Source organism: Telluria sp. ZB4P37 (genome assembly GCF_059685855.1).
In genome coordinates this window covers 114,289-171,959 of sequence record NZ_JCASID010000011.1, presented here as the reverse complement: position 1 = coordinate 171,959, position 57,671 = coordinate 114,289, and the positions used below count along the sequence as shown (strand labels likewise).

The window sequence follows — 57,671 nt, the reverse complement described above, 5'->3', positions numbered from 1 at the left end:
CTGCCCGGCGCCGGCAGGCTGCGGCTGTTCGAGAACATGGTCTCGGTAACCCCGGTCAGGCGCCAGGTATTGTTGCCGCTGTAGTTGCCGCCGCTGGCGGTGATCAGGGCGCGCATGCGCATGTTGGCGTCGAACTCGTACAGCCGCACGTCGACCAGCTGGCCGTCGGGACGGATCTGGCGCACGTTGAAGAAGCGCGTGCCGATGACCGGGCCGCGCACGCCCTCGGCATGGATGCTGTCCTTGGTCCACATCCCGGAGCGGAAATCAGCCGACAGGGTCGAGCCCTTGGCGGCCAGGCGCACGCGCTCGGCCAGCGGCGCGGTGCGCGGCGTAATCAGCTCGCCGAACACGAAGGTGATCACCACGAACACGATGCCGATCCTGAACAGCATCCAGGCCGCCATCCGGGTCGACATCGAGGAAGCGCGCATGATGGTGAACTCGGAGCTGGCCGCGAACTGCGCCATCGTGTAGATGGTGCCGATCAGGGCCGCCACCGGCATCACCTGGTAGACGTTGCCGGGCACCAGCAGCAGCACGTAGAGCAGTGCATGCTGGATCTCGTAACCGCCCTTGCCTACCGACGGCAATTCGCCGGTCAGGTCCATGAAGGAGATCAGGGCCAGGAAGGCCACCAGCACGAAGGCGACCGCCTGCGCGATGCTGACCGCGAAATAGCGTTGCAGGGTCTTCATTCGGCCTCCGCCTTTGCCAGCGGCGCACTTGCCCGGGCCCTGGTTCTCATCATCCTGCGGCGCTTCCAGGCGTTCAGCAGCACCAGCGGATGCCAGCGGTGGTTGACGTTCAGGCGCCAGGCGAACAGCGCCAGCACGGTAAGCGCGGCGGCCAGGTGCAGCGGCCACCAGGCCACGGCGAATTCGAGCTTGCCGCGCTTGACGCTATTCTCCAGCAGCTTGTTCAGGTTGTTATAGGTGAAGAAGATCAGCAGCGCCAGGATCATGTTGGCCGAGCTGCCCGCGCGCGGGTTCACGAAGCCGAGCGGGATCGCCAGCAGCATCAGCACCAGGCAGACGATCGGCGCGGACATCCGCGCCAGCAGTTCGGCGCGCGTGTACTGGTTCTCGACCTTGAGCAGCGCGGAGGTGGGCAGCGCATTGATCGGGGTGTCGGCGCCGAGCACCGGCACCTTGGTCGCCACCCGCATCTTGTAGCGCTCGAATTCCATCGACTGGAAATCGGCCTGGCCTGGCGTGCCCTGGTAGCGACGGCCGTTGGTGAGCACCAGGTACTGGCCGCCCTTGGCGTCGGACTCGATCACGCCTTCCTTGGCCACCACGATCGAGTTCGCCTTGCCGTCATTCGAGTTGACGAAGACGTTCTGCACCACGGTGGCGCCGGCGGTGGAGCGCTCCACAAAAAACACGCGGTCGGCGGACGACGATTCACGGAACTGGCCCGGCGCCACGCGCTTGAGGTCTTCGCGCTTCTGGAAGCGCTCGACGAATTCGGTGCGCTTGAACGCGGCCCAGGGCGCGACATACATCGACAGCACCGCCACCAGCAGCATGATCGGCAGGCCGAAGCCGAGCACCGGGCGGATCCAGCGCCGCAGCGACATGCCCGAGGCGAACCACACGACCATCTCGGAATCGCGGTAGCTGCGCGTGACCGCGGCCAGCACCGAAATAAAGGTGGTGAGCGTGAGGATGGTTGGCAGATAATTCAGGATGGCGAAACCGATGAGGGCCAGCACGTCGCTCGAGGCGACCTTGCCGCCGGCGGCCTTGCCGAGGACGGAAATCAGGGTCCAGGTCACGAGAACGGTGAACAGCACCGTAAAGGTGGCGCCGGCCGAACTGGCCAATTCACGTTGCAGGGCGCGTCGAAAGATCATTCAATAGATATAATTGCAGGTTAGGCACGGCGGTGGCAGCACGACCGGCTCAATGACAGTTCGCAGGGCCGCAAAATCACGAAACGGAGAACCAAAAATGGACTTTAGCATAAAAGCATTCGACACCAAGAACACCCTGGCCGCTGCAAAAGCCGGCGTATTGGCAGTGGCTGTGTTCGAAAACAAGAAACTGTCGCAGGCTGCAAAAGCCCTGGATGCCAGCGGCGAGATCACCGCGGCGGTCAAGTCCGGCGACATCAGCGGCAAGGCCGGTTCCACCCTGCTGCTGCGCGGCGTCGCCGGCGTGGCCGCGACGCGCGTGCTGCTGGTGGGCATGGGCACCGACGAAGCCGTGAGCGAGAAAAGCTTCAGCTCCGCCATCGGCGCCGCCATGAAGGTCTTCGGCACCCTGGGCAGCCAGGATGCCATTATCGCATTCCCGGTCGCGGATGTGAAAGGCCGCGACATCAACTGGGCAGTGCGCGCACTCGTGATCGCGGCCAACGAAACCGAGCACCGCACCGACACGCAAAAGAGCAAGAAGGATCCGGCCATCGCCGGCGTACGCAAGATCACCATCGCGGCGGACGCCGCCAACGCCGTCACCCAGCTGAAACCCGTGCTGGCGCAGGCCGTGGCGATCTCGAACGGCATGGCGCTGACCAAGGAGCTGGGCAACCTGTCGCCCAACGTCTGCACCCCGACCTACCTGGCGAACACCGCGCGCGAGCTGGCCGGCGAATTCGGCTTCGACATCGAAGTCCTCGAGCGCAAGCAGTTGGAGGCGCTGAAGATGGGCAGCTTCCTGTCGGTGGCCAAGGGCAGCGACGAAGCGCCGAAGTTCATCGTCCTCAAGCACATGGGCGGCAACAAGAAGGATGCGCCGGTGGTCCTGGTCGGCAAGGGCATCACGTTTGATACCGGCGGCATCTCGATCAAGGCCGGTCCCGGCATGGACGAGATGAAGTACGACATGTGCGGCGCCGGTTCGGTGCTGGGCACCTTCCGCGCCATCGGCGAGATGGGCCTGAAGCTCAATGTCATCGGCATCGTGGCCGCCTGCGAGAACATGCCCTCGGGCCGCGCCTCCAAGCCGGGCGACATCGTCACCTCGATGAACGGCCTGACCATCGAAATCCTGAACACCGACGCCGAAGGCCGCCTGATCCTGTGCGACGCCCTGACCTATGCCGAGCGCTTCAAGCCTGCAGCAGTCGTGGACATCGCGACCCTGACCGGCGCCTGCATCGTCGCGCTGGGCCATCACACCAGCGGCCTGTTCGCCCGCCATGACGACGCGAGCGACGCGCTGGCCGAGGAGCTGATGGACGCCGGCCGCCAGGCCGGCGACGTGGCATGGCGCTTCCCGCTGGGCGAGAACTACAACGAGCAGCTCAAGTCGAACTTCGCGGACCTGGCCAATATCGGCAGCCCGGGCGCGGCCTCGATCACGGCGGCCTGCTTCCTCGAGAACTTCACCCGCAACTACACCTGGGCCCACCTGGATATCGCGGGCACGGCCTGGAAGTCGGGCGCGGCCAAGGGCGCGACCGGCCGCCCGGTGCCGCTGCTGACGACTTTCCTGATGAATCGCGTGTGATCGAAGTGCAGCTTGCGGGGTGAAATATTCTTTCATCCCGCAGCCATAGGTGAAATTTTATTTCACCAATATAAACAGCCCCGCTTGCGGGGCTGTTTTGTTTAGGTGCGTGGCTGCGACGCGTAAATTGGGTACCGGCCTTTGCCGGCACCTAATTTCGCCAGGCAGCCAACGCAGGTATCAAAACACCGGACTTTCCACCCGCTGCGCCGCCGCCAGCTCGCCGCGCGGCTTCACCGGCACCATCAGCACGGTCATATTGGCCGGATACGAAAACCCCGCCCCCGAATGCCGGTCCACCAGCTGCCCCAGCCCGGCGGTGAAGACGACATTGCCCATCAGGCTGCCCGCATCCGCGCGCGAGCCGACCGATTCCTGGGCCAGCCCCAGGCCCTCCTTCTTGCAGCTGACGGCCAGCGGCTTCGTGCTGCGGCTGACGGTCACCCGTCCCGGCAGGACGACGAACCAGCGGCCCAGGTCGTTGCTCAGCACGCAGCCTACCCCGCCGACTTCCTGATAGTCGAGCACGGCATGCAGTTCGAGTTGCTGTTGGGGAGAATCGGACAGCGTCGCGCAGCCGCCCAGGACGAGCGGCGCAGCGAGCAAAAGGGAAAGATAAGGCTTCATGCCCCTATTAACGGCAGGCGATGGCAAATGCTGAAGGGTGGCTCAGGATTCACATGGCGCAAAGCGCGGTACGGCCACGCCGTCGACCATGACGGTCTCGAAGAATGCGACTTTCGGACGCACCCAGACGGCTCCATCGACGCCGCGGTAGACCATCACGGGCGCATGGTCCGCTTCCAGCACGGCTTCACAGATCAGCTCGTAGAGACCGCCCTTGTAGTGGCGGTACCTCGTCAAGCCTTGGCTTCTTCCAGCGCCTTCTGTTTCTTCTTGAGGCCCTGGATCACCTTGAGCACGCCTTCGATGCCGGCGGCCTCATCCAGTTCGCTGAAGGCGTCGAGGACTTCGTTGAGCACGCGGTTGCGAACCATCGCTTCATCCTGCGTGAGCGCAGGCTTGTGCTCGGGCTCCTTGGCGACGAACTTCGACGGTGCTTCGGCCGCAGCCTTGGCGCCATGGGTCAGGGCCGCTTGCCAGATCACCCAGCGGCGCTGGGTTTCGTACACGAGGTATTCCTCGGGCTTGTCTTCGCGGCGGCGAACGATATGGCCTTCGCGTTGGGCCCACGCTTCGAATGCAGTGCGCATTTCAGTCCTTTGTAAATCGTCGTTCGGTTTCATTTGCTATCGAAAAAACAATGTTTTCAAATAGTACCATGTTGCATTGTGCCAAAGGGTCCGCACGATTGCACAAAAGCATGATGGCGTCCGAACATGTTTCAATCTGCAAATAATACAAGGTTAGTTGCACCAACGCAATAACTTTATTCCCTCGCAGAAACAGTGTTAAATTCTGCAAAGCTAGTTTAATGCTTTTGCGAATGGTTTTACAGTCCCATTCGAAAGATTCAGCAAGAAGATTTATTATTCTATTAATTTATTCTAGCACAGCAGCTTGCTGGCGGTACAAGCTTATAGGCGCATTAGCAACAATAATAGGTAGATTTGTATTAATACAAGCGTCACATCATGCAGATTATTGCTGCGGCCTAGACTTAAGGAATAACGGCCGATCAAAACCGGGCCTGGTGCCGGCAGCGACATGAGCCTGCACACCGGCCAGGCCGGGAATATGGCCTGTCCGCCCTGCCCGGCTACCGGTTATCATGCCGCTTTTACATCACGACATGCCGCTGACCCATGAAGATCGCTACCTGGAACGTCAATTCGCTGAAAGTGCGCCTGCCGCACCTGCTCACCTGGCTCGAAGCCAACCCGGTCGACGTGCTCTGCATTCAGGAGACCAAGCTCACCGACGATAAGTTCCCGGTCGCGGAAATCAATGCGGCGGGCTATCAGGTCGCTTTCAGCGGACAAAAGACCTATAACGGCGTGGCGATCCTGTCCAGGCACCCGATCGAAGACGTGCAGAAGAACAATCCGCATTTCGAGGACGCGCAGCAGCGCCTCATTGCCGCCACCATCAACGGCATGCGCATCATCTGCGCCTATGTCGTGAACGGCCAGGAAATCGGCAGCGACAAATTCGCCTACAAGATGGCGTGGTTTGCGGGACTGCACGCCTGGGTCGCTGAAGAGATGCGCGCGCACCCGCAGCTGGCCGTGCTGGGCGACTACAACATCGCGCCGGAAGCACGCGACGTGCACGACCCGGCGGAGTGGGAAAACCATATCCACTTCACGCCGCCCGAGCGCGAGATCCTGCAGAATTTCATGGCACTCGGCCTGGCGGACGCCTTCCGCCTGTTCGAGCAGCCCGAGAAGCAATACAGCTGGTGGGATTACCGCCAGATGGCCTTCCGCCGCAACCGCGGGCTGCGCATCGACCACATCCTCTTGAGCGAGGCGCTGGCCAAGCGCTGCACGGCCTGCCACATCGACCGCGAGACCCGCAAGTGGGAGCAGCCGTCGGACCACGCGCCGGTGGTGGCGACCTTAGGATAAGCAGGTCAGCGCTCGAGGGCGCCCAGCAGCCGCGCCGCGTCCGGCGCCGGCAGCGGCCGCGCGAACAGATAGCCCTGCGCGAACTGGCAGCCGTAGCCGCTGAGCAGCGCGTACTGCCCTTCCGTCTCCACGCCTTCGGCGACGACCGACAGCTGCAGGCTGTTGGCCAGTGCCATTACGGCCGCGACGATGGCGCGGTCTTCCGCGCTGGCCTCGATCTCGCGCACAAAGGCGCGGTCGATCTTGATCTTGCGGACCGGGAAGCGCTTCAGATAGGCCAGGCTCGAATAGCCGGTGCCGAAGTCGTCGATCGACAGGCGCATGCCCATGCCGTTAATCTGGCGCAGGATCTCGAGCGTGCGCCCGCCATGCTGCATCAGCGCCGTTTCCGTGATCTCGAACTCCACCAGCGACGGGTCGATGCCGGTCTCGTCCAGGATGCGGCGCATCGAGTCGACCAGCCCGTCGTGCATGAACTGGCGCGCCGACAGGTTGATCGCGAGCGGCACCGCGGCCAGCCCCTGGGACTGCCAGGCCATGCTCTGCTCGCAGGCGCTGCGGATCACCCACTCGCCGACCGGTACGATCATCCCGTTCTCTTCCAGGATCGGGATGAATTCGTCCGGCCCCACCAGCAGGTGGCTGCCGCCCTTCCTCCAGCGCAGCAGCACCTCGAGTGCATGCAGGCGGCGCGTGGCGGTGTCGATGATCGGCTGGTAATGCAGCTCGAACTCGCTGAGCGCAAGCGCGTTGCGCAGGTTCGATTCGAGCTCGAAGCGGTGCGCGGCGGCCTGGTTCAGGCGCTGGTCGAAGAACTGGTAGTTGTTACGGCCGGCCGCCTTGGCGTGGTACATCGCCGCGTCGGCATGGCGCATCAGGGTGTCCACATCCTCGCCGTTGTCCGGGCACAGGCAGATGCCGATCGAGGGCGTGATGTGCAGGCTGTGGCCGTCCAGCGCAAAAGGCGTGGCCAGCGCTTGGATAATCTTGTCGGCGACCTGCGCGCATTCCTGGGCCCCGCCGGCCTCGGGCAGCAGCACCACGAATTCATCCCCGCCCAGGCGTGCCACGGTGTCGCTGTCGCGCACTGCCGCGCACAGGCGCCGCGCGACTTCGCGCAGCAGATGGTCGCCGGTGGCGTGCCCGAGCGAATCGTTGATGTTTTTGAAGCGGTCGAGGTCGAGGAACATCACGGCCAGCTTGCGGCCGTTGCGCTGGCTTGCCTTCAGCGCGCAGTCGATGCGGTCGGACAGCAGCGCGCGGTTGGGCAGCCCGGTCAGGCTGTCGTGGTAGGCCATGTGGTGCACGCGCGCCTCGGCCTGGCGCCGCTCGTTGATTTCTTCCTGCAGCAGCGCATTGGCCCCGGCCAGTTCGGCGGTGCGTTCGGCCACCCGGACTTCCAGCTCGTCGCGCGCGCGGCGGATCGCATCGGCGGCTTCGCGCCGCGCGGTGACGTCATCTAACAGCCAGACGCTGCGCCCGCGCTTGTCGGCGGCGTCGAACAGGCGGCCCGACAGGCGCGCCCAGAACCGCGTGCCGTCACGCCGCGTCAACTGGTATTCGGCGGTATGCACCTGGCCCGCGCCGAAGTTGCGCGCGGTCTCCACGCGCGCCAGGCGCCAGGTGGCTTCGTCCGGATACAGGGCGCGCACCGGCGTGCCGTCCATGCCGCCAGCCGGGCTGCCGAACAGCTCTTCCATCTTGGCGTTGCAGTGCAGGGTCGCGCCCTCTTCCACCACCGCGATGCCGAGCACCGCGTTGTCGAGGATGGCGCGGTTCTCCAGCAGGGCGTTGCGCAGCTGAATCTCGTCGAAGCGCTCGCGCCTTCGGTCTTCGAACATCCAGATCGTGCCCAGTTCCGGATCGTCCTGGTTGAACAGGCAGCCGTTGAGCTGTCCCCAGATGCGCGAGCCGTCCTTGCATACCAGCTCGGTCTCGCTGCGGTAGGGAATGCCACGCGCCAGCTGCGGGTAGGCGGTGGCGCTGAAATCCTGAAAGGCCTGCTCGCTTGGGTAGACGATGCGGGTGGAGCGGCCCAGCGCCTCGCCGTCGCGGTAGCCGAACATGCGGGCAAAGGCCGGGTTGTAGCGCTGGATGATGCGGTTACGGACGAACATGATGCCGACCGTCGCATTGGTCATGATCGCCTGCACCTCGATCTGGGTCTGGCGCACGTCGGTGACGTCTTCCGCGATCCAGATGGTGCCGGCTTCGCGCGCGCCGGGATCGACGGCGCGGCCGCGCAGACGCGCCCACATCATCGAGCCGTCGCGGCGGCGGAACGGATGCTCGCCTTTTTCGAACAGGCCGCCGGCGGCCAGCACCGGATAGGCTTCGGCCACCAGCACCTGGTAATCGCGCGGCGAGCCGAAGACCTCGACCGGGTGCAGGCGCGACATCTCGGCATAAGTGTAGCCCAGCATCTCGCAGATGCGCGGATTGCAGGACTTGAACTGGCCCGGCAGCGTGAAGACGATGCCGACCGGGGCGTTCTCCAGGATGGCACGCTGCTCGCGCAGCGCGATCTGCAGCATCTCCTGCTCGAGGGCAGCCGCCTCGAGGGCGGAAGGCCGGGGCATGGCGGTGGCGGTGGCGGTGCTCCCTGCCGTGTGCGGGTGCTTGGTCGAGAGTCGGTCCATGGTGATTCTTGTCTGCCAGGGCTACGTTGCCTTTTGGCAATCATAATCCACAAATGGCCGATGTTCCAAAACTAACAAGCACGAGGGAGGGACCATGTTGTTACGGCCCCTCACTCGCAAGGTCAATTCACTGCTCAGAAACAGTCACCGGGCACCCGCACCCAGCCTTCCATCAGCACCCGCGCACTGCGGCTCATGATGGCCTTGGACACGCTCCACTGGCCGTCCACTTCCACCGCCTCGGCGCCGACGCGCAAGGTGCCGGACGGGTGGCCGAAACGCACCGCCGTACGGGCGCCGCCTCCGGCCGCCAGGTTGACCAGGGTGCCGGGAATGGCGGCGGCGGTGCCGATCGCCACTGCGGCCGTGCCCATCATCGCGTGGTGCAGCTTGCCCATCGACAGGGCCCGCACCAGCAGGTCGATGTCGCCCTGCGCCACCTGCTTGCCGCTCGAGGCGACATAGCCGGCCGGCTTGGCGACAAACGCCACCTTGGGCGTGTGCTGGCGCTTGCCCGCTTCCTCGATGCTGCTGATGAGGCCCATGCGCAGCGCGCCATGGGCGCGAATGGTCTCGAACATGGCCAGCGCACGCGCGTCGCCGTTGATCGCGTCCTGCAGCTCGGTGCCGTCGTAGCCGAGCGCGTCGGCATTGACGAAGATGGTCGGGATGCCGGCGTTGATCATGGTCGCTTTGAGCGTGCCGACGCCGGGGACGTCGAGCTCGTCAACCAGGTTTCCGGTCGGGAACATCGAATTTGCCACACCCGCGCCCGCGCCTTCTTCCTCGGCTGCCGGGTCAAGGAATTCGAGCTGCACTTCGGCCGCCGGGAAGGTCACGCCGTCGAGTTCGAAGTCGCCGGTTTCCTGCACTTCCCCGCTCACTACCGGAACGTGGGCGATGATGGTCTTGCCGATGTTGGCCTGCCAGATGCGCACCTTGGCCATGCCGTCCTGCGGTACGCGCTGTGAATCGACCAGGCCGCTGGCGATGGCAAACGACCCGACCGCCGAGGACAGGTTACCGCAGTTGCCGCTCCAGTCGACGAAGGGCTTGTCGATCGAGACCTGGCCGAACAGGTAGTCGACGTCATGGCCTTCGCGGGTGCTTCTGGCGACGATCACGGCCTTGCTGGTGCTCGAGGTGGCGCCGCCCATGCCGTCGATCTGCTTGGCATAGGGGTCGGGGCTGCCGATCACGCGTTGCAAGAGGGCGTCACGCGCCGGTCCGGGCACGCGCGCCGCTTCCGGCAGGTCGTCGAGACGGAAGAAGACGCCTTTGCTGGTGCCGCCTCGCATGTAGGTGGCGGGGATTTTGATTTGGGGGATGTGTGGCATCGGTAACTCAGGTGATATTCATCGTTACAATATGAGGGTCGCCCCCGCGCAGGCTTGCGTTGTAGCGACGCGTGCAAGATTGGCGGGAACGACGTGCAAAGGGCAGCTCAAATAAAGTGCGTCGTCACCTGCCTACGCGGCGGCTTTCGGCGCCGACGACTCCAGGAAATCCTGCGCGAAGCGCTGCAGCACGCCGCCCGCCTCGTAGATCGCCACTTCCTCGGCCGTATCGAGACGGCAGGTGACCGGCACCTCGAGACGCTCGCCGCTGCGGCGATGGATCACGAGCAGCAGGTCGGTACGCGGCGTGCACTCGCCCACCACATCGAAGGTCTCGGTGCCGTCGATGCCAAGCGTGAGGCGGTTCACGCCCGGCTTGAACTCGAGCGGCAGCACGCCCATGCCCACCAGGTTGGTGCGGTGGATGCGTTCGAAGCCTTCGGCCACGATCGCTTCCACGCCCGCCAGGCGCACGCCCTTGGCTGCCCAGTCGCGCGAGGAGCCCTGGCCGTAGTCGGCGCCGGCGATCACGATCAGCGGCTGCTTGCGCTCCATATAGGTCTCGATGGCTTCCCACATGCGGGTAACCTGCCCTTCCGGCTCCACGCGCGCCAGGGAACCGGCCTTCACGCTGCCGTCCTCGCCCCGCACCATCTCGTTCTTCAGCGTCGGGTTGGCAAAGGTGGCGCGCTGCGCGGTCAGGTGGTCGCCCCGGTGGGTGGCGTAGGAGTTGAAGTCTTCTTCCGGCAGGCCCATCTTCGCCAGGTATTCGCCGGCGGCGGAGTCGAGCATGATGGCGTTCGACGGCGACAGGTGGTCGGTGGTGATGTTGTCGCCCAGGACCGCCAGCGGCCGCATGCCGGCCAGGCTACGTTCGCCGGCCAGCGCGCCTTCCCAGTAGGGCGGACGGCGGATATAGGTGCTCGGCGCGCGCCAGTCGTACAGCGGGCTGACCTTGACGCCATCGTCCGCGACGCGCGCAAACATCGGCGTATAGACCTTGCGGAACTGGTCCGGCTTGACGCTGCTTTCCACGACGGCGTCGATTTCCTCGTCCGAGGGCCACAGGTCGGCCAGGCGGATCTCTTTTCCACTAGCGTCGATGCCCAGCACGTCCTTCTCGATGTCGAAGCGGATGGTGCCGGCAATCGCATAGGCCACCACCAGCGGCGGCGAAGCCAGGAAGGCCTGCTTGGCATACGGGTGGATGCGGCCGTCGAAATTGCGGTTACCCGACAGGACCGCAGTCGCGTACAGGTCGCGCTCGATGATCTCCTGCTGGATGACGGGGTCGAGCGCGCCGCTCATGCCGTTGCAGGTGGTGCAGGCAAAGGCCACCACGCCGAAGCCCAGCTTGTCGAGCTCGGGGGTGAGGCCGGCTTCGTCCAGGTAGAGCGCCACGGCTTTCGATCCCGGCGCCAGCGAGCTCTTGACCCAGGGCTTGCGCTGCAGGCCTGCGCGGTTGGCGTTACGCGCAATCAGGCCGGCCGCGATCATGTTGCGCGGGTTATTCGTGTTGGTGCAGCTGGTGATCGCCGCGATGATCACGGCGCCGTCCGGCATCAGGCCCTTTCCGTTCACAACCCGGTTCTCGACCACGCCCGAAATGCCGCGCGCGGCCAGCTCGGAAGTCGGCACCCGCTTGTGCGGGTTCGACGGGCCGGCGATGTTGCGCACAACGCTCGACAAATCAAACCTCAGCGTGCGCTCGTACTGCGCGGTCTTGAGGCTGTCCGCCCACAGGCCCGCTTCTTTCGCATAGGTCTCGACCAGGTGCACGGTCTCTTCTTCGCGGCCGGTCAGGCGCAGGTATTTGATGGTCTGCTCGTCGATGTAGAACATCGCGGCGGTCGCGCCGAATTCCGGGGCCATGTTCGAGATCGTCGCGCGGTCGCCCAGGGTCAGGCTGGACGCGCCGGCACCGTAGAACTCGAGGTAGCTCGATACGACTTTCGAATTGCGCAGGAATTCGGTCAGCGCCAGCACGATGTCGGTGGCGGTGATGCCTGGCTGCGCTTTACCAGTGAGTTCGACGCCGATGATGTCCGGCAGGCGCATCCAGGAGGCGCGGCCCAGCATGACGCTTTCCGCTTCCAATCCGCCCACGCCGATGGCGATCACGCCGAGGGCGTCGACCATCGGGGTGTGCGAATCGGTGCCGACCAGGGTGTCCGGGTAGGCCACGCCGTTTTCGGACTGGATCACCGGCGACATGCGTTCCAGGTTGATCTGGTGCAGGATGCCGTTCCCCGGCGGGATCACGTCGACGTTCTGGAAGGCTTTCTTGGTCCACTCGATGAAGTGAAAGCGGTCTTCGTTGCGGCGGTCTTCGATGGCGCGGTTCTTGGCAAACGCGTCCGGATCGAAGCCGCCGCATTCCACGGCCAGCGAGTGGTCGACCACCAGCTGGGTCGGCACCACCGGGTTGACCAGGGCCGGGTCGCCGCCCTGCAGGGCAATGGCGTCGCGCAGGCCGGCCAGGTCGACCAGGGCCGTCTGGCCCAGAATGTCGTGGCAGACCACGCGCGCCGGGAACCAGGGGAAATCGAGATCCTGCTTGCGCTCGATGAGCTGCTTGAGCGAGTCGGTCATGGTGGCCGGGTCGCAGCGCCGGACCAGGTTCTCGGCCAGCACGCGCGAGGTGTAGGGCAGCGTGTCGTAGGCGCCGGGCTGGATGGCGTCGATCGCGCTGCGCACGTCGAAATAGTCCAGGCTGGTGCCAGGGAGGGGTTTGCGGTGATTGGTGTTCATGATGAGGCTCGTTTGCTCGAAGTGTTCGATTACTCGATGGTGCTCGATTGATTAGCCGCCCTAACAACCGTCATCCCGGCGAAGGCCGGGATCCAATTTCTGCGTGAGTGGCCTGCACACAAACTTGGGTACCGGCCTTCGCCGGTACGACGGGCTGCTGTTGCGGGCCGCCTGAATTTGTGCGAGTGGTCCGCAAGCAAATTGGTTCCCGCCTGCGCGGGAACGACGTGCCAAGGGTGCAGGCCGGTATCAGCGTTCACGGTGTGCGTCTCGCGCTATCAACCAATCCTGCCCGGCCCTGCTTGCTTCTTACTTCCGATCCGCGATCGGCACGAACTGCAGGTCCTCCGGACCGACGTAGTTCGCGCTCGGGCGGATGATCTTGTTGTCGATGCGCTGCTCGATCACGTGCGCGGCCCAGCCGGAGGTGCGCGAGATGACGAACAGCGGCGTGAACATGGCGGTCGGCACGCCCATCATGTGGTACGAGACGGCCGAGAACCAGTCCAGGTTCGGGAACATCTTCTTCACTTCCCACATCACCGACTCAAGACGCTCGGCGATGTCGAACATCTTCATCGAACCACCTTCCGCGGACAGCGAACGCGCCACTTCCTTGATCACCACGTTGCGCGGGTCGCTGATGGTGTAGACCGGGTGGCCGAAGCCGATCACGACTTCCTTGTTGGCCACGCGGTTGCGGATGTCGGCTTCGGCTTCATCGGCGTTCTCGTAGCGCTTCTGGATGTCCAGCGCCACTTCGTTGGCGCCGCCGTGCTTCGGGCCGCGCAGCGCGCCGATCGCGCCGGTGATGGCCGAGTGCATGTCCGAGCCGGTGCCTGCGATGACGCGCGCGGTGAAGGTCGAGGCGTTGAATTCGTGTTCGGCATACAGGATGAGCGAGGTGTGCATGGCGCGCACCCACTCTTCTTTTGGTGCGTGGCCGTGCAGCAGGTGCAGGAAGTGGCCGCCGATCGAATCGTCGTCGGTTTCTACCTCAATGCGCTTGCCATTGTGGCTGTAGTGATACCAGTACAGCAGCATCGAGCCGAAGGAGGCCATCAGGCGGTCGGCGATGTCGCGCGCGCCGGGGATATTGTGGTCGTCCTTCTCGGGCAAGGTGCAGCCCAGGGTCGACACGCCGGTGCGCATCACGTCCATCGGGTGGGCGCCTGCCGGCAGCGCTTCCAGCGCGCTCTTGACCGCCTGCGGCAGGCCGCGCAGCGATTTCAGCTTGGCCTTGTAGCCTTTCAGTTCTGCTTGGGTCGGCAGCTTGCCGTGCACCAGCAGGTAGGCGATTTCCTCGAATTCGCAGCTGGTGGCGACGTCCAGGATGTCATAGCCGCGGTAATGCAAATCGTTGCCCGACTTGCCAACCGAGCACAGCGCCGTATTGCCGGCGGCGACGCCGGACAGGGCCACCGATTTCTTCGGCTTGAAGGTCGGGATGTCGTTGTTCTGGGTGCTCATGCGGTCTCCTGGTTACTTGGTTTTTTTCTGGGCGAACAAAGCGTCGAGCTTAGCTTCAAAGCTGTGATAATCAATGCGGTCGTACAGCTCGGCGCGGGTCTGCATCGTGTCCAGCACGTTCTGCTGGGTGCCGTCGCGGCGAATGGCGTTATACACGTTTTCGGCCGCCTTGTTCATGGCGCGGAAGGCTGACAGCGGGTACAGCGCCAGGGCGACGTGGGCGCTTTTCAGTTCCTCGACGGTGAACAGCGGGGTCGCGCCGAATTCGGTGATGTTGGCCAGCACCGGCACCTTCACGGCGTCGGCGAACTGCCTGTACATCTCGAGGCTGGTCATGGCTTCCGGGAAGATCATGTCGGCACCGGCTTCGACGCAGGCCACGGCGCGTTCGATCGCGGCGTCCAGGCCTTCCACGGCCAGCGCATCGGTGCGCGCCATGATGACAAAGTCTTCGTCGGTGCGAGCGTCGGCAGCCGCTTTCACGCGGTCCACCATTTCGTCCAGGTCGACGATTTCCTTGCCCGGACGATGGCCGCAGCGCTTGGCGCCGACCTGGTCTTCGATATGGCAAGCCGCCGCGCCGGCCTTGATCAGCGAACGCACGCTGCGGGCGACGTTGAAGGCCGAGGCGCCAAAACCGGTGTCGATGTCGACCAGCAGTGGCAGGTCGCACACATCCGTGATGCGGCGCACGTCGACCAGTACGTCGTCCAGGTTCGAGATGCCCAGGTCCGGCAGGCCCAGCGAGCCGGCAGCGACGCCGCCGCCGGACAGGTAGATCGCCTTGAAACCGGCGCGCTTGGCCAGCAGGGCGTGGTTGGCATTGATGGCGCCGACGACCTGCAGCGGGGATTCTTCCTGGACTGCCTTGCGGAATGCCGCACCGGCGGAATACTGGCTCATGCTAAACCTTTCAATTGATACGTTGAACGAATACCAACCCTCTGATGCAAGGGGCGTGCCAGCGCGTGCGGGCGGACGATTGCAACGAATTTCAAGCACTTGGCCGCGTTTCAGCGCACCGTCGGCGGTTTTTCTCGTCTATTGCGTTTCATCATGTTTCACGATGAAACGCAGAATGGAACATGATATCAATAAAAAACCCCGCCGTAGCGGGGTTGGAAAGACGTTTGCAGCCCGTCAGTGGCAGCAGGGGCTCAATGTCCGCTGGCGCCCGAGGCACCGATGCCGGTTTCCGACCGCACTTCCTGCGCTTCGAAGCCGGCCCTGTCGATGGCCGCGCGCGGGCTCTTGTCCGTCACCGAGAACAGCCAGATGCCGAAGAAGCCGATCGGCATCGAGAAGATCGCCGGCGAGGTGTAGGGGAAGATCGCCGCCGCATTGCCCAGCACGTCGACCCAGACCGACTTCGATACCACCGTCAGGAGCACCGCCGTGCCCAGGCCAAGGAAGCCGCCGACCGTCGCACCGCGGGTGGTGCAGTCCTTCCATAGCACCGACATGAACAGTACCGGGAAATTGGCCGAGGCCGCGATCGCGAACGCCAGCGACACCATGAAGGCCACGTTCTGCTTTTCGAAGGCGATACCGAGCAGCACCGCAATGAAACCGAGGCAAATCGTGGTGATCTTCGAGACCCGCAGCTCGCTGCTGCTGGTGGCCGTTCCCTTGGCGAACACGGTGGCATACAGGTCGTGCGAGACGGCCGAGGCCCCGGACAGGGTCAGGCCAGCCACCACCGCGAGGATGGTGGCGAAGGCCACCGCCGAGATGAAGCCGAGGAAGATGTCGCCGCCCACGGCCTTGGCCAGGTGCACCGCCGCCATGTTGTTCCCGCCCAGCAATTTGCCTGCTGCATCTTTGAATTCGGGATTGGTCCCGACCAGCACGATCGCGCCGAAGCCGATGATGAAGGTGAGGATGTAGAAATAGCCGATCCAGGTGGTGGCCCACAGCACCGACTTGCGCGCCTCCTTGGCGCTCGGGACGGTAAAGAAGCGCATCAGGATGTGCGGCAGGCCGGCGGTGCCGAACATCAAGGCCATGCCGAAGGAAATCGCGGAGATCGGGTCTTTGACGAAGTTACCCGGCCCCATGATGGAGAAGCCCTTGGCGTGCAGCTCGGTCGCGGTGGCGAACAACTTTTCCGGGCTGAAGTTGAATTGCGCCAGGACCGCGAACGCCATGTACGAGGCGCCCGAGAGCAGCAGCACGGCCTTGATGATCTGCACCCAGGTGGTGGCGGTCATGCCGCCGAACAGCACATAGACCATCATCAGCACGCCGACGATCACCACCGCGATCCAGTAGTCAAGGCCGAACAGCAGCTTGATGAGCTGGCCGGCGCCGACCATCTGGGCGATGAGATAGAACAGCACCACGACCAGGGTGCCCGAGGCGGCAAAGACGCGGATCGGCTTCTGGTGGAAGCGGTAGGCGGCGACGTCGGCAAAGGTGAAGCGCCCCAGGTTGCGCAGGCGTTCGGCCATCAGGAAGGTGATGATGGGCCAGCCGACCAGGAAGCCGATGGCGTATATCAGTCCGTCGAAACCGTCGAGGAAGACGGCCGCCGAAATGCCGAGGAAGGAAGCGGCCGACATGAAGTCGCCCGCGATCGCCAGCCCGTTCTGGAAACCGGTGATGCCGCCGCCCGCGGTGTAGAAATCCGAGGCCGAACGGGTTTTCGACGCTGCCCACTTGGTGATGAAGAGCGTGAAGATGACGAAAGCCGCGAACATGATGATCGCGGTCCAGTTGGTGGTCTGCTTGGCGGCCTGGCCCAGGTCGGGTGCGGCAGCGGCGATGCCGGACAGCGCGAACAGGGCCAGCGCAGCAGCGCTGCGATGAAGCCGTGGCATGCGGCGCGTCATGCTCCCACCTTCTTGCGGATGGCGTCGGTCAGTTCATCGTACAAGCCGTTGGCGCGGCGCACGTAGATGCCGGTGATCACGATGGTGAACACGATGACGAACAGGCCGAGCGGGATGCCCCAGGTCATGACGCCCTGGCCGATGCGGGTGCCCAGGAACTCTTTATTGAAGGCAACCAGCAGCGTGAAGCCGTAGTAGACGATCATCATCGCCCAGGTGAGGGTCCAGCCGAAGCGCGAACGCATCCTGACCAGCTTGTGGTAGTCGGGGTCAGCCTTGACCCGCCGTACGAGGTCTTGTTCCATGTTGTCTCCTGATGTTCTTGTGTTGCCTTGTCAAGGGCTAGTCCCAGCCTACCCCCGCGCGCTTACCATTTACTTACGCAGACGCCGCCTTAGGCTATATTGCAACAATGTTTCAGGCTGAAACGCCGCACATGAAATCGACTACACTTGAAACATGAGTTATCCCTCCCGCAATCCGGCCAACGGCGCCGCCGACAGCGACAAGCCTGTGATCTGGACCGTGTCGGTATCGCGCCTGTCCGACCTGTTCCGCGACATCACCCTCGAATACGATCACCTGGCTTTGATCGAACCACTGCACCTCGGGTTCGATGAAGCTGCACGACATCTGCGCGAGCGCATGGCCACCGAGCGTTGCGACGTCGTGATCGCGGCCGGATCGAACGCCGCCTACCTCAAGGGACGGGTCTCGGCGCCGGTGGTCGTGGCCAAGGCCAGCGGCTTCGACGTGATGCAGGCACTCTCGCGCGCACGGCAAGTGTCCGAGCGCATCGGCGTGATCACCTACCAGGAACCCCTGCGCGAACTGGCCGAGTTCGCCACCACCTTCGGCATCGCCATTGCCCAGCGCACCTATGTCACCGAAGAAGATGCACGCGCCGGCATCCAGGCCCTCAAGGCGGCCGGCATCGAGGTCATCGTGGGCGCCGGCCTGATCACCGACCTGGCCGAGGAAGCAGGCCTGGGCGCCGTCTTCCTGTATTCGGCCGCCTCGATCCGCCAGGCCTTCGACGACGCGCTCGAAATGGCGCGCCTGACCCAGCTCGAAGCCAACCGCGGGCGCCGCACGCCGGCTCTCGAGACCCGGCGCGCGCGGCGCGGCCTGCACGACCTGCGCGGGGAGTCCGCCGCCATGGAGCGGCTGCGCCAGACGGTGGTGCTGTATGCGCGCTCGCCCGCCACGGTATTGATCCACGGCGAAACCGGCAGCGGCAAGGAACTGGTGGCGCAAGCCATCCACCGCGAGGGGCCGCGCCGTGGCGCCAACCGGCCTTTCGTGGCGGTGAACTGCGGGGCGATTGCCGAATCGCTGCTGGAATCCGAACTGTTCGGCCACGAAGAAGGCGCGTTCACGGGCGCCCGCCGCGGCGGCCATGCAGGCCTGTTCGAGGCGGCCAATACGGGCACCCTCTTCCTGGATGAAATCGGCGAGATGCCACTCGGCCTGCAAACCCGGCTCTTGCGGGTGCTGGAAGAACGCGAAGTCATGCGCGTCGGCGGCACGCGCCCGGTGCCGATCGACGTGCGCGTGGTCAGCGCCACCCACTGCGACCTGGAAGCGCGCGTGCGTGAAGGGCGGTTTCGCGCCGATCTGTTCTACCGGCTGGCCGTGCTGCGCTTGCGGCTGCCGCCGCTGCGCGAGCGCCTGGCTGACATCGTGCCGCTGGCCGAATGGTCGCTCAAGCATGCGCTGGCGGCGCTGGACGCAAGGCCGCATCCGAATTCGCATGCCGAGGTCAAGGCTTGCGCGCCGCTGCTGGAAGCCTACGACTGGCCGGGCAATGTGCGTGAACTGCGCAACCTGATGGAGCGGCTGGCGCTGTTCCTGGCGGCCGAACCGCTGCAGGCCTTGACGCCGAGTTTCCTGTTGACGATTGCTCCTGAGCTTGGCATGCTGGCTGCGCTGCCCCTTTCGGCGCCGGGTAGCGAGAGCATCGCCGCCGTGCTGGCACGCTACGGCGGGCAGCGCGATGCAGCCGCAAAACATTTGGGCATTAGCCGCACAACCTTGTGGCGCCGTTTGAAAGCCGAGAACCCGTAGGGTGGACAGATTCTGCCCACCCGCTCAGATCACGCCGGGAAATCGGCGACGCGTCTGTTTACATGCTGGTTAACCGCGCGGGAAGGAACTCGCCCACCCTACGAATATCGACGGATCTGAAGTCGGCCGTATGCTTGCCCCTACGAGATCAACACTAGCAGACGCAAACGCATTATCATGACTTTTTTACATGGCTTGGCGCCCATACCTACCCACGAAGCGCCAGCTCTTCGCAAGCACTGCCCGGGCCACGGCCCGGCCTTCCGGAGGCAATATGCAACATGCGTCGCAAGCTGCACTGTTTTCGCTGATTGGTGACACCCCGCTGATCGAGGTGACCCGGATCGACACCGGTCCTTGCCAGTTATTCCTGAAACTCGAATCGCAAAACCCCGGCGGCTCCATCAAGGACCGTATCGGGCGCGCCATGATCGAGCAGGCCGAGCACGACGGCCACCTGCAGCCCGGCGGCACCGTGGTCGAAGCCACGGCCGGCAATACCGGCCTGGGGCTGGCGCTGGTGGCGCGCATCAAGGGCTACCGCGTGGTGCTGGTGGTGCCGGACAAAATGGCGGCCGAAAAAATCCTGCACCTGAAGGCGCTCGGCGCCGAGATCCACCTGACGCGCTCCGACGTCGGCAAGGGTCATCCCGAGTATTACCAGGATTATGCGGCGCGCCTGGCCAAAGAAATTCCGGGCGCCTGGTTCGCCGACCAGTTCAACAACCCGGCCAACCCGCGCGCCCACGAAACCACCACCGGCCCGGAGATCTGGGACCAGGTCAACCACCGGCTGGACACCATCGTGGTCGGCGTCGGATCGTCGGGCACCCTGACCGGCCTGTCGCGCTATTTCCGCAAGATCCAGCCGAACCTCGAATTCGTGCTGGCCGACCCGAAGGGCTCGATCCTGGCCGACTACATCAACACCGGCGTGCTGCGCACCGATGCCGGCTCGTGGGCGGTCGAGGGCATCGGCGAAGACTTCATTCCGGGCATCGCCGACCTGTCGCGCGTGAAGAAGGCCTATACGATCACCGACGAGGAAAGCTTCACCACCGCACGCCTGCTGCTGCAGCAGGAAGGCATCCTGGGCGGCTCGTCCACCGGCACGCTGCTGGCGGCGGCGCTGCGCTACTGCCGCGAGCAGACCCGCCCCAAGCGGGTCGTGACCTTTGTCTGCGACACCGGCACCCGCTACCTCACCAAGGTATACAGCGACGGCTGGATGGTCGACCAGGGCCTGCTCACGCGCCCCAAACTGGGCGACCTGCGCGACCTGATCGGCCGCCGCTTCGATGACGGCGAAGTGGTGACGGTCTCGCCCACCGACACCCTGCTCACCGCCTTCAACCGCATGCGCAGCAGCGACCTGCAGCAGCTGCCGGTGATCGACCGCGGTGGGCGCCTGGCCGGCCTGATCGACGAATCGGACCTGCTGCTGCACGTAAGCTCGACTCAGGAAGCCGGCCAGTTCAATGCGCCGGTCTCCACCACCATGACCTCGACGCTCCAGACCCTGCACCCATCAGCGAGCATGGGCCAGCTGCGCGAGATCCTCGACCGCGGGCTGACCGCCGTCATTGCGGACAGCGACCGCTTCTACGGCCTGATCACCCGCTTCGACCTGCTCAACCATCTCCGAAGGACCCTGTCGTGACTGAACAGAAAAAACACATCTCCACCCGCGTGATCCACGGCGGCCAGTCGCCGGAGCCAAGCACCGGCGCCGTCATGCCGCCGATCTTCGCCACCTCGACCTTCCGCCAGGAGAGCCCCGGCGTGCACAAGGGCCTGGACTACGGCCGCTCGCACAATCCGACCCGCTGGGCGCTGGAGCGCTGCGTGGCCGATATCGAAAGCGGCGGCGCGGCCTTTGCGTTTGCCTCGGGGCTGGCCGCGATCGCGGCGGTGCTCGAACTGCTGCCGGCCAATTCGCACATCGTGGCCGGCGACGACATGTACGGCGGCACCTTCCGCCTGTTCGAGCGCGTGCGCCGGAAAAGCGCGGGCCACAGCTTCGCCTATGCCGACCTGACCGATCCGGACGCGCTGGCCCGCACCCTCACGCCCGAGACCAAACTGGTGTGGGTCGAGACGCCGACCAACCCGATGCTCAAACTCGCCGATCTCGCGGCAATCGCCGCGCTGTGCCGCGCGCGCGGCATCATCACGGTCTGCGACAACACCTTCGCCAGTCCAATCGTCCAGCGCCCCCTGGAACTGGGCTTCGACATCGTCGTGCACTCGACCACCAAGTACATGAACGGCCACTCCGACGTGATCGGCGGCGTGGCGGTAGTCGGCACGCAGGCGCACCACAAGGAACTGGGCGAGCAGCTCGGCTTCATCCAGAATGCGGTGGGCGCCATCCAGGGGCCCTTCGACAGCTTCCTGGTGCTGCGCGGGATCAAGACCCTGGCCCTGCGCGTGGAGCGCAGCAGCGCCAATGCGCTGGCGCTGGCCCAGTGGTTAGAGCACGAGCCGAAGGTGCGCAAGGTGTTCTACCCGGGACTGGAATCGCACCCCCAGCACGCGCTGGCGCGGCGCCAGATGAACGGTTTCGGGGGCATCGTGTCGATCGACCTGGCCACGGATCTGGCAGGCGCACGCCGCTTCCTGGAAACCTCCGAAGTCTTCACGCTGGCCGAAAGCCTGGGCGGCGTGGAAAGCCTGATCGAGCACCCGGCCCTGATGACCCATGCCAGCATCCCGTTTGAACAGCGCGCGGAGCTGGGCATCGGCGATGGCTTGATCCGGCTGTCGGTGGGCATCGAGCACCTGGCAGACCAGCAGGAGGATTTGCGGCGGGCGCTCGCTGCGATTTGAAGCGCGCGGCCGGCCGGGCCTATTCCGCATTCCGGGGCGCGCCGGTCGCCTCGTCCGGATGCGGCAATGGATGCGGGCAGGTCAGGTCGAGCGCGGGATAGTCCTGGGCCAGCGCCAGCGGCACCTGCAGGCAGACGCTCTGGGTCGGCAGGACTTCGGTCCAGTCCCGGATCAGGTCGCGGTAGGCCAGCCCGACCGGACGCAGCTTGCGCTCGAGGTCGGCCAGGCCCAGGGCGTTCACATGTCCATTGTTCTCGCGCAGGCCCGTGTCCCAGTCTACCTGGTCGGTCAGCGAATACCAGGTAAAGCCGACCAGGGGCACGCCGTTGTTGCGTACCCGGAGCACGTTGGCCCATTCCTTGCGCAGCCACTTGACCGCCTCGTCGCCGCACGGTCCCTGGCACAAATTGGTTTCCGTGTGCATCACCGGCAGCCGGTAGCGGTTGTAGTACTGGTGCGTGATCACGGCATACCCGAAGATTTCCCCGGACGCCACCGTCGAGCCGTCGGCCGACACGTGGTGCTCGTTGGTCTGGTAATAATCGTTCCCCATGATGCAGTGGTGCTTCAAGTTGTTATTCAGGAAGAAGTGGTACTCCTCGCGCGTCATGCCGTTGTCGAGCAGGTATTCGTACATGGTGGAATCCACGCGGCGGCCGTAGTTCAGGTCCAGCGACAGGAAGCGGCGCGCGTTGCGGGTCTCGGCTGGGCCGATCGCCGCGGGCGACATGGCATGGAAATACTCGGTCGATTCGCTCTGGACGAACAACGCATCCGGGCGCACTTCCAGGATCGCGCGCATGGCCAGAAGGTTGGCCTTGACGATGTATTTGAGGGCCGTCACGAAGGCCTGGTCGCTGCGCAGCTGCTCGTTCCACCAGCCATACAGGGCCGAGAACAGCGCGCAGATCGACATCTCGTTGACCGGCGTGTACAGCTGGATCCAGGGATAGCGCTGCGCGAAAGCGCGCGCATAGTCGGCGAAAATCCGCGGAAAGTCCGGGTTCTGGAAACTGCCGAGGAAATCGGGCAGGCCGAAATGGCAGAGGTCGACGATCGGCACCAGGCCGCGCCGCCGCAGGTCGGGGAATACCTCGTCGGCAAACGACCAGTCGTGGCGGCCGGCGCCCCGCAGGGTCGTGTGCAGCGGTGGGCCGTAACGCAGGAAGCGGATGCCGATGTCCTGCACCAGGTCGAAATCGCGCCGCCAGTGGCGGTAGTGGCCGCACAAGGCCATCTCATCCATGCGAACCCTGCCGCCATCGATGGTGGGGATGCTGTTCTCGATGCCGGTTGCAAAGAGAAAACCGGGTTGATTCGTTACCATTGGCGGACTCGCATGGTTTGCCGGCGGCAGCGCCGGCCATGGCGGAAGCTGCACGATGCCCAGCCCATTTTCGGCACGATTGACCCGCTAGTCAACTGAACAATCTAAACGGCCGCCTTCGCCGCCGCGCCACGGCCGGCATCACAATTTACAATAAGCATCCTTCCTGCATGCCTTCCTCCATGACCGCTCCCCTTCCCGATCCTGCCCCTGTCGCCTGCGACGATCCCGGCGTCTACCGCACCCTGCTCGAATCGACCCGCGCCATCCCCTGGCGCATCGACTGGAGCACCATGCGCTTCACCTACATCGGCCCCCAAATCGAGGAATTGCTCGGCTGGACGCCAACGAGCTGGATTTCGGTGAACGATTGGGCCGAGCGCATCCATGAGGAAGACCGCCAGAAGACGGTCGACTTCTGCGTCGCCCAGTCGCAGCAGGGCGTGGACCATGAAGCCGACTACCGGGCGCTGACGCGCGATGGCGACACCGTCTGGATCCGCGACGTGGTGCACGTGGTGCGGCGCCCGGACGGCAGCGTCGATTCGCTGGTCGGCTTCATGTTCGACATCACGGCGCGCAAGCAGGCCGAGGACAAGATCCTGCAGCTGCAGCGCGAACTCGAAGTGCTGTCCTACCGCGACAGCCTGACCGGCGTGGCCAACCGCCGCATGTTCGACACCCTGTATCCGGTCGAGTGGGCCAAGGCGCGCGCCGTCGGCGAGCCGCTGTCGCTGGTCGTGATCGACATCGACTACTTCAAGCAGTACAACGACCATTACGGCCACGTGCAGGGCGACGAATGCCTGCGCCGGGTGGCCCAGGCGATCGACGTGGCCGCATCGCGCTCGCGCGACCTGTGCGCGCGCCTCGGCGGCGAAGAATTCGTCCTGCTGCTGCCGGCCACCGATGCGGAAGCGGCGCGCAACGTGGCCGAGCGCTGCCGCAAGATGCTCAGGCAGGCCGAGCTCCCGCATGCCCGTTCCGGCGTGGGCCGCCTGGTGACCATCAGCATGGGGGTCGGCACCATCGTGCCCGGCGCCCAGGACGATCCGGAAGTCTTCCTGGACCGGGTCGACCGCCGCCTGTACCAAGCCAAGTCGGCGGGGCGCGACCGGGTCTGCGACGTCGAAGCTTAAGCTTCCAAGCCCAGGGCGCGCGGCGCCGGGGCGGCCGCACGCAGCTTGAACGTGCCGACCAGTTCCGACAGGTCGGCCGCCTGCCGGCGCATCGATTGCGCCGCCGCCGCGGCCTGCTCGACCATCGCCGCGTTTTGCCGGGTCGATTCGTCCATCTCGGCGATCGCCTGGCTGACCTGCGCCACGCCCTGGGCCTGGTCGGCGCTGGCCGTGTGGATCGCGCCGAGGATGCCGGCCACATCGTGTACGTGCTCGAGCACCGCGCGCATGGTGTCGCCGGCAGTGCCGGCAATGCTGGTGCCGGCCTTGATCTCCTGGCTCGATTCGCCAATCAGCTTCTTGATTTCCTTCGCCGCCGTTGCAGAGTGCTGGGCCAGGTTGCGCACCTCGGCCGCCACCACGGCGAAGCCGCGTCCCTCGGCACCGGCGCGCGCCGCTTCCACCGCTGCATTCAGGGCCAGGATATTGGTCTGGAAGGCGATGCTGTCGATCATGCCGGTAATGTCGACGATCTTGTCGGCCGCGGCCTTGATGGCGCCCATGCGCGCCACGACCTGCTCGACGGCTTGCGCGCTTTGGGTTGCGACGCTCGAGGCCGATTGCGCCAGCAGGTTGGCGTCACGGGCGCTGGCATTGTTGCGACCGATCGCCTCGGTGAGTTCCTGCATCGCGCCGACGGTCTGGGTCAGCGCGCTGGCCTGCCGTTCGGTGCGGCGCGACAAGTCGTGGTTACCGTCGGCGATTTCGCCCGAGGCCGCGTCGATGGCCTGGGCGCCCTGCAGCACCTGCGACACCGTGCTGGAGACATCCTGCGTCATGCCGTTGAGCGCATCGAACAGGCGGCCGATCTCGTCGCCGCGATCATGATGGATAAGCGGACGCAGGTCGCCGTGCGCCACCTGCTCGGCCAGCAGGACGGCCTGCTGCAGCGGGCCGACGATGTTGCGGGTGAGCGTCCAGGCCAGCAGCACGCCGACCACCAGCGCCCCGAGTCCCAGCCCCAGCAGCAAGGCCTTGCCGAACGTGGAGGCCGATGTCGACTCTTCGGCAAGGCGGTGCGCCTCGGAGGTCTCGAAGGCGAGCAGCGCTTCCAGTGCCGCGATGTGCGCCTTGCCGGCCTGCTCCCAGCTGCCTGTGACGAGCTGGTCGACGACGCCGGTCTGGCCGAACTCCTTGGCCTGGAACAGCGCGGCCTGGACCTTCGCCAGCGCCGCCTTGTTGTCAGCTGCCGTGTCCATCAGGGCGCGCTCGTGTTCGCTGCGCGGCAGCTGCGTCAACCTGGCCTCGATCGCGGCGGCGGCCTTGCCGCCGGCCGCCAGCTCGGCCTGGAAATAATCGGCCAGCTCGAGGCTGTCGCTGCGCGCGATCGAGACCGTGCGCGAGGCGTTCAGGCGCTCGACGCCGAGCAGGTCCGAAGTGAGCTGCTGCTTGGCCAGCTTGTCGTGGACCAGGTCCGTGGTGAGCGCGTCGGTGGCCTGCATGCGCCACAGGGCGACGGCGGAGATGAGGAGCAGGAGGAAGGAAACAATGCCGAAGGCGCCGAGGATCTTGGTGCCGGTCTGGAGTTTCGCGAGGTGCATGGCAGGTATCGGAGTGGATCGGATACTTGCAGTTTAGAAACTTAGTGTGACATGGTGATGAATTCGGATGACATCCGGTAGGAAGATGCCATGTGCCCTTAGCCGATCGGGGAAATGCCACGCGCACCGTAGGGTTGGCAGATTCTGCCCACGCGTTGAACCGGCGTAGGGACAGAATCGCCGCGACACGAAGTCACTACCGTTTGAACGCGCGGCCGGCAAAGCCGGCCACCCTGCAGGATCAGCGCTTCAGCGCCGGAATCACCGCCGGCTTCCACTGCTTCACCGGCTGCTCCAGCATCTTCTTCTGCAGCAGCTCGATTGCCACTTCCAGCTGGCGGTCGCGGCCCGTGAAGGTCTCGTGCGGCAGGTTGTCGACCTCGACATCAGGCGAGACGCCGACACCCTCGATCAGCCATTCGCCGTCCGCCCCGAACTGGCCGAATTCGGCCACGCGCGCCATGCCGTTATCCGACAGGCCGTTGCCGTCGCTGAGCCAGACGCCGGCACCAGCCGTGCGCTTGCCCACCAGGGGCCCGAGCTTCAGGGCCTTGACGCCGGCGGCGAAGGTCTCGCCGTCGGAATAGGTCAGCTCGTCCATCAGCACCACCAGATGGCCGCGGAAGGTATTCTGCATGTTCGACTGCGGCAGGTTGCCGTTCGCGCTCCAGAAGGCCCATGAACGGCGCAGCAGCTTCTCGATGATCCAGCTGTCGATGTTGCCGCCGTTGTTGCGGCGCACGTCGATCACCAGGCCTTCCTTGTTGATGTTGGCGTAGAAGTCGCGGGCAAAGGCGTTGATGTCGCGCGCCGTCATCGCGCGCAGGTGCAGGTAGCCGATCTTGCCCTTGGAAAGGGCATCGGCCTGCTGCGCCCTGCCCTGTTCCCAGTCCGCGTAGCGCAGGGCGGCGTGGCGCGCCATCGAGACCGGAGTGACGATGGTCGCGCGCGGCTTGGCGCCAGGTGTCTTCACCTGCAGCAGCACCTGCTTGTCGGCCTGGTCGAGCAGCAGGTCGGCGATGTCCCTGCTTTCTGCCAGCGACTTGCCGTTGACGGCCAAAAGGATGTCGCCTTCCTTGATGCCGACGTCGGGCGCGGAAAGCGGGCCACGCTCGCTTGGCAGTTCCGGTTCGCTGCGGTAGACGCGCTCGACGCGGAAGCCCTCAGGCGTGCGCGCCAGCACGGCGCCCAGGCTCGAAGGCACGCCCTCGCCGACGGCGCGGCGCACGTCGCCCGGACGGATCTGAGAGTGCAGCGCGCCGACCTCGCCCACCATCATGCCCAGCACGTCGTCCAGCTCGGCGCGGTCGGTCACGCGCTCGACCAGCGGCGCGTAGCGCGCGCGCGCGGCATTCCAGTCGACGCCGCGCATGTTGGCGTCGTACAGGAAGTCGCGGTGCATGCGCCAGGCGTCGTTGAACATCTGCTTCCATTCCAGGCGCGGGTTGGTACTCACCGCCCAGTCGTCGATCTTGACCTTGGCCTTGGCCAGGTCGGCCGGGGCCTTGGCGCCGGCCGCCACGATGAGCATGTCGCCGGGACCGGCGGCCGAGAAGGTGCGATAAAACACGTGCTTGCGGTCCGTGCTCAGGCCGAACTCGCGCACGTTGGCGGCGAAGACTTCCGGCTGCGGGCTGCTGCGGGCGATCTCCAGGGTCTTGATGGCGCCGCTGCGGCCATTGTCCGACTCAAGGATGTACAGGCGCTTGTCGTCGATGGCCAGTGCCCGGTAGTTGCCCGGCACGATAGGCACTTCGTACAGGCGCTCGCGCAGGCCCGCGTAGTCGACCGCCGGCACCGGCGCCTTGGCCTTGTCGGGTGCGGCGGCCGTGGCTGCTGTGGCCGCGGCGGCAGCGGCGGCCACCGCCGCGTTCCTATCCGCTTCGTCCGTGCCGGGCGCCTTCACGGCCGCCTTGGCCGCGGCCTCGGGCGACGCCGCTTCCGGCTTGGTCAGTTCATCTTCGGGCTTGAACGGGAAGCGCACGCCCGGCTGCAAGGCCAGCGCGTAGACGCCGACGCGGCGGTCGAACACCGGTCCCATGTTGCGGTCGCCCCAGGGTCCCGAATTACCGACGTTGAAATGGCGCGCCGACAGGAAGTACAGCCACTTGCCGTCCGAGGAAAACACCGGCGAATCGGCTGTGTAGCGGTCGGTCGTGACAAACGCCATCGTCTTCGAGGGCAGGTGATACATGCCGATCTGCTCGCGCTGCTCGCTGCTGCCGACCCGCACAAACGCCAGGTTGCGGCTGTCGGGAGACCATACCACCTGGTCCGGGCGGTCGGCGCCGGCTTGCTTGGCGTCGTCGATGATGACATTGGTTTTTGCCGCCACATCAAACAGCCAGGTGCGGCCCTTCTTGTCGGTGTGGGCCAGCCATTTGCCGTCGGGCGAAGGATAGATGCCGGAGCGGTGGCTGGCGCCGTCGATGGTCAGGCGCTCGCCCTTGCCAGAGCCATCGGCCGCATAGCGCCAGATCTCGTTCTCGCCGGTGCTGTCGACAAAGGCATAGACCCACTTGTCGTCGTGGCTGAACACGGCGGACCTGGCACGCGCGCCTTCCGGCACGGCGATCTCGACGCGGCGGTGGCTGCCGGTGCCGGCGATGGTCACGCGCCCGCGCGCGGTCAGCACGATGCGCTCCAGCTTGTTGGCCAGCTCGATGCCGGTCAACGCGTCGAGCGGCGAGCGCACGCGGCGCGTGCGCTGCTGGTCGAAGTCCGAGACCAGGCCGGCCTGGAGTCGGGTATCCAGCCCGCTGGCGATGTCGAACACGCGCAGGTCGGCCCCCAGCTGGTAGGCGATGCGGCCGTCCCCCAGCGAGGCGGTACGCACGTCCCAGTCGCTGTGCTTGGTGTGGGCACGGCGGTCACTCCCGTCCGGAAGCGCGGACCAGATGTTGTCGGCACCGTCGCTGTCGCTGATGAAATAGATGCGGCCCTGCCACCACATGGCGCGGCGGTTGTTGCCGGTGTCGCCCTTGAACAGCGGGGTCGCTTCAAGCTTCGAGCCGAGGTCGAAACGCCAAAGCTGGGCATGCGCGCCGCCACGGTAGGCGCGCACGTTATCGTTGGTCATCGACAGGCCCATGCGCGTGAAGAAGACGCTTTTTCCGTCGTCTGAGAGTACGGCGTCGTTGGCGTCGGCCAGCGGCAGCACGCGGCGCGCCAGCTTCACCGGATCGAGCGCCGCGACCACGCGGTGCTTGGAGGGGCCGACTGAGTTCTCGGTGCTGACCAATACTTCGCCCTGCGCGGTCCAGCCCAGCACCGTCACGCCACCGTTCTCGAAGGTGATGCGCTTGGGCAGGCCGCCCTCGACCGGCATCACATAGGCTTCCTGCGCGCCCTCGTACGAGGCGGCGAAGGCGACGAACTTGCCGTCGTGCGAGATCGCCGCATGCGTTTCCGCCGACGGGTGGGTGGTCAGGCGCGTGGCCTTGCCGCCCGCCGTCGTGGTGCGCCATAAATCGCCCTCGGCCGTGAACACGATGGTGTCGCCGCGTACGGCCGGAAAGCGGAAATAAGGGTCGGCGGCGGCAGCCTGGCTGCCGATGAGCGCCAGGGACAGGGCGAGGATGGTGCGGGACACGGTCATGTGAAGGGTGGCGAGGGTTGCTGAAGAGGAAGAGTTTGCCACAGGTCGCCGGTGTGCACGACGTGCATACGTGCAAAAAATTGGCGTTAGCGAGGTGCTTGGAAAATTAAGTTCCGGCCTTCGCCGGAAGTCGTAGGCGCCAGTGGTGCGTACGACGGTTTATCGGTTGCGAGCTACCGGCAAATTCTTTTGGCCTGTACTGAAGAACGTCGTTCCGCGCAGGCGGGAACCACATTTGCGCGCATACCCGCGGCGCAAAAAAAACCGCGCCATGAAAGCGCGGTTTTCTCTACAAGACCGATTTACTCGATCTCGACCGTCTCGGCCGGGGCCGGCGGCGGCAATGCGTCGCCTTCCGGGAACTCGAGGACAACGTCGTCCTTCTCGTCCAGGTCCACCGTGATGCGTCCTCCGTTGACCAGGCGGCCGAACAGCAGCTCGTCGGCCAGCGCCTTGCGGATCATGTCCTGGATCAGGCGCGACATCGGGCGCGCGCCCATCAGCGGATCGAAGCCCTTCTTCGACAGGAACTTGCGCAGCTTCTCGGTGAAGATGGCTTCCACCTTCTTCTCGTGCAGCTGCTCTTCGAGCTGCATCAGGAACTTGTCCACGACGCGCAGGATGATGTCCTCGTCAAGCGCGCGGAAGCTGATGGTCGCGTCCAGGCGGTTGCGGAACTCAGGCGTGAACATGCGCTTGATGTCGGCCATTTCGTCGCCGGCCTGCTTCGAATCGACGAAGCCCACCGAGCGCTTGGTCAGGCTTTCGGCGCCTGCGTTCGTGGTCATGATGATGATCACGTTGCGGAAGTCGGCCTTGCGTCCGTTGTTGTCGGTCAGCGTGCCATGGTCCATCACCTGCAGCAGGATGTTGAAAATGTCCGGGTGGGCTTTTTCAATCTCGTCCAGCAGCAGCACCGCATGCGGCTTCTTGGTGATGGCTTCGGTCAGCAGACCGCCCTGGTCGAAGCCGACATAGCCCGGCGGCGCACCGATCAGGCGCGACACCGCGTGGCGCTCCATGTACTCGGACATGTCGAAGCGGATCAGCTCGATGCCGAGGATGAAGGCCAGTTGCTTGGCCACTTCGGTCTTGCCGACACCGGTCGGGCCGGAAAACAGGAAGGAACCGATCGGCTTGTCCTGCTTGCCGAGGCCGGCACGCGCCATCTTGATGGCAGAGGCCAGCGCGTCGATCGCAGGGTCCTGGCCGAACACGACGTTGCGCAGGTCGCGGTCGATGGTCTGCAGCTTGCTGCGGTCGTCCTGGTTGACCGTTTGCGGCGGGATCCGCGCGATCTTGGCGATGATGTCCTCGATCTCGGTCTTGCCGATGGTCTTTTTCTGCTTCGACTTCGGCAGGATGCGCTGGGCAGCGCCGGCCTCGTCGATCACATCGATGGCCTTGTCGGGCAGGTGGCGGTCGTTGATGAAGCGCGCCGCCAGCTCGGCCGCGGTGGTGAGCGCCGATGCCGAATACTTGACGCCGTGGTGCTCTTCGAAGCGGGATTTGAGGCCGCGCAGGATCGCCACGGTCTGCTCGACCGACGGTTCGTTGACGTCGACTTTCTGGAAGCGGCGGCTCAGGGCATGGTCTTTCTCGAACACGCCGCGGAATTCCGTGAACGTGGTCGCGCCGATGCACTTGAGCTGGCCGTTGGCGAGGGCCGGCTTCAGCAGGTTCGACGCGTCGAGCGTGCCGCCCGAGGCGGAACCGGCGCCGATGATCGTGTGGATCTCGTCGATGAACAGCACGCCGTTCGGGGTGTCCTTGAGCTGCTTGAGCACGGCCTTCAGGCGCTGCTCGAAGTCGCCGCGGTACTTGGTGCCGGCCAGCAGCGCGCCCATGTCGAGCGAATACACGACGGCGTTCTGCAGGATCTCGGGCACGTCTTCCTGGACGATGCGCCATGCCAGGCCTTCGGCAATCGCCGTCTTGCCCACGCCAGCCTCGCCGACCAGCAGCGGGTTGTTCTTGCGGCGGCGGCACAGGATCTGGATCACGCGGTCGACTTCTTCCTCGCGCCCGATCAGCGGGTCGATCTTGCCGTCGGCAGCCGCCTTGTTCAGGTTCTGGGTGAACTGGTCGAGCGGACTTTCCTTGGCCTGGCCTTCGACCTGCGCTTCTTCCACGCCCTCGGAGGCCTTGGAGGTGTCGAGCTGCTGGTCCTTGCGCACGCCGTGCGAGATGAAATTGACCACGTCCAGGCGCGTCACGCCCTGCTGGTGCAGGTAGTAGACGGCGTGCGAGTCTTTCTCGCCGAAGATCGCCACCAGCACGTTGGCGCCGGTAACTTCCTTCTTGCCGTTGGATGCCGACTGCACGTGCATGATCGCACGCTGGATCACGCGCTGGAAGCCGAGCGTCGGCTGGGTGTCGACCTCGCCCGTGCCCGGCACGGTCGGGGTGTTATCCCCGATAAAATTAGTCAGGGTCTTGCGCAGGTCTTCAATATTGACCGCGCACGCACGCAGGACTTCGGCGGCCGAAGGATTGTCGAGCAGCGCGAGCAGCAGGTGCTCCACGGTGATGAACTCGTGGCGTGCCTGGCGCGCCTCGACAAAGGCCATGTGTAGGGATACTTCAAGTTCCTGCGCAATCATACTTCCTCCATCACGCATTGCAGGGGATGCCCCGCCTTACGCGCATGCGTTAAGACAAATTCCACTTTGGTACACGCTATATCTTTGGAAAACACCCCACAAACCCCTTTCCCGTGACGGTGTACGGAAAGCATGATCTGGGTGGCCGTCTCGCGGTCCTTGTTGAAATACTCCTGGATCACCGCTACCACGAATTCCATCGGCGTGTAGTCGTCGTTCAGCAATGCCACCTGGTACAAAGGTGGCGGTTTTACGGTCTGCCGCTCCAGCAGCTGTTCGGTGTCATGCTTCGTAGCCATGGGCGTATTCTAATGCTTTCGGTATCGGTGCCAAGCGTAAACATCAGCTCGTTCTCATGTGCTTTCCATCTTACTTGTTTTCTCTTGAATGCGCAGATGGCGATCCAATTGGCGAAATCAAGAGCCGGGTTAGCTCTGCTGTAGGAAATTTGGCAACAGCCGCTCAAAAGCGCTTGACTTGCGTGGTTATTCCACCAACAATGCAGTTATCAGCATTGCACTTATGGTCTTGTTGATAAGAAGTGAGCAGGCTAGGAGGGGGCAAGAGGCTTCTTGCTTTTATGGCTCGTGTGATTTGTTTTTACTTGAAGGTTCTTTTATGGCAACTGGTACTGTTAAGTGGTTCAATGATTCCAAAGGCTTTGGCTTCATCACTCCTGATGACGGCGGCGAAGATCTGTTCGCGCACTTTTCCGCAATCAACATGAACGGTTTTAAGACCCTCAAAGAAGGTCAAAAAGTCCAATTCGAAGTCACGCAAGGCCCGAAAGGCAAGCAAGCTTCCAACATCCAGGGTACCTAATAGTTCCCCTCCGGAAGCAAAAAACCCCGCTGCTGCGGGGTTTTTTTTCGCCCTGCCCGGCCAAGGCAAGGCATGGTGGACCTTACATCTGCTCGATCATCACTTCGCCAAAGCCCGAGCACGAGACCTGGGTCGCGCCTTCCATCAGGCGTGCGAAGTCGTAGGTGACTTTCTTCGACGTGATCGCCTTTTCCATCGAACTGATGATCAGGTCGGCCGCTTCCAGCCAGCCCATGTGGCGCAGCATCATCTCGGCCGAGAGAATGAGCGAACCCGGGTTCACGTAATCCTTGCCGGCATACTTCGGCGCGGTGCCGTGGGTGGCTTCGAACATCGCCACCGAATCGGACATGTTGGCGCCCGGCGCGATGCCGATGCCGCCGACCTGGGCCGCCAGCGCGTCCGAAATATAGTCGCCGTTCAGGTTCAGGGTGGCGATAACGCTGTACTCGGCCGGGCGCAGCAGGATCTGCTGCAGGAAGGCGTCGGCGATCGAATCCTTAACCGTGATCTCGCGTCCCGTCCGTGGGTTCTTGATCTTGCACCATGGGCCGCCATCGACCAGCTCGGCGCCGAATTCCTTCTGCGCCAGCGCGTAGGCCCAGTCGCGGAAGCCGCCTTCGGTGTACTTCATGATATTGCCCTTATGGACAATCGTGACCGAAGGCTTGTCGTTGTCGAGCGCGTACTGGATCGCCTTGCGCACCAGGCGCTCGGTGCCTTCGCGCGAGACCGGCTTGACGCCCAGGCCCGAGGACTCCGGGAAGCGGATCTTCTTGACGCCCATCTCTTCGGTCAGGAACCTGATCACCTTTTTGACTTCGGGCGAGCCTTCGGCCCATTCGATGCCGGCATAGATGTCCTCCGAGTTCTCACGGAAGATGACCATGTCGGTTTTCTCCGGGTTCTTGAGCGGTGAAGGCACGCCGGCGAAATAGCGCACCGGGCGCAGGCAGACGTACAGGTCGAGTTCCTGGCGCAGCGCGACGTTGAGCGAGCGGATGCCGCCGCCGACCGGCGTGGTCAGCGGGCCCTTGATCGAGACCACGTAGTCCTTCAGCACCTCGAGGGTTTCCGCGGGCAGCCACACGTCCGGGCCATACACGCCGGTCGATTTTTCGCCGGCATAGATTTCCATCCAGCTGATCTTGCGCGCGCCGCCATAGGCCTTGGCCACCGCGGCATCGACCACCTTGATCATGACCGGGGTGATGTCCACGCCGGTGCCGTCGCCCTCGATATAGGGAAGGATAGGGTTATCCGGCACGCTCAGCGAAAAATCGGCGTTGACGGTGATTTTCCGGCCGTCGGCCGGGACCTTGATATGTTGGTACATCGTCGTCTCCCAAGTGGTCGCGGGGCAGGCCGCCGGCGTGGCGTCAGGCTAGGCCTGCCAGATGAACTAAAATGCGGAATTACCGTGCGCGGACTGACAAAACCTGCAGCTGCAAGTCTTGTATAAGACATCCTCGTTCCGTCTTGCATTATGCACCAGTATTTTCCGAGGCGCCATGCCGTGCCTCTTCCCTGCCCCATTCGACATCCATTCACACGCATTTGCAATTCATGGCACTGATACTCTTCAATAAACCTTTCCAGGTCCTGTGCCAGTTCTCCAGCCAGGACGGCCGCGAGACCCTCGCCGATTACGTGAATATTCCGAACATCTACCCTGCTGGCCGCCTGGATGCGGATAGCGAAGGCCTGATGCTGCTCACCGACGACGGCAAGCTGCAGCACAAGATCGCCCACCCCGATCATAAAGAAGCCAAGACCTACCTGGTGCAGGTCGACGGCGTGCCGGATGCGGCTGCGCTGGCGCGCCTGCAGGCGCCGCTCGACCTGGGCGACTTCGTGACCAAACCATGCAAGGCAGTGCGCATCGCCGAGCCCGAATGGCTGTGGCCGCGCAACCCGCCGATCCGCGCGCGCGCCGACAAGCCCACGAGCTGGATCGCGATCACGCTGGAAGAAGGCAAGAACCGGCAGGTGCGCCGGATGACGGCGGCGGTCGGGCTGCCGACCTTGCGGCTAGTGCGCAGCAGCATCGGGCCGTTTTCGCTGGCGACGCATCCGTTGATGCCGGGCGAATTCATCGAAGTCCGATACCCGTAGGCTGGGCGGGAAACCCGCCCAGCCTACGGAGTGCCAAAAAAAAACGCCGACCCTCGGGTCGGCGTTCTCGTATCAGCCCACGCTAACGATCAGGCAGCAAACGCATCCAGCGCCGCATTGAAGGTGGCGCTCGGGCGCATGATGGCTTTCACCTTGGCTTCGTCGGCCTTGTAGTAGCCACCGATGTCGGCCGGCTTGCCCTGCACTTCGAGCATCTCGGCGACGATCTTGGCCTCGTTCTCGGTGAGCTGCTTGGCCAGCGGCGCGAACTTGGCTGCCAGTTCGGCGTCCTCGGTTTGCGCGGCCAGCTCCTGGGCCCAGTACATCGACAGGTAGAACTGGCTGCCGCGGTTATCCAGCTCGCCGGTCTTCGGCGATGGCGACTTGCGGTTGTCCAGCAGCTTGCCGGTGGCGGCGTCCAGGGTCTTCGCCAGCACCTTGGCCTTGTTGTTGCCGGTCTTGATGCCGAGGTCTTCCAGCGACACGGCCAGTGCCAGGAACTCGCCCAGCGAATCCCAGCGCAGGTGGTTTTCTTCGGTCAGCTGCTGCACGTGCTTTGGAGCCGAGCCGCCGGCGCCGGTTTCGTACATGCCGCCGCCGGCCATCAGCGGGACGATCGACAGCATCTTGGCGCTGGTGCCCAGTTCCAGGATCGGGAACAGGTCGGTCAGGTAGTCGCGCAGGATGTTGCCGGTCACCGAGATGGTGTCCAGGCCGCGCTTGACGCGCTCCAGGGTATAGCGCATCGCACGGACCTGCGACATGATCTGGATGTCCAGGCCGGTCGTGTCGTGATCCTTCAGGTAGGTGCGCACCTTCTTGATCAGTTCATTCTCGTGCGGACGGTACGGGTCGAGCCAGAACACGGCCGGCATGCCCGAGTTGCGCGCGCGCGTCACGGCCAGCTTGACCCAGTCGCGGATCGGCGCGTCCTTGACCTGGCACATGCGCCAGATGTCGCCCGTCTCGACGTTCTGCGACAGCAGCACTTCGCCGGTGGCGAGGTCGGTGATGTTGGCGACGCCGTCTTCCTGGATTTCGAAGGTCTTGTCGTGCGAGCCGTATTCCTCGGCCTGCTGGGCCATCAGGCCCACGTTCGGGACGGTGCCCATGGTCTTCGGATCGAAAGCGCCATGCCATTTGCAGAAGTTGATGATCTCCTGGTAGATGCGGGCAAAGGTCGATTCCGGAATGACCGCCTTGACTTCCTTCAGGCGGCCGTTGGCGTCGTACATCTTGCCGCCGGCGCGGATCATGGCCGGCATCGACGCGTCGACGATCACGTCGTTCGGCGAATGGAAGTTGGTGATGCCCTTGGTCGAGTCGACCATGGCCAGCGCCGGACGGTGTTCCTGGCAGGCGTGCAGGTCGCGCTCGATTTCTTCGCGCTGCGAGGCCGGCAGGTCGGCGATCTTGTTGTACAGGTCGGCCATGCCGTTGTTGACGTTGATGCCGAGGCTGTCGAACAGGGCGCCGTGCTTTTCAAACGCTTCCTTGTAGAACATGCGCACCGCGTGGCCGAACACGATCGGGTGCGAGACCTTCATCATGGTCGCCTTGACGTGCAGCGAGAACAGCACGCCGGTTTCTTTCGCGTCTTCGATCTGGGCCGCGTAGAAGTCCAGCAGGGCCTTGCGGCTCATGAACATCGAATCGATGATCTCGCCATCCTGCAGTGCGACCTTCGGTTTGAGGACGATGGTCTGGCCCGACTTGGTCAGCAGTTCCATCTTGACTTCACGGGCGCCGTTGATGGTCAACGACTTTTCGCCATGGTAGAAGTCGCCGTGGGTCATGTGCGACACGTGGGTGCGCGACGCGGCCGACCATGGGGCCATCGAGTGCGGATTCTTGCGTGCGTACTCTTTCACGGCGCGCGGTGCACGGCGGTCCGAGTTACCTTCGCGCAGCACCGGGTTGACCGCGGAGCCGGTGCACTTGCCGTAGCGTGCCTTGACGGCTTTTTCTTCGTCGGTCTTCGGGTTGGCCGGGTAGTCGGGCAGCTTGTAGCCCTTGGCCTGCAGTTCCTCGATCGCGGTGACCAGCTGGCCCACCGACGCCGAGATGTTCGGCAGCTTGATGATGTTCGCGCTTGGCTCGAGGGTCTTCTTGCCCAACTCGGCGAGCGAATCCGGCACGCGCTGTTCTGGCGTCAGGTTTTCCGGGAAGGCAGCCAGGATACGGGCCGCGACCGAAATGTCGCTCTGCTCGACCGTGATGCCGGCCGGCTTGGTGAAGGTGCTGACCACTGGCAGGAAGGCGTGGGTCGCCAGCAGCGGCGCCTCGTCGGTCAGGGTGTAGATGATGGTCTGATCACTGCTCATACGCTTTTTCCTCGATGCGCGCGGGTTGGCGCGGTGTCTAAAACAGGTGTAATTGCTCAGGTCTTCTATAAGACATAAGACGGGCGTTTCACATTATGCACCAGTATTTTACTGGGCGCCACGGTTTTAGGATATCCGCCATCGGGCGGGAGGGACGCCTGTTACGCTGGTACAGGGGCTCCCCACGCAGGGGAAACGATGGGAGCGACAAGCAAAAAAACCCGCCGGACCAATGGTCGGGCGGGTCTTTCTTCTGCACAGAACTGCCTGCGCGGCCGAGGCCGCACGCACGGGGCTTTTAGGCCGACAGTGCTTTCAGGGCTGCAGCCAGGCGACTCTTGTGGCGCGCTGCTTTGTTCTTGTGGATGATCTTCTTGTCAGCGATGCTGTCGATTTTCGACACGGATTGCTGGAAGATGAGGGTTGCAGCTTCTTTGTCGCCAGCCTGGATGGCCTTGCGAGCCGCCTTGATTGCGGTGCGCAGGGTCGAACGCTGTGCCGAGTTGTGTGCGTTTTGCTTAACTGCTTGACGAGCGCGTTTGCGCGCTTGTGCGGTATTTGCCATGAAATTTCCTAAATCGGGGTCAAGTTGCGTTGGCAAACATTAGCGAGTGAAACCGGCGCTTTCAGTGCCTGCCCAACGATTGGTGTCTGCTAACAGAATTCAGTACAGCCCACGATTATAGCGAAGGAATCGGGTATCGGCAATTCATAAATCAATAATTGTCGTCCACACTACGCCAGTAAAACGAATAAACTGCTCTTGCGCCCCCGTGCGCCGGGACCGGCTTGGTGTTGCCCAAGTATAATCCCCGCCCATGAACCTGCTCCGTACCCTCGCTGCCATTTCCAGCATGACCATGGTGTCCCGCGTCACCGGTCTGTTGCGCGACAGCCTGTTCGCGGCCGCCTTCGGCGCCTCGAATTTCACCGACGCCTTCAACATCGCCTTCCGCCTGCCCAACTTGCTGCGGCGGCTGTTCGCCGAGGGCGCCTTCTCCCAGGCCTTCGTGCCCATCCTGACCGAATACAAGACCAAGCACGGCTTGGCCGCCACCAAGACCCTGGTCGACCATGTCGCCACGGTGCTGATTTGGGCGACGATATTGGTGAGCATCGCCGGCATCGTGGCCGCCCCGGTCCTGATCCTGTGGATCGGCGGCGGGCTCCAGCGCGAGCCGGCGGCTTTCGACGCCGCGATCGTGATGACCCAGATGATGTTCCCCTACATCGCCTGCATGGCCTTCGTGGCCCTGTCGAGCGGCATCCTCAACACCTGGCACCAGTTCAAGATCCCGGCCATCACCCCGGTGCTGCTGAACCTGTCGTTCATCTTTGCCGCCCTGGTGATGTCCGATTATTTCGAACAGCCGATCTATGCGATGGCGGTGGGCGTGTGCATCGGCGGCCTGCTGCAGGTGGCAGTGCAGCTGCCTTCCCTGATCAAGCTCGGCATGCTGCCGCGCATCGCGCTCAATCCGCTGGTGGGCCTGCGCAACGCCGGCGTGCATCGCATGCTCGGCAAGATGGGGCCGGCCGTGTTCGCCGTCGCGGCGGCCCAGATCAGCCTCCTGATCAACACCACCATCGCGGCGGGACTGGCCGCCGGCGCCGTCACGGCCCTGCAATACGCCGACCGCCTGATGGAGCTGCCGACCGCGCTGCTGGGCGTGGCCCTGGGCACCATCCTGCTGCCGGGCCTGGCCAAGGCCAATACCGAGGGCGACACCCACGAATACTCTTCCCTGCTCGACTGGGGCCTGCGCCTGACCTTCCTGCTGTCGATCCCGTCGGCAGTAGGCCTGGCCACCCTGGCCACGCCGATGATTGCCACCCTCTTCCACTACGGTAAATTCGACGCCGTCGACGTCGCTGCCTCGTCAATGCCGCTGATGGCCTATAGCGCCGGCCTGCTCGGCTTCATCCTGGTGAAAACCCTGGCGCCGGCCTTCTTCGCGCGCCAGGAAGTGCGTACGCCGGTCAAGATCGCGGTGGGCGTGCTGGTGGCGACCCAGCTGATGAACCTGGTGTTCGTGCCGCTGCTGGGCGTGGCCGGCCTGGCGCTGTCGATCGGGGTCGGGGCCTGCATCAATGCGGCCTTCCTGTATGCCGGCCTGCGGCGTCGCCAGATCTACGTGCCGCAGCCGGGCTGGGGCAGCTTCCTGCTCAAGCTGTTTGTTGCGGTGACCGTGATGGGCGCGGTCTCGTGGTTCGCCCAGGCGCAATTCGACTGGATCGCGCTGCGCGCCACGCCGCTTCTGCGCGCCGGCCTCCTGGCGGCGATCATCACGGCCGCCGCCCTGGCCTATTTCGCCGTGCTGATGGCGCTGGGCTTCCGCCCGCGCGACTTCAAGCGCCGCGCCAAGTAAGCGACAAGGGGCCTAGCGCCCCGAGTCCCGGGCCGGGGGTTCCTTCGGCTCGTCCTTGTCCTCTTTGTCCTTCCTGCCGTCGTCGGACTCGTCCTGTTCGGGCGGTGCTTCTGCGGGCGGCTCGGGCTCCGGTTCCGGCTCGGGTTCGGCCTGGGGGGGCGGCGGCGCCACTTCCTGCATCGGCGCCTGGGCCGCGACCGGGGCGGCGGCCGGTGCATCCGGCAGTTCCGGCGGCGGCGCCATCGTCACCTGCGGCTGGGGCATACCCGGCCGTGGGGCCGGCGCCGCGCCCTGCCCCGTGGCCATGAACTTCCAGTCCGCCAGGTGCGCCTTGTTCTCGAAATTGGCGAAGCGTTCGTCGAACTTCGCGAGCTTCAAAGGCTGCGCCTGCGACAGGCTGTGCACCCCGAGGATGCGCCCCGCCTCGCCGGCGCGCACCAGGCCCCACTCGGCCTGGCCGGTGACCGGGTCGACGAAGATCTTGCGCAGGTGGCGGCGCGGATTCGGGAAGCGCGGGTCGCGCAGCAGTTCCTGCAGCGACAGCGGCTGCGGCGGCTGGCCGCGCGGCGTGGCCTCGGCATAGCTCTTGAGGGCGGCGCTGAACTGCGCGCCGATCTCCAGCAACTCCTGCTCGGCCTGGGCGCGCTGCAGGAGCGCGCCGACCTTCAGGGTCGCGGCGCCCACCATGCCGATGATGAAGACAAAGATGATCAGGCCGAGGTAGGTGAACCCGGCCTGGTGGCGGCGCGCGCTTGCCCGCACCTCACCACTCCGCGTAGGCCGTGCCCTTGCGGCCGGCGCCAGGCGCGCCGCTGCGGACATTGCCGACCGCGCCCTGCTCGCCTTCCGGCGGCGGCTCGACGATCCAGCCTTCGCGCGACTCCAGGATCGGGTCCATCGGCAGCTCGCGCAGGTATTTTTTCTCGACCAGCTGCGCGAGCGACTCCGGATAGCGCCCGGTATCGGCGTGGAACTGGTCGATGATGGCGCGCGTATTGCGCAGGTTCTCGAGCAGGATGGTCTCCTTGCTACTGTCGATGCTCGGGAAGAAGCGCGGCACCGCCAGCGTCAGCAGCAGCGCCACGATGCCCAGCACCACCAGCAGCTCGATCAGGGTAAAGGCGCGCGGGCGCCGCGGGACAATGCGCATCGTGCTCACCACTTCTTGTAAGGGATACCGTTCAGGCCAAGCTTTTCGGAGCTTGAGTACACGTCGTAGACGTCGTCGCCCTCCTTCGGCTCGTCCGGCTCGCTGGCATAGCTGCGCTTGCCCCAGGTGGCGGCGTCCGCCAGTTCCGGATCGGAATTGAAGGGGTCGCGCGGCAGGCGCCGCATGAAGTAAATCCTGGCCTGCCTGGGGCTGCGCAGGTCGCGCACGCCCTCGGCCAGCATCTCCAGGCGCGGCGGATAGCCGGTGGCGCCGGCGGTCTTGGCCACCCGCCCTTCGTCGCTGGCCTTCTTGTAGGCGTCGATCCCGGCGCGGATCTCGCGCAGCGCGCGGCGCAGTTCCACCTCGTCGCGGCGCTGGGCCGTGACCTGGGCCACCGGCACCACCAGCGTTCCCAGCAGGGCCAGGATTGCCAGCGTCACCAGCAGCTCGATGAGCGTGAAGCCGCGCGTTCTCATTGCGTCATTGCTGGGCAGGAGGCGTGGCCGGCGGAGGCGGCGGGACCGGGACCACCTGGATGGTGACGGCCGGCGCGGCTGGAGGCGCGGTGCCTGGCGCCGGCGCGGGAACGGCACCGGGCGGCGCCGAGGGCGGCGAGCCGACCTGCGGCGTCACCGGCAATTCGGACGGCGGCACCGAGACCGGCGCAGCCGGCGCGCCCGGGGTAGCCGCAGCGCCTGCCGGAGGCTGCACCGTACCGGACGCCGCGCCCTGCGCCGTGCCCGCGGCGCGCGCCGCAGCGGCGGCAGCGGCGGCGCCGGCCACGCCCGGCAGCTGCACCGGTGCGCGCACCGTGCTGTCGGGACGGCGGCGGAAGCTCGCCTCGGTGCCGGCGCCGAATTCCGATGCGGACGCCGGCGGACGCTGCACGGTGCGCACCAGGCGCGGCGTGATCGACAGCACGATCTCGGTGCGGTCATTCTGGTCGCGGGTACTGCCGAACAGGCGGCCGACGATCGGCAGGTCGCCGATGCCCGGCACCTTGCTGCCGCTGGAGCGGTCTTCGTTGCTGATCAGGCCGGCCAGCACCTGGTTCTCGCCATCCTTCAATTGCAGCAGCGTGGTCGCCGAGCGCGTGCCGATCCGGTAGGCCACGGTGCCCGAGCGGGTCGTCACCGACTCGCCCAGGGTGCTGACCTCGAGCGAGATGCGGATCGCCACTTCGTTGTTCAGGTAGATGGTCGGCTCGACGTTCAGGGTCAGGCCCACGTCCACGTAATTCACCGATTCCGACGCGAAGCCGCCGACGCCCGAGGAGATCGTGGTCGAGATGTTGGGGATCTTGTCGCCGATGACGACCTTGGCCTTTTCCTTGTTACGCACGCGGATGCGCGGGTTGGCCAGGGTATTGGAGTCGCCGTCGGTCTTGTTGGCGTTGACGGTGGCGCTCAATTCGCTGATCACGCCGATGTTCCCGCGGTTCAGGCCGCGCAGGTCGTCGATGGTCAGCGGCGCGCCGTCCAGGCCCGCCAGCGGGGCAAAGGACAGCGAACCGGGCCAGGAGATGCCAAGGTCGGTGATGCGGCTGCGCTTGATCTCGAGCACCTCGACGTCGAGCATGACTTCCGGCTCGGGCACGTCCTGCAAGGCCACCAATTGGGTGGCCACGCGCACCGCTTCCGGGCTGTCGCGCAGGATCACGAGGTTGAGCTTTTCGTCCACCACCACGTCGCGCGACTTCAGGATGGTCTTGAAGGTATTGGCGATGTTCTTGGCGTCGGCATTGGCCAGGAAGAAGGTCTTGACCGTCATCTCCTGGTATTCCTTCAGCTTGGCCGCGATGTTCGGATAGATCAGGATGGTGTTGCCGTCCATGACCTGGCGCTCGAGCTGGTTGGTCATCAACAGGTAGTACACCGCCGCTTCCACCGTGCTGTTCTTCAAGAAGATCGAGGTGCGCGTGTCGGCCTTGACGTCCTTGTCGAAGACGAAATTCAGGCCCGAGTGGCGCGAGATGATCTCGAACACCTGCTTGAGCGGGGCGTCGCGGAACTCCAGGCTGATCGGTTTGCGAAAGCTCGCGGCCAGCGCGGCTTCGCCGGCCGGCGCCGCTTCGGCCTTGTCGTTGACCTCGCCCAGCAGCAGGCGCGCCGGCTCGTGCCCGGGGCGTTCGCTCAGGATGGCCTGCAACTTCTGGCGCGCTGTATCGAGCTCGTTCTTGTCCAGCGCGGCGCGCGCCGCTTCCATCAGCCGCGCGTGGCGGCGGTCGGCCTCGACCGCGCGCAGGCCGGCACGCGCGCGTTCGTTGGCCGGGTCGAAGGCCAGCACGCGGCGGTAGTCCTGCAGCGCCAGCTCGACCTGGCCGGCGGCCAGGCTGGCATCGGCCTGGCCGAGCAGGCGGCCCGCGGCGCTGTCGCGCGCCCGCAGATAGGCCGTCTTGTACTGGGCGTTGTTCGGGTCGGCGGTCACCGCCTCCTGGTACTTGACCAGGCCGGCCGCGACCTGGTCCTTCGCTACCAGGGCATTGCCCTCCTGGTAGGCGCGCTGCCCCGCACAGCCGGCAAGAAGCACGATCGTCATGCAGGCTGCCAGCGCAGTATTCCGGAAAGGAACCATCAGTCGAATACTCCAATATTAAGCTGCTGAACCTGGTTCAGCGGCAGGTAGGTCAGGGTCAGCACCGGCGGCTTGATCGCGTCGACGCGGTAGGTGCCGTCAATAACCATGTTTTCGCGCACCAGGTGGGTACGGTCGCCGCGCGCCAGGTAGATTTCCCAGGCGCCGTCCTGCAGCGACTTGCCGATATAGGTGAAAGGCAGCGGTGGCGCGACGGGGGCCGGCGGCGGTGGCGCCGGTTCGGGCGGTGGTGGTGGCGGCGGTGCCGGGGTCCAGTCCTGGGGGCCGAATACCGCGCCCTTGTCGCCGCCGTCAACGGCGCCGAAGCGGTCCTCGTCTCCGCCGATCAGGGTCTCGCGCGGCACCAGGCGCAGGATGGCCGGCGCACCGGCCTTCGCTGCAGGCACGGCGTCAATGCGCGCCGGCGCGACCGTGACCGCGGCACGCTCGACGGGTTCGGCCACTGCGTCGTCGGGGGTGCGGTCGCCGAACACGACCAGGCCGGCGGCCAGCACCAGCGCCGCGCCCATGGCAAGGTGGCGCGGCTTCATCGCGGCACTCCCGGCGCTGCCGACAAATAGAGCGTCATGCGCAGGCGCGCCTCGACGGTATCGATGCCGATCGCATCGCGCCGGAAGCTCACATCGTCGAGCGAGGCATGCGGCACCGCGCGCAGCGCATCGAAGGCGAACTGCCAGATCGCCGCATATTTTCCGGTCACCGGCAAATTGATCTGGTAGGTATACAGCCTGGCCGTACGGTCGTAGCTGCTGCGGTATTCGCCCTGGCGCAGCGTCAGGCCATTCTTTGCCGCCAGCGCGAACAGCGCCTTGAGCTGGCGCTCGGCCTTGCTGCGTTCGCCCAGCGCGCCGTAGAAATGCGCGAGGTTCTGGTCGGCGCTCGGCGGCGGCGCCGGCGCCGGAGGCGGCGCAGGCACCGCCGCCTGCAGGCGCGCCGTTGCGTATTCCCGTTCCACCTCGGCGCGCGCCATGGCGGTCCACATCATGGCGCCGAGCGCTGCCAGCAGCAGCACGACGGCAGCCGTGACGAGCGGATTGAGGCGTCGCAGCGCCAGCTGCACGCGCAGCCACAGCGTCGGCACGGCGGCCGTATTCAAGCCGGCGCGCTTCATGGCGTGCCCCATTGGGCGGCGACCTGGAAACGCAGCGGACGGTTCGGATCCTGCTCCGCGATCTCATGGCGCGTCAACACGACCGAGCCGAACCAGTTTTGCTCCTGCATCCTCGCCACATAGGCCAGCATGTCGTCGCTGTTGCGGGTCTCGGCGGTGATGCGCAGGGTGCGGCGCTTGGCGTCGGGCTCCAGCGCCAGCAGGGCCACGTTGGAAGGCGTGGCCGCGCGCACGGCTTCGTACAGGTCGCGCCAGGGCACATTGAGCTGCATGACGGCGTCGTTGACGGCCTGCACCTGGGCTTCCGGCAGCGCCAGCTTCGGCTGGACCGCCAGCGCCGGGCGCGCGGCCTGGCTGCGCGCCGCCAGCGCCACATGCAGGGCGTCGAGCTGCTCGCGCTCTTCCTGGTAGGCCTTGAACTGGATCGCCGCGCCGAAGCACAGCGAGGCGATGGCAAACAGTAGCGCGGCGCTGCTGACCGGGGTCCGGAACAGGGTACGCCGCAGCGAGGGCGGCGCGAAATCGATACGGACAGGCTTCATGCGGGGATTCCTGTGCGCGCCAGGCGCACATGCAGCGGCCAGTGGCCCGTGCTGTCGTCTTCCAGCAGGGTGCAGGCAAACTTCAGGCGGCCGGCCGAACTGGCCCAGCCGGCGGGCACCGCCCCGCACAGCTGCAAGCGTTCGGGGCGCTCCACGCCCACCCGCAACGCTTCGCGCGCGACGTGGGCTTCCAGCCAGTCGCGCCCTGCTCCCTCCGGGATCACGGCAGTGCGCACCGCAGCCAGCGCCATGCCGTCATAGGCAGCCAGCGACAGCACGCCGCCGTGCACCAGGCCGAACCAGGTGCCCGGACGGCGCAGGCGGCGCCACGCATTCATCGCGGCGACGAACTGCGGCACCACCTCGACCAGGGTAAACCGGTGCTCGCGTCCCAGGGCCTCCAGCAGTTCCACCAGGCCGGCGGGAACAGCGGCAGCCAGGAACGGACGGGTGGCATGCCAGTCGGCGCTAATGCGCCACTCGTGCGCGGGCACGCCGAACAGGCCCTGGAAGCGGAAGGCGGCGGCGGCCTGCAGGTCGCCCAGGCGCGAGGCGCCGGATGGGGGCGGCACCTGCCACAGGTGCACCAGTTCATCGGCCAGCACCACGCTGACGGCCAGGCCGCGCGGGGCATGTTCGCCCAGCAGCGCACGCAGGCCGTTGGCCAGCGCGTCGGGCGCGCCGGCTTCCACCGGCTGTACCGCCAGCACCTCGGCCGACTGCGTCACCAGGCCGCTCGTGCGTAGCAGCGCCAGGCCGTCGGCGGCGATGCCCAGGCGCAGGGATTGTCCGAAACGCCTAAGCATGAAGGGTCACCCGTTTGATTTCGTCGATGGTGGTGGCGCCGCGCTTGACCAGGTCGAGGGCGGCCAGGCGCAGGCTGCGGGTGCCGTTGGCATGGGCCGCGGCCTTGATGCGGCGGATCGGCTGCTTGTCCACGATCAGTTCGCGGATCTCGTCGTTGAGCGTAAGGATCTCGGCGATCGAGCGGCGCCCGCGGTAGCCGGTGCCGCGGCAGTCGCCGCAGCCCTTGCCGCGCATGAAGACGTAATCCAGCACTTCCGCGCGCTCCAGGTGCACCGAGGCCAGTTCGAGCGCGTCCGGTTCGTACTGCACGGCGCAGTGCGGGCAGTTCATGCGGATCAGGCGCTGGGCCCAGATGCCGTTCAGCGCCGACACGAAGGCATACGGGTCGATGCCCATGTGGGTGAAGCGGCCGAACACGTCGAACACGTTGTTGGCGTGGACCGTCGTGAGCACCAGGTGGCCGGTCAGCGCCGACTGCACCGCGATCTCGGCGGTCTCGCGGTCGCGGATCTCGCCGACCATGATTTTGTCGGGGTCGTGGCGCAGGATCGAGCGCAGGCCCTTTGCAAAGGTCAGGCCTTTCTTTTCGTTCACCGGAATCTGCAGGATGCCGGGCAGCTGGTATTCCACCGGGTCTTCGATGGTGATGATCTTCTCGCGCCCGTTGTGGATTTCCGTCAGGGCCGCGTACAGCGTGGTGGTCTTGCCCGAGCCGGTCGGGCCGGTCACGAGCAGCATGCCGTAGGCTTCCTGCGCGAGCGTGCGCAAGGTCGCCAGCGATGGCGCGTCGAAGCCCAGCGCTTCGAGCGTGAGCGAGCCATACGATTCGATCATGGCGCGCTTGTCGAGGATACGAATGACCGCGTCCTCGCCATGGATGCTCGGCATGATCGACACGCGCAAGTCGATGTCGCGCCCGCCGGATTCGACCCGGAAGCTGCCGTCCTGCGGGATGCGGCGCTCGGCGATGTCGAGTTCGGCCAGCACCTTGATGCGCGAGATGATGTGCTCGGCCAGTTCGATGCCGCCCACCGTGGCCGCATGATCGAGCACGCCGTCGACCCGGTATTTCACCGACAGGCCGCCGGCGGTGCTTTCCAGGTGGATGTCCGAGGCGCCGGCCTTGAGCGCGTCGTACAGGGTCGAGTTGACCACCTTGACCGCCGGACTGCCCGCTTCCGAGACCGAGGCAAAGGAGAGCACCTGGTTGGCCTTGCCGTCGCGGCGCGTCTCGGCACCGCCGCCGACCAGGCTGTCTACGGCGCGCGCGGATTCTTCCTGCTTCGACAAATAGGCCTGGATATCGGACTGCAGCGCCAGGCACAGATCCAGCGGAGATCTAGCGGTGGCGCGCGCCTGGGCGCCGAGCCATGTTTGTAAGTCGAGGTCGAAGGGATCGGCCAGCACGCCGGTCAGGCGGCCGTCCAGGCCGCGCAGCAGCACGCAGTGGCGCGACATGGCCGAGGCCAGCGGCAGCAGGTCGAAGGCCGGTGACTGGGCCAGCATGGCCGCGGTTTCCATCACCGGCAATCCGAAGGGCGCGGCCAGGTCGCGCACGATCTGGCGCGGCTCCTGGCCGGTGAGGCCTTCGAGTTCGGCCACCAGGCCGCGGCGCGAGCCGTTGGCCAGCGCGCGGGCGCGCGCCAGCAGGGTCGCATCCAGTACGGCGCTCAAGACATGTCTCCTGCGAGGTCGAAAATCGGCATGTATAGAAGGACCACGATGGCGCCGACCACCAGCCCGATGGCCGCCATCAGCAGCGGCTCGAAGGTGCGGGTGAAGCGGTCGATCCAGCGCGTGATCTCGCCGTCGTAGAAGGCGGCCGACTGGGTCAGCATCGGCCCCATGTCGCCGGTGCGCTCGCCCACGCGCAGCATGCGCAGAGAAATCGGCGTGGTCAGGCCGTTGGCCTCGAAGGCATTCGACAGCGGCTGGCCCGATTCGATGGCGGCGCGTGCATTGGCCAGGCCCTTGCGCACCGTGCCGGAGACCATCGGCTGCACGGTCTCGATGGCGTTGACGATGGTGATACCGCCTTCGGTGAGCATGCCCAGGGTGAGATAAAGGCGTGAGAGTTCGTAGATGCGCGCGCGTTCGCCGATGCCGGGAATGCGCGCCAGCAGACGGGTGATGCCGCCGCTGCGCAAGGCATGGCGCACGCCGGCAACCAGGCCAGTGACCAGCGCCAGCGCCGCGATCGCGATCGCGCTGCCATGGCTGGACGCGAACTGGCCCCAGTCGAGCAGCAGCTGGGACATCCAGGGCAGCGAGCGCCCTGCCCCCTGGTAGACCTCGGCGAATTTCGGCACCACGTAGCCGATCAGGAAGCCGCTCACGCCGCCGCCAACGATCAGGAGGATGACCGGATAGATCGAGGCGCTGACGACCTTGCTGCGCACGATGTCGATGCGCTGCTGGTAGTCGATGTAGCGGGTCAGCGCGCGCGGCAAATCGCTGGTGCCCTCGGCGGCGCGCACGATGCCGACATATAAAGGGGGGAACAGGTCCGGCTGGGCCGCCAGTACGGCGGAGAAGCGCTTGCCTTCGCGCAGGCCGCCCAGCAGGCGCTCGAGCACGCTGCGCGCGCCGGGACTGGCTTCTTTTTCAAGCAGCGCTTCCAGGCTTTCGACGATGCCCAGGCCTGCATTGAGCAGGGCCAGCAGCTCCTGGCTGAACAGGACGATGGAGAGCTTGCCGGCGCGCTGGCGCGCCAGGCGGGTGCCGCCGCGCGCCGGTTCGATGGCGCTGACGAACAGGCCGCGCGCCTCGACCTGGCGGCGTGCCTCGAGCGCATCGGCGGCGTCGACGACGATGTTCGCGATCGACATGTCGGGCGCAAGGGTGCGGACGGCAAACTGCATGGAGGCGTGTCCGGCTCAGTACTGGGAAATGATGGCGCGAAGGCGACGGCTGCTTATTGCGACGAGATGTCGGCGTTGTCGCCGGTCCCGCCGGGCTGGCCGTCCTTGCCCAGCGAGAGGATCTCGTACTCGGCCTTGCTGCCCGGCGAGCGGTACTGGTAGGCGCGGCCCCACGGATCTTGCGGCACGCCTTTTTTCAGGTAGGGGCCGTTCCACTTGGCGCCGGCGCTCGGCGGCGCGGTCATGAGCGCGCCCAGGCCTTCTTCGGCGCTCGGGTAGCGGCCGACGTCGAGGCGGTAGGTGTCGAGCGATTTGTCGAAGGCCTCGATCTGGGCCTTGGCGACGGTGACTTCGGACTTGCCGAGCTGGGAGAAATACTTCGGACCGACATAGGCGGCGAGCAGGCCGATGATCACGATCACCACCAGCAGTTCGAGCAGCGTGAAGCCGCGGGTGCGCTGGGTCTGATTTTGTTTCATTACTGCATACATCCGACGGACTCCTCTGTTGCTCGACCAATAAGACTTTTTGTAGTGTGACCCCGCGCCGGCCTGGCGGCCGGGCGGCAGGCGGGGACGCCCTGCGCCGAGCAGGCTACCACGGCGGGAATAGTTGAGACAACTTTTCTTTCAGCCTTGAAGCATGCGCTGAATTACCTATGAGAAACACTGGGGCAAGGAGAGCCGGGCTTGCCATAAATCTCTTGGATTCGCTACCCGGGTTCTCACGCTTGTCGCAAATTTCGGACAAAAAGCCTGATTACTTGACACTGCACTTTGTTAGGAGAAACAAAATTTTCTGCGGCACATTTGCTCATGCAAAAAATTTCCTACGTTAAAATTTTTTACATGATCATTATTTCCTTTGCTATATTCGGTTGCAACCCGTAACGGAAAATGCGGGGCGGAAAAAAAACGCCGGGGACCGGCACAGCAATCGGCACTACCAAACATACCAACCAATAAAGGTAACCAGACTGATGAAACGCGAAAACCAAACTACTGCGCGCGCCCACGCCGTGCCCGCTGTCCTGAAAAACCTGCTGTGCGCATCGGTCGTTGCCGCCCTGGGCGCCTTCGCTCCGGCCCAGGCAACCATCCTCACCTTCGAGAATGTCGAAAACGTCGTCACCTCGGCGCTCGGCGAGTTCGACACCGCCTACAACACGGGCGACCAGTTCATGGACCAGCATTTCCTGCTGCAGGTGCAGAACAGCCCGACGGCGGACGCCGGCGAATACGGCCTGGTCGGCGCGCAGATCCAGTCGAGCAACCCCTACGCCTGCACGGTCACGGCTTGCCCGACCGGCGGCGACGGCATGTACTACGCCGGCCTGAACGACGGCTCGGTACGGATCACCAGCACCCTGGCCAACAGCTGGTTCCAGCTGCAAGGCCTGTCGTTCGCCTTCATTGGCCCGATTCCCGGCCTGATGAACGCCAGCTACGGCCGCCTGCTCCTGAGGGGCACCACCAACACCGGCGCGACGATCTCCACCAATGCCGACTTCCCGGGCCAGAACGCCAGCGGCAACTTCGTGTTCGGGGACTTTTCGGTCGGTAACGTCTTCAGCTCCAGCGTGCTGACCAGCCTGACCATCAGCTCCTGCCTGTTCGACGAAACCGGCGGGTGCCAGCAGGCGCGCGACTTCACCCAGAACCAGGCCCAGTTCGGCGTGGACAACATCACCCTGTCCGAAGTGCCGGAGCCGGCAACCATCGGCCTGATGCTGATGGGCGTTGCCGGCTTGACTGCCGCCCGTCGCCGCAAGAGCGCCAAGTAAGCGCCTGCCGACCTCATAGAACAAGGAAAAAATCACATGAAACTGCGTCCTGTTTCCCTCGCCGTCCTCGCGCTGCTCTCCAGCGTGGCAATGAGCGCCTCCGCCGACGACGTGCGCCGCTCCTATATCGTGCAACTGGCCGACAAGCCGGTTGCTTCCTACACCGGCGGCGTCGCCGGCCTGCCTGCAACCAAGCCGGCCGCCGGCCAGCAGCTCAACGTCAACGCAGGCGACGTGCAAGCCTATGTCGCTTACCTCGACCAGAAGCAGGACAGCGTGCTGGCCAGCGTCACCGCGGCCCAGGTCACCCACAAGTACAAGGTCGTCTTCAACGGCTTCTCGGCCATGATGACCGAGGACGAAGTCAAGGCGCTCAAGGGCAATCCGGCAGTCGCCAACATCACCGCCGACGAAGCGCGCACCCCGGACACCAACTTCACCCCGACCTTCCTCGGCATCGACAAGAAAGACGGCACCGGCCTGTGGAGCAAGTCCGCGGACGGCAAGGCCGGCGAAGGCGTCATCATCGGCATCGTCGACGGCGGCATCTGGCCTGAGAACAAGTCGTTCGCCGACCGCGTGGACGCCAATGGCGACCCGACCTTCGACGCCTCGGGCGAACTGGCCTTCGGCGCGGCTCCGGCCGGCTGGAACGGCGCCTGCGTGACTGGCGAAGGCTTCGCCGCTTCGCATTGCAACAACAAGCTGATCGGCGCGCGCTACTTCAACAAGGGCTTCGTCGCCAGCGGCCGCCCGATGCACTGGACCGACTTCGTGTCGCCACGCGACTCGGTGGACGGCCCAAGCGGCCACGGCGGCCACGGCACCCACACCGCCAGCACTGCCGGCGGCAACAGCAATGTCGCCGTCACCATGAACGGCATCGCGATGGGCAAGGCCAGCGGCATGGCGCCACGCGCCCGTATCGCCGCCTACAAAGTGTGCTGGACCTTCCCGGACGCCACCAACCCTGACGGTTCCGGCACCCGCAACAGCTGCTACAACTCGGACACCGTGGCCGCGATCGACCAGGCTGTCATCGACGGCGTGGACGTGATCAACTTCTCGATCAGCGGCTCGCAGACCAGCGTGGCCGATGCGGTCGAACTGGCCTTCTTCGGCGCCGCCGACGCCAACGTCTTCGTGGCCGCTTCGGCCGGTAACAGCGGCCCGGCCAATGCCGTCGCCCACCTGAGCCCATGGGTGACCACGGTTGCCGCATCGACCCACAACCGCCTGAACGGCGCTACCGCCACCATCGGCACCGGAACTGCTTACGTCGGCGCGTCGCTCAACACGACCGCCCTGCCGGCCACCGCCGCCATTTCGGCGCGCGACGCCGGCGTGGTGCCTTACGCCAGCCTGAGCGCCGCCGACAAGGTGGCACGCCGCCAGTGCTTCATCCCGTCCGACATCACCACCTACCCTGCCTCCAACGCAACTCCGGCTGCGCTGCTGGACCGCAGCAAGGCCGAAGGCAAGGTCGTGGTCTGCGAACGCGGCGTGACTGCCCGTACCGACAAGAGCCGCGCCGTGGCCGAAGCCGGCGGCGTCGGCATGGTCCTGATCGACAATGGTTCCGGCCCGGTCGCCGAAGTGCACGCAGTCCCGACCGTGCACCTGAGCCTGGCCAACGGCACTGCCGTCAACAACTATGTACTGGCCAACCCTGCTGCTACTGTGGCCATCGGCACCTGGAGTGCGCAGGTCGGCACCGCCCCGGCGCCGGTCATTGCCAGCTTCTCGTCGCGTGGCCCGAACCGCGGCTACGCCAGCATCCTCAAGCCTGACCTGACCGCGCCTGGCGTGGACGTCATCGCCGGCGTCAGCCCGGTCAAGACCCAGTCCGAGCGCGATGCCATCGCCAACGGCAGCGCAGTGCCGGGCGCCGCATGGGCGTCCTACCAGGGCACCTCGATGTCGAGCCCGCACGTGGCCGGCCTGGCCGCCGTGCTCAGGCAGCAGCACCCTGAGTGGTCGCCAGCCGCCATCAAGTCGGCCCTGATGACCACCGCCGCCGGCACCTTTGCTGACGCCTACCTGCTGACCGACGCACGTTCGGGCCGCCTGCCATGGGGCCAGGGCGCCGGCCACGTGGTGCCGAACAAGGCAACCGACCCGGGCCTGGTGTACGACGCCGGCACCGTCGACTACCTGCGCTTCATGTGCGGTGTGGGCGGCATCGTCGGCGCTGCGACCTGCTCGCAGACCGGCAGCATCGCGGCGCACAACCTGAACCTGCCGTCGCTGACCTCGGGCAGCGTGCTGGGCAAGCTGACCATGACGCGTACCGTCACCAACGTCAGCGGCCAGCCGCAGACCTTCAACGCGACCGCATCGCTGCCGGGCTTCACTGTCACCGTCAGTCCGGCCAGCCTCACCCTGGCGCCGGGCGCCAAGGGCACGTTCAATGTCAGCCTGACCCGCACCGACGCCGTGATCAACGCCTACAGCTTCGGCGCACTCGAATGGCGCACCCCGGACGCCAAGTATGTCGTGCGCAGCCCGCTGACCGCCCGTCCACAGGCGTTCTCGGCTCCTGCTGCCCTGCATAGCGAGCAAGTCACCGGCAACCAGGTGTTCACCGTCGGTACCGGCTTCAGCGGCAAGCTGAGCGTGGTCAAGGGCGGCCTGAAGCCGGCAACGCTGGCGGTGCAGACCGTTGGCCGTACCCTGGCAGCTGATGGCGGCGTGCTCGAGTGCAAGAACGGCGGCGCAGCCGGCGTGATCGCCACCAGCGTCACCGTCCCTGCGAATACGATGGTGGCCCGCTTCTCGCTGCGCGACATCGACACCAGCGGCTTCAAAGCCGGCAAGTCGGACGACCTCGACCTGATCGTGTTCAATGCGGCCGGTGTCCAGGTTGGCTACAGCGGCAACGCGACCTCGAACGAAATGGTCACCCTGGCCGCTCCGGCAGCCGGCACCTACCGTGTCTGCGTGGCCGGCTATGCACCGAACGGCGGCAGCGCGACCTACACCCTGGCATCGTGGGTGGTGGGCAGCAGCGATACCGGCGGTGACATGAAGGTCAGCGTGCCAGCCAGCGTCTTCGTCGGCGGCACCTCGTCGGCCAGCGTCAGCTGGGGCAACCTGGTCGCAGGCCAGCGTTACCTGGGCGCGGTGGACTACCTGATGAACGGCACCACCAACATCGGCACCTCGCTGGTGACCGTGGACGCGACCAACCCGGTCCCGGTCCCTGCGACCGAAGGCAAGGAAGTGGCAGCCAACGGCAACGTCCTGTCGGGCGCAAACTAAGCGCCTGGCCCGGCCGGCCCTGCCGGCCGGGTTGTAGTACACACAAAAAAACGCTGCGTGCCCCAGGGCACGCAGCGTTTTTTTCATGTCTGTGGAAAGACCCTGGTTCCGGTCGCGGCAGCAGGCGGCGCCCACTGCACCGGCTGGCGGTCAGCTTGCCGCGGTCAGGGCGCTGCCGAGCTGGCAGGTGCCGGCCGTGCAGACCGCGCCCGGGTCGGGCATGAAGCGGCAGGTCGACACCATGCCCGACTTCGCATTGGCTGCCCGCGCTTCCTGCTGGTGCTGCTCGGCCAGCGCGCGCAGCGCCGCCTCCTTGCTGCCCGCGGTCGAATAGGCCAGGTAGCCCTCGGGGCCGCCGCATGCGCGCGCGCCGATCGGCAGCGTACGGCACTGGCCGCTGTCGGTGCAGGCTGCGTTGCCGACGGCGGCGCGCAGGCGCGCCAGCGTGTCCTGGCCCGGGGCCGGTGCGGTGGAAGAAGCCGGCGGGGTCGACGGCGGATCGATACGGCCCGGATCCTGCGCCTGGGAAGTGCAGGCAGTGCAGCCGAGCATGAGGAGTAGGAGGAGTTTTCGCATGGCCACATCTTCGCCCCGCTACCGGGGTGTGGTCAAGCGAATCACAGAGTTGTCAGGACTTCTTTTCCAAAGAGAAAAACATATTCCCTCCGTCGTTAACCTGCAACATACGACCGTTGACTCAGCACATTATTTTCCATGCAGAATTTTTTGTTGCACCGGAGATATATCACCTAAATAGCATTAACGTCTGAAAACTTCGTTCAATTTGCTTTCCAAATCTTAATATTGCAAATTATTTATCAAAATAAATTGAGCATAGGAAAAATTTACTCACTACAATAGAACCTGTTACCGACGAGCTTGCTCTAAAACGATCATGAACCTCTTCAGCCTCCGTACTGTCTCCATCATTGCCTTGAGCGCCCTCCTTACCGCCTGCGGTGCAGGCCAGCAAGACACCCAGACCGCGATCCAGTTTGCCACGATGCAGTTGGCTGCGACGGTGCAAAGCCCTGTTGCCGCATTGGCCTCCGGCAGCAGCGCCGGAGGTGGCGGCATGGTCGCTGCCGCCGGCGGCCCGAACAGCCCGACGCCGGACTGCGCCGCCGAAGGCTGCGCCAGCCTGCGCATCATCGACGGCAATGCCGAAGCCTACCGCATCGACGCCATGCGCCGCGCTGCCGCCGACGACAGCAGCCAGTCCTGATTCCTTCCCCGCGCCACACTGGCGCCCGGCTCCAAACAAAAAACACACCAGCCTTGCGGCATGGTGTGTTTTTTTATTCCCGCGGCGCGCAGCCGCCTGGCGCTGCTTAACGGACCGAACGGCGCAGCGTAAAGCCCAGCAAGGCCAGTCCAGTTGCGATCAAGAGCCAGTCCGACGGCTCCGGCACGTCGGCGGCAACCGCGCCGATCGTGGCGAAGTCCCCGGTCACGGCGGCATCGACGCCGAAGCCCGGGATCAGGTCGAAGCGGGCGATGATGCCGTCCATGCTGCCGAGGGCGCCGGCGTCATTGAACAGGCCGACCGTCAGCGTGCTGCCGTCGGTGCCGGTATCCAGGCTGTAGTCGTCGCTGAACAGCACGTCGAAGCCCAACAGCCCTCCGAAGCCGACATTGAAACTCAGGTAGCTGCCGAAGTCCGGGCCGTTGGCGAGCGTGAAGCTGCCGTCGGCGTTCAGGACGACGTTGTCGAGGATGTCGGTGCCACCGAAGGCGCCGCTGAAATTCGAGAACGTGGCCGTTGCCGGCGTCGCCGGGAGCAGCCCGTTGAACTGCAGGTCGAGGAAGCCGCCGTCGGCCAGCGTGCTCGTGTCGACACTGACGTGGAAGCTGATCGGCGCGGCCAGGGCTGCGACCGAACTGGTTGCCAGGAACAGGGCCACGGCGGCCTGGCGCAGGAAATGCATTGCGTTGAACATGGTGTGTCTTCCTTAGAATGAACCGGAATAAATGGTCGCGCTGTAATTGATGCCGACCTTGGATGGGTTGTTGAACACGGTGGTCAGCGTCACGCTCGCACCGGGCGCGATCGAGGCCGCACTGGCCGTGATGTAGGGCATGCCGTTGCGGGTGCCGCTGGCGTTGGCCAGGGTCACGCCGGCAGGCAGTCCGCCCACTTCGACCTGGAAGGGTCCGTTGATGGCCGCGCCCGTCGTGTTGGTGAACCGGTAGGTGCCGCTGTACTGGCCGGTGCTGCGGTTCAGTGCCAGGCCCGAACGGTAGACCGAGAAGCTCGCCGTCACGTTCGAGAAGGTCGGGGCCAGGTTCAGGCTGACGATCACCGGGTCGTGGTCGGACGCGCGGTAGGCATTGTTGGCGTACAGGTCCTGTGGCTTGGCTTCCAGGTTGTAGTCGATTACCTCGGGCTCGTCGGCGTTGTTGTGCCACTCGGCGGCGCCGGCCACCTGGGCGCTGAGCGACGGGGTGGTCAGCGCGTGGTCGAGGTAGCCGCTTTGGCCGCCGAACACATACGAGTACGCCATGCCGTGCGGACGCACGAAGCGCTCGAGCTCATTGACCAGGCCGGTGCCGGTCAGGTAGTCGATCGGGTCTTCGAAGCCGTAGGCGTTCATGTCGCCGATCACCAGCACGTCCTCGTCGCCCGCGCTGGCCTTGACCTGCGGGATGAAGAAGGTAGCGAGGCGCTGGGCCTGGCCGACGCGCGTGGCGTTCCAGCAGCCCTGGCCGTCGCCGCGGTCGGTGTCGACACCGGTGCCCCCCGGGCAGCCGGCCTTGGCCTTCAGGTGGTTGACGATCACCGAGAACTTCGCGCCGTTACTGGCCTTGAAGGTCTGCGCCATCGGCGGACGGTTGTTGACCTGGTCGCCGTCCGACATCGACGCGCCTGCCAGCGTGACGACCGACGGCTTGTAGATCATGGCGACGCGGATGGCGTCGGTGCCGGTCGCAGGCGGCTTGGGCACCATCGCGTACACCGTGCCACCCAGCGCCTTGTTGAGGCTGCCAACCAGGTAAGACAGGGCGGTATCGCCGTTGTTCTGGATTTCCATCAGGCCGACCACGTCGGCGTTCAGGGCGGCCAGCGACTTGACGATCTTGTCGCGCTGGCGCGCGAACTCGACCATGTTGTTCGCGCCGCGGCAGTTGCTGGCGCGGGTGCTCGAGCCGATGGTGCAGCCCTGCCCCGTGGCGCCTTCCACGGTGGTGCCGTCGACGAAGGTAGTGAAGAAGTTCAGCACGTTGGCGCTGGCCACCTTGACGCCGGCCGGCAGCTCCGGTGCGCCAGTACGCGGGTTGGTGCGCGAGAACACCGGGGCAATCGTCGGCTGCAGCTTGAAGCCACCGCCGCCGCCGCCGAGGGCGCCGAAATCGAGCACGCCTTCCAGACCGGTGACGGTGTCGCCGGCACGCACGGTGGCGTCTTCACCGATGTAGGGGATGATGGTCGGGGTGACGAACAGGCCGTCGTCGAGCACGATCTCGTTGTTGGCATTGGCCGCGGCCAGCGCCAGCGCTTCCGGGGTGCCCGGGCGGTAGCGGTTGGTCGGGATTTCGCGGCGGCCGCTCGACAGCGTGAGCTCGCCGCGCGCGCCGACATAGGCGTTCTGGTTGACCGTCAGCGGGCCGGTGAAGCGCACCAGCATGCCTTCGAAGGGCTCGAGGCTGGCCGCGGGCAGCGCAATGTTGGTGGCGCTGATCGCCGGGCCGGCGCCGACCACCGACGAGGTCGTATTGGTCAGTTCGGTATAGGTGCTGGCCGAGCCCGACGGCAGGTATTCAGTCACCAGG

General features: G+C 65.3%; 46 protein-coding genes (2 of these 46 only partly in view). 12 read left to right on the top strand and 34 right to left on the bottom strand.

All coding sequences use genetic code 11. The features are described 5' to 3' along the window. Both lptG and lptF read right to left on the bottom strand, forming a co-directional pair. Positions 1 to 698 carry the 5' portion of an LPS export ABC transporter permease LptG gene (gene lptG, locus AC56K1_RS17275; RefSeq protein ID WP_497159024.1) on the bottom strand. 487 nt of this gene lie to the left of the window's left edge, so 698 of the gene's 1,185 nt are visible here — the first part of the coding sequence; the start codon lies at positions 696 to 698; the stop codon falls past the left edge of the window. Continuing rightward, entirely contained in the window at positions 695 to 1,858 is a 1,164-nt protein-coding gene (gene lptF, locus AC56K1_RS17270; protein ID WP_497159023.1) for an LPS export ABC transporter permease LptF, read from the bottom strand. Before lptF ends, lptG begins: the two co-directional genes overlap by 4 nt. 97 nt (positions 1,859 to 1,955) lie before the next feature. On the opposite strand from lptF, the gene AC56K1_RS17265 reads away from it, so the two are divergent. Next, positions 1,956 to 3,458, top strand: a complete 1,503-nt coding sequence (locus AC56K1_RS17265) for a leucyl aminopeptidase (protein ID WP_497159022.1) — start codon at positions 1,956 to 1,958, stop codon at positions 3,456 to 3,458. A gap of 180 nt (positions 3,459 to 3,638) precedes the next feature. Here AC56K1_RS17265 and AC56K1_RS17260 read toward each other — a convergent pair whose 3' ends face one another. From AC56K1_RS17260 to AC56K1_RS17250, 3 genes are read right to left on the bottom strand one after another with little or no spacing between them, the layout of a single operon-like run. Next, entirely contained in the window at positions 3,639 to 4,085 is a 447-nt protein-coding gene (locus AC56K1_RS17260) for a hypothetical protein (RefSeq protein ID WP_497159021.1), read from the bottom strand. Between the two features lie 42 nt (positions 4,086 to 4,127). Continuing rightward, on the bottom strand, positions 4,128 to 4,322 hold the full coding sequence (locus tag AC56K1_RS17255; RefSeq protein WP_497159020.1) for a DUF1653 domain-containing protein: 195 nt from the start codon (positions 4,320 to 4,322) through the stop codon (positions 4,128 to 4,130). Further along, entirely contained in the window at positions 4,319 to 4,672 is a 354-nt protein-coding gene (locus AC56K1_RS17250; RefSeq protein WP_497130938.1) for a phiTE_015 family protein, read from the bottom strand. Before AC56K1_RS17250 ends, AC56K1_RS17255 begins: the two co-directional genes overlap by 4 nt. 552 nt (positions 4,673 to 5,224) lie before the next feature. Here AC56K1_RS17250 and xth point away from each other — a divergent pair. Beyond that, positions 5,225 to 5,989, top strand: coding sequence for an exodeoxyribonuclease III (gene xth / locus AC56K1_RS17245; RefSeq protein WP_497159019.1), 765 nt, complete (start codon positions 5,225 to 5,227; stop codon positions 5,987 to 5,989). A 5-nt stretch (positions 5,990 to 5,994) separates the two neighbouring features. On the opposite strand, the gene AC56K1_RS17240 is transcribed toward xth, so the two are convergent. The 7 genes from AC56K1_RS17240 to AC56K1_RS17210 form a co-directional block, all read right to left on the bottom strand. After that, positions 5,995 to 8,628 (bottom strand): sensor domain-containing protein, encoded by a 2,634-nt coding sequence (locus tag AC56K1_RS17240; RefSeq protein WP_497159018.1) that lies wholly within the window; start codon positions 8,626 to 8,628, stop codon positions 5,995 to 5,997. 134 nt (positions 8,629 to 8,762) lie between these two features. Beyond that, positions 8,763 to 9,965 (bottom strand): 2-methylaconitate cis-trans isomerase PrpF, encoded by a 1,203-nt coding sequence (prpF, locus tag AC56K1_RS17235; protein WP_497159017.1) that lies wholly within the window; start codon positions 9,963 to 9,965, stop codon positions 8,763 to 8,765. Between the two features lie 132 nt (positions 9,966 to 10,097). Beyond that, a complete protein-coding gene (gene acnD, locus AC56K1_RS17230) occupies positions 10,098 to 12,716 on the bottom strand; it encodes a Fe/S-dependent 2-methylisocitrate dehydratase AcnD (protein WP_497159016.1) in 2,619 nt (872 codons plus the stop codon). A 309-nt stretch (positions 12,717 to 13,025) separates the two neighbouring features. Beyond that, on the bottom strand, positions 13,026 to 14,186 hold the full coding sequence (prpC, locus tag AC56K1_RS17225; RefSeq protein WP_497159015.1) for a bifunctional 2-methylcitrate synthase/citrate synthase: 1,161 nt from the start codon (positions 14,184 to 14,186) through the stop codon (positions 13,026 to 13,028). A gap of 12 nt (positions 14,187 to 14,198) precedes the next feature. After that, positions 14,199 to 15,089, bottom strand: coding sequence for a methylisocitrate lyase (gene prpB, locus AC56K1_RS17220; RefSeq protein ID WP_497159014.1), 891 nt, complete (start codon positions 15,087 to 15,089; stop codon positions 14,199 to 14,201). Between the two features lie 254 nt (positions 15,090 to 15,343). Next, complete coding sequence (locus tag AC56K1_RS17215; RefSeq protein WP_497159013.1) at positions 15,344 to 17,005, bottom strand: cation acetate symporter; 1,662 nt, start codon at positions 17,003 to 17,005, stop codon at positions 15,344 to 15,346. A gap of 8 nt (positions 17,006 to 17,013) precedes the next feature. Beyond that, complete coding sequence (locus AC56K1_RS17210) at positions 17,014 to 17,322, bottom strand: DUF485 domain-containing protein (RefSeq protein ID WP_497159012.1); 309 nt, start codon at positions 17,320 to 17,322, stop codon at positions 17,014 to 17,016. Positions 17,323 to 17,476: 154 nt separating this feature from the next. Between AC56K1_RS17210 and prpR the strand changes: the two genes are divergently transcribed. The 3 genes from prpR to AC56K1_RS17195 all read left to right on the top strand — a co-directional run bounded on the left by prpR (position 17,477) and on the right by AC56K1_RS17195 (position 21,913). Next, positions 17,477 to 19,084 carry a propionate catabolism operon regulatory protein PrpR gene (gene prpR / locus AC56K1_RS17205; protein WP_497159011.1) on the top strand — a complete coding sequence of 536 codons (1,608 nt, stop codon included), beginning with the start codon at positions 17,477 to 17,479 and terminating at the stop codon, positions 19,082 to 19,084. A 274-nt stretch (positions 19,085 to 19,358) separates the two neighbouring features. Continuing rightward, entirely contained in the window at positions 19,359 to 20,744 is a 1,386-nt protein-coding gene (locus tag AC56K1_RS17200) for a pyridoxal-phosphate dependent enzyme (protein WP_497159010.1), read from the top strand. Further along, positions 20,741 to 21,913: a trans-sulfuration enzyme family protein gene (locus tag AC56K1_RS17195; RefSeq protein ID WP_497159009.1), complete on the top strand. Its 1,173-nt coding sequence runs from the start codon at positions 20,741 to 20,743 to the stop codon at positions 21,911 to 21,913. Before AC56K1_RS17200 ends, AC56K1_RS17195 begins: the two co-directional genes overlap by 4 nt. Positions 21,914 to 21,932: 19 nt before the next feature. On the opposite strand, the gene AC56K1_RS17190 is transcribed toward AC56K1_RS17195, so the two are convergent. Further along, positions 21,933 to 23,240, bottom strand: a complete 1,308-nt coding sequence (locus AC56K1_RS17190) for a family 1 glycosylhydrolase (protein ID WP_497159008.1) — start codon at positions 23,238 to 23,240, stop codon at positions 21,933 to 21,935. 182 nt (positions 23,241 to 23,422) lie between these two features. Here AC56K1_RS17190 and AC56K1_RS17185 point away from each other — a divergent pair, with 182 nt between their 5' ends. Continuing rightward, positions 23,423 to 24,379, top strand: coding sequence for a diguanylate cyclase domain-containing protein (locus AC56K1_RS17185; RefSeq protein WP_497159007.1), 957 nt, complete (start codon positions 23,423 to 23,425; stop codon positions 24,377 to 24,379). Here the strand turns inward: AC56K1_RS17185 and AC56K1_RS17180 are convergent. The 4 genes from AC56K1_RS17180 to clpS form a co-directional block, all read right to left on the bottom strand. Beyond that, positions 24,376 to 25,959: a methyl-accepting chemotaxis protein gene (locus AC56K1_RS17180; RefSeq protein WP_497159006.1), complete on the bottom strand. Its 1,584-nt coding sequence runs from the start codon at positions 25,957 to 25,959 to the stop codon at positions 24,376 to 24,378. The genes AC56K1_RS17185 and AC56K1_RS17180 overlap by 4 nt on opposite strands. Positions 25,960 to 26,200: 241 nt before the next feature. Further along, on the bottom strand, positions 26,201 to 29,557 hold the full coding sequence (locus AC56K1_RS17175; protein ID WP_497159005.1) for a S41 family peptidase: 3,357 nt from the start codon (positions 29,555 to 29,557) through the stop codon (positions 26,201 to 26,203). A 302-nt stretch (positions 29,558 to 29,859) separates the two neighbouring features. After that, positions 29,860 to 32,160 (bottom strand): ATP-dependent Clp protease ATP-binding subunit ClpA, encoded by a 2,301-nt coding sequence (clpA, locus tag AC56K1_RS17170; protein ID WP_497159004.1) that lies wholly within the window; start codon positions 32,158 to 32,160, stop codon positions 29,860 to 29,862. Further along, on the bottom strand, positions 32,157 to 32,459 hold the full coding sequence (gene clpS, locus AC56K1_RS17165) for an ATP-dependent Clp protease adapter ClpS (RefSeq protein WP_020653505.1): 303 nt from the start codon (positions 32,457 to 32,459) through the stop codon (positions 32,157 to 32,159). The genes clpA and clpS overlap by 4 nt, the downstream gene beginning before the upstream one ends. Before the next feature lie 319 nt (positions 32,460 to 32,778). Between clpS and AC56K1_RS17160 the strand changes: the two genes are divergently transcribed. Further along, on the top strand, positions 32,779 to 32,982 hold the full coding sequence (locus tag AC56K1_RS17160) for a cold-shock protein (protein WP_091875187.1): 204 nt from the start codon (positions 32,779 to 32,781) through the stop codon (positions 32,980 to 32,982). An 82-nt stretch (positions 32,983 to 33,064) separates the two neighbouring features. On the opposite strand, the gene icd is transcribed toward AC56K1_RS17160, so the two are convergent. Then, the gene (gene icd / locus AC56K1_RS17155; RefSeq protein WP_497159003.1) at positions 33,065 to 34,318 is read right to left on the bottom strand and encodes an NADP-dependent isocitrate dehydrogenase; all 1,254 of its coding nucleotides are present in this window, start codon (positions 34,316 to 34,318) and stop codon (positions 33,065 to 33,067) included. A gap of 230 nt (positions 34,319 to 34,548) precedes the next feature. Here icd and AC56K1_RS17150 point away from each other — a divergent pair, with 230 nt between their 5' ends. Beyond that, complete coding sequence (locus AC56K1_RS17150) at positions 34,549 to 35,097, top strand: pseudouridine synthase (RefSeq protein WP_497159002.1); 549 nt, start codon at positions 34,549 to 34,551, stop codon at positions 35,095 to 35,097. An 89-nt stretch (positions 35,098 to 35,186) separates the two neighbouring features. Here the strand turns inward: AC56K1_RS17150 and AC56K1_RS17145 are convergent, their stop codons facing one another. Together AC56K1_RS17145 and rpsT are read right to left on the bottom strand one after the other, a co-directional pair. Continuing rightward, a complete protein-coding gene (locus tag AC56K1_RS17145) occupies positions 35,187 to 37,421 on the bottom strand; it encodes an NADP-dependent isocitrate dehydrogenase (RefSeq protein ID WP_497159001.1) in 2,235 nt (744 codons plus the stop codon). Positions 37,422 to 37,719: 298 nt separating this feature from the next. Further along, positions 37,720 to 37,986, bottom strand: a complete 267-nt coding sequence (gene rpsT / locus AC56K1_RS17140; protein ID WP_497159000.1) for a 30S ribosomal protein S20 — start codon at positions 37,984 to 37,986, stop codon at positions 37,720 to 37,722. A 253-nt stretch (positions 37,987 to 38,239) separates the two neighbouring features. On the opposite strand from rpsT, the gene murJ reads away from it, so the two are divergent. Continuing rightward, positions 38,240 to 39,790 carry a murein biosynthesis integral membrane protein MurJ gene (murJ, locus tag AC56K1_RS17135; protein WP_497158999.1) on the top strand — a complete coding sequence of 517 codons (1,551 nt, stop codon included), beginning with the start codon at positions 38,240 to 38,242 and terminating at the stop codon, positions 39,788 to 39,790. A 12-nt stretch (positions 39,791 to 39,802) separates the two neighbouring features. On the opposite strand, the gene AC56K1_RS17130 is transcribed toward murJ, so the two are convergent. The 11 genes from AC56K1_RS17130 to gspG are packed head-to-tail and all read right to left on the bottom strand — an operon-like array spanning position 39,803 to position 49,335. Continuing rightward, complete coding sequence (locus tag AC56K1_RS17130; protein ID WP_497158998.1) at positions 39,803 to 40,552, bottom strand: type II secretion system protein; 750 nt, start codon at positions 40,550 to 40,552, stop codon at positions 39,803 to 39,805. Between the two features lies 1 nt (position 40,553). Continuing rightward, entirely contained in the window at positions 40,554 to 40,940 is a 387-nt protein-coding gene (locus AC56K1_RS17125; protein WP_497158997.1) for a type II secretion system protein, read from the bottom strand. Between the two features lie 5 nt (positions 40,941 to 40,945). Continuing rightward, the gene (locus AC56K1_RS17120; RefSeq protein ID WP_497158996.1) at positions 40,946 to 41,416 is read right to left on the bottom strand and encodes a type II secretion system protein; all 471 of its coding nucleotides are present in this window, start codon (positions 41,414 to 41,416) and stop codon (positions 40,946 to 40,948) included. Between the two features lie 4 nt (positions 41,417 to 41,420). After that, a complete protein-coding gene (locus AC56K1_RS17115) occupies positions 41,421 to 43,478 on the bottom strand; it encodes a secretin GspD/PilQ domain-containing protein (protein ID WP_497158995.1) in 2,058 nt (685 codons plus the stop codon). A 35-nt stretch (positions 43,479 to 43,513) separates the two neighbouring features. Beyond that, a complete protein-coding gene (locus AC56K1_RS17110; protein ID WP_497158994.1) occupies positions 43,514 to 44,065 on the bottom strand; it encodes a hypothetical protein in 552 nt (183 codons plus the stop codon). Further along, the gene (locus AC56K1_RS17105; RefSeq protein WP_497158993.1) at positions 44,062 to 44,646 is read right to left on the bottom strand and encodes a hypothetical protein; all 585 of its coding nucleotides are present in this window, start codon (positions 44,644 to 44,646) and stop codon (positions 44,062 to 44,064) included. Before AC56K1_RS17105 ends, AC56K1_RS17110 begins: the two co-directional genes overlap by 4 nt. Then, positions 44,643 to 45,188 (bottom strand): PilN domain-containing protein, encoded by a 546-nt coding sequence (locus AC56K1_RS17100; RefSeq protein WP_497158992.1) that lies wholly within the window; start codon positions 45,186 to 45,188, stop codon positions 44,643 to 44,645. The genes AC56K1_RS17105 and AC56K1_RS17100 overlap by 4 nt, the downstream gene beginning before the upstream one ends. Beyond that, positions 45,185 to 45,994 (bottom strand): hypothetical protein, encoded by an 810-nt coding sequence (locus tag AC56K1_RS17095; protein ID WP_497158991.1) that lies wholly within the window; start codon positions 45,992 to 45,994, stop codon positions 45,185 to 45,187. The genes AC56K1_RS17100 and AC56K1_RS17095 overlap by 4 nt, the downstream gene beginning before the upstream one ends. Beyond that, on the bottom strand, positions 45,987 to 47,669 hold the full coding sequence (locus AC56K1_RS17090; RefSeq protein ID WP_497158990.1) for a GspE/PulE family protein: 1,683 nt from the start codon (positions 47,667 to 47,669) through the stop codon (positions 45,987 to 45,989). The genes AC56K1_RS17095 and AC56K1_RS17090 overlap by 8 nt, the downstream gene beginning before the upstream one ends. Continuing rightward, complete coding sequence (locus AC56K1_RS17085) at positions 47,666 to 48,856, bottom strand: type II secretion system F family protein (RefSeq protein ID WP_497158989.1); 1,191 nt, start codon at positions 48,854 to 48,856, stop codon at positions 47,666 to 47,668. The genes AC56K1_RS17090 and AC56K1_RS17085 overlap by 4 nt, the downstream gene beginning before the upstream one ends. A 53-nt stretch (positions 48,857 to 48,909) precedes the next feature. After that, positions 48,910 to 49,335, bottom strand: a complete 426-nt coding sequence (gspG, locus tag AC56K1_RS17080) for a type II secretion system major pseudopilin GspG (RefSeq protein WP_497158988.1) — start codon at positions 49,333 to 49,335, stop codon at positions 48,910 to 48,912. 500 nt (positions 49,336 to 49,835) lie between these two features. Here gspG and AC56K1_RS17075 point away from each other — a divergent pair, with 500 nt between their 5' ends. Next, complete coding sequence (locus AC56K1_RS17075; protein WP_497158987.1) at positions 49,836 to 50,639, top strand: NF038120 family PEP-CTERM protein; 804 nt, start codon at positions 49,836 to 49,838, stop codon at positions 50,637 to 50,639. Positions 50,640 to 50,675: 36 nt separating this feature from the next. Further along, positions 50,676 to 53,900: a S8 family serine peptidase gene (locus AC56K1_RS17070; protein WP_497158986.1), complete on the top strand. Its 3,225-nt coding sequence runs from the start codon at positions 50,676 to 50,678 to the stop codon at positions 53,898 to 53,900. A gap of 150 nt (positions 53,901 to 54,050) precedes the next feature. Here the strand turns inward: AC56K1_RS17070 and AC56K1_RS17065 are convergent, their stop codons facing one another. After that, a complete protein-coding gene (locus tag AC56K1_RS17065; protein ID WP_497158985.1) occupies positions 54,051 to 54,476 on the bottom strand; it encodes a hypothetical protein in 426 nt (141 codons plus the stop codon). A 319-nt stretch (positions 54,477 to 54,795) separates the two neighbouring features. Here AC56K1_RS17065 and AC56K1_RS17060 point away from each other — a divergent pair, with 319 nt between their 5' ends. Then, positions 54,796 to 55,125, top strand: coding sequence for a hypothetical protein (locus AC56K1_RS17060; RefSeq protein WP_497158984.1), 330 nt, complete (start codon positions 54,796 to 54,798; stop codon positions 55,123 to 55,125). 106 nt (positions 55,126 to 55,231) lie between these two features. Here the strand turns inward: AC56K1_RS17060 and AC56K1_RS17055 are convergent, their stop codons facing one another. After that, entirely contained in the window at positions 55,232 to 55,840 is a 609-nt protein-coding gene (locus tag AC56K1_RS17055) for an NF038129 family PEP-CTERM protein (protein ID WP_497158983.1), read from the bottom strand. Between the two features lie 12 nt (positions 55,841 to 55,852). Further along, positions 55,853 to 57,671 carry the 3' portion of an ExeM/NucH family extracellular endonuclease gene (locus tag AC56K1_RS17050; RefSeq protein WP_497158982.1) on the bottom strand. 1,157 nt of this gene lie beyond the right edge of the window, so 1,819 of the gene's 2,976 nt are visible here — the last part of the coding sequence; the start codon falls outside the window, past its right edge — the gene reads right to left on this strand; the stop codon is at positions 55,853 to 55,855.

Coding starts and splice junctions, on each gene's coding strand:
- AC56K1_RS17175 (WP_497159005.1), bottom strand. CDS start 29,557: ATGACCGTGTCCCGCACCATCCTCGCCCTGTCCCTGGCGCTCATCGGC.
- AC56K1_RS17105 (WP_497158993.1), bottom strand. CDS start 44,646: ATGAAGCGCGCCGGCTTGAATACGGCCGCCGTGCCGACGCTGTGGCTG.
- AC56K1_RS17085 (WP_497158989.1), bottom strand. CDS start 48,856: ATGCAGTTTGCCGTCCGCACCCTTGCGCCCGACATGTCGATCGCGAAC.
- AC56K1_RS17075 (WP_497158987.1), top strand. CDS start 49,836: ATGAAACGCGAAAACCAAACTACTGCGCGCGCCCACGCCGTGCCCGCT.
- AC56K1_RS17185 (WP_497159007.1), top strand. CDS start 23,423: ATGACCGCTCCCCTTCCCGATCCTGCCCCTGTCGCCTGCGACGATCCC.
- AC56K1_RS17200 (WP_497159010.1), top strand. CDS start 19,359: ATGCAACATGCGTCGCAAGCTGCACTGTTTTCGCTGATTGGTGACACC.
- clpA (WP_497159004.1), bottom strand. CDS start 32,160: ATGATTGCGCAGGAACTTGAAGTATCCCTACACATGGCCTTTGTCGAG.
- acnD (WP_497159016.1), bottom strand. CDS start 12,716: ATGAACACCAATCACCGCAAACCCCTCCCTGGCACCAGCCTGGACTAT.
- prpF (WP_497159017.1), bottom strand. CDS start 9,965: ATGCCACACATCCCCCAAATCAAAATCCCCGCCACCTACATGCGAGGC.
- AC56K1_RS17160 (WP_091875187.1), top strand. CDS start 32,779: ATGGCAACTGGTACTGTTAAGTGGTTCAATGATTCCAAAGGCTTTGGC.
- icd (WP_497159003.1), bottom strand. CDS start 34,318: ATGTACCAACATATCAAGGTCCCGGCCGACGGCCGGAAAATCACCGTC.
- AC56K1_RS17215 (WP_497159013.1), bottom strand. CDS start 17,005: ATGCCACGGCTTCATCGCAGCGCTGCTGCGCTGGCCCTGTTCGCGCTG.
- AC56K1_RS17145 (WP_497159001.1), bottom strand. CDS start 37,421: ATGAGCAGTGATCAGACCATCATCTACACCCTGACCGACGAGGCGCCG.
- gspG (WP_497158988.1), bottom strand. CDS start 49,335: ATGAAACAAAATCAGACCCAGCGCACCCGCGGCTTCACGCTGCTCGAA.
- prpR (WP_497159011.1), top strand. CDS start 17,477: ATGAGTTATCCCTCCCGCAATCCGGCCAACGGCGCCGCCGACAGCGAC.
- AC56K1_RS17265 (WP_497159022.1), top strand. CDS start 1,956: ATGGACTTTAGCATAAAAGCATTCGACACCAAGAACACCCTGGCCGCT.
- AC56K1_RS17115 (WP_497158995.1), bottom strand. CDS start 43,478: ATGACGATCGTGCTTCTTGCCGGCTGTGCGGGGCAGCGCGCCTACCAG.
- AC56K1_RS17060 (WP_497158984.1), top strand. CDS start 54,796: ATGAACCTCTTCAGCCTCCGTACTGTCTCCATCATTGCCTTGAGCGCC.
- AC56K1_RS17250 (WP_497130938.1), bottom strand. CDS start 4,672: ATGCGCACTGCATTCGAAGCGTGGGCCCAACGCGAAGGCCATATCGTT.
- clpS (WP_020653505.1), bottom strand. CDS start 32,459: ATGGCTACGAAGCATGACACCGAACAGCTGCTGGAGCGGCAGACCGTA.
- xth (WP_497159019.1), top strand. CDS start 5,225: ATGAAGATCGCTACCTGGAACGTCAATTCGCTGAAAGTGCGCCTGCCG.
- AC56K1_RS17100 (WP_497158992.1), bottom strand. CDS start 45,188: ATGAAGCCTGTCCGTATCGATTTCGCGCCGCCCTCGCTGCGGCGTACC.
- AC56K1_RS17070 (WP_497158986.1), top strand. CDS start 50,676: ATGAAACTGCGTCCTGTTTCCCTCGCCGTCCTCGCGCTGCTCTCCAGC.
- AC56K1_RS17260 (WP_497159021.1), bottom strand. CDS start 4,085: ATGAAGCCTTATCTTTCCCTTTTGCTCGCTGCGCCGCTCGTCCTGGGC.
- AC56K1_RS17125 (WP_497158997.1), bottom strand. CDS start 40,940: ATGCGCATTGTCCCGCGGCGCCCGCGCGCCTTTACCCTGATCGAGCTG.
- AC56K1_RS17110 (WP_497158994.1), bottom strand. CDS start 44,065: ATGAAGCCGCGCCACCTTGCCATGGGCGCGGCGCTGGTGCTGGCCGCC.
- AC56K1_RS17180 (WP_497159006.1), bottom strand. CDS start 25,959: ATGCACCTCGCGAAACTCCAGACCGGCACCAAGATCCTCGGCGCCTTC.
- murJ (WP_497158999.1), top strand. CDS start 38,240: ATGAACCTGCTCCGTACCCTCGCTGCCATTTCCAGCATGACCATGGTG.
- AC56K1_RS17120 (WP_497158996.1), bottom strand. CDS start 41,416: ATGAGAACGCGCGGCTTCACGCTCATCGAGCTGCTGGTGACGCTGGCA.
- AC56K1_RS17150 (WP_497159002.1), top strand. CDS start 34,549: ATGGCACTGATACTCTTCAATAAACCTTTCCAGGTCCTGTGCCAGTTC.
- rpsT (WP_497159000.1), bottom strand. CDS start 37,986: ATGGCAAATACCGCACAAGCGCGCAAACGCGCTCGTCAAGCAGTTAAG.
- prpC (WP_497159015.1), bottom strand. CDS start 14,186: ATGAGCACCCAGAACAACGACATCCCGACCTTCAAGCCGAAGAAATCG.
- AC56K1_RS17095 (WP_497158991.1), bottom strand. CDS start 45,994: ATGCTTAGGCGTTTCGGACAATCCCTGCGCCTGGGCATCGCCGCCGAC.
- AC56K1_RS17065 (WP_497158985.1), bottom strand. CDS start 54,476: ATGCGAAAACTCCTCCTACTCCTCATGCTCGGCTGCACTGCCTGCACT.
- AC56K1_RS17190 (WP_497159008.1), bottom strand. CDS start 23,240: ATGGTAACGAATCAACCCGGTTTTCTCTTTGCAACCGGCATCGAGAAC.
- prpB (WP_497159014.1), bottom strand. CDS start 15,089: ATGAGCCAGTATTCCGCCGGTGCGGCATTCCGCAAGGCAGTCCAGGAA.
- AC56K1_RS17240 (WP_497159018.1), bottom strand. CDS start 8,628: ATGGACCGACTCTCGACCAAGCACCCGCACACGGCAGGGAGCACCGCC.
- AC56K1_RS17210 (WP_497159012.1), bottom strand. CDS start 17,322: ATGGAACAAGACCTCGTACGGCGGGTCAAGGCTGACCCCGACTACCAC.
- lptF (WP_497159023.1), bottom strand. CDS start 1,858: ATGATCTTTCGACGCGCCCTGCAACGTGAATTGGCCAGTTCGGCCGGC.
- AC56K1_RS17055 (WP_497158983.1), bottom strand. CDS start 55,840: ATGTTCAACGCAATGCATTTCCTGCGCCAGGCCGCCGTGGCCCTGTTC.